44 protein-coding genes and 2 pseudogenes (1 of these 46 running past the window's edge) are annotated in these 57671 nt (G+C 71.9%); 26 read left to right on the top strand and 20 right to left on the bottom strand.

All coding sequences use genetic code 11. The features are described 5' to 3' along the window. Both AB0K14_RS33700 and AB0K14_RS33695 read left to right on the top strand, forming a co-directional pair. Positions 1–433 carry the final stretch of a GH1 family beta-glucosidase gene (locus tag AB0K14_RS33700; RefSeq protein WP_360463895.1) on the top strand. 914 nt of this gene lie to the left of the window's left edge, so only the last 433 of its 1347 coding nucleotides appear in the window; its start codon lies beyond the left edge, outside the window; its stop codon occupies positions 431–433. A gap of 438 nt (positions 434–871) precedes the next feature. Next, complete coding sequence (locus tag AB0K14_RS33695) at positions 872–2059, top strand: tetratricopeptide repeat protein (RefSeq protein WP_360463214.1); 1188 nt, start codon at positions 872–874, stop codon at positions 2057–2059. Here AB0K14_RS33695 and AB0K14_RS33690 read toward each other — a convergent pair. Continuing rightward, a complete protein-coding gene (locus tag AB0K14_RS33690; protein WP_360463217.1) occupies positions 2016–2807 on the bottom strand; it encodes a DUF3152 domain-containing protein in 792 nt (263 codons plus the stop codon). The genes AB0K14_RS33695 and AB0K14_RS33690 overlap by 44 nt on opposite strands. Beyond that, positions 2804–4381 carry a putative glycoside hydrolase gene (locus AB0K14_RS33685; RefSeq protein WP_360463219.1) on the bottom strand — a complete coding sequence of 526 codons (1578 nt, stop codon included), beginning with the start codon at positions 4379–4381 and terminating at the stop codon, positions 2804–2806. Before AB0K14_RS33685 ends, AB0K14_RS33690 begins: the two co-directional genes overlap by 4 nt. A gap of 137 nt (positions 4382–4518) precedes the next feature. Between AB0K14_RS33685 and AB0K14_RS33680 the strand changes: the two genes are divergently transcribed. Then, positions 4519–5565 (top strand): polysaccharide deacetylase family protein, encoded by a 1047-nt coding sequence (locus AB0K14_RS33680; protein ID WP_360463290.1) that lies wholly within the window; start codon positions 4519–4521, stop codon positions 5563–5565. 179 nt (positions 5566–5744) lie between these two features. Here AB0K14_RS33680 and AB0K14_RS33675 read toward each other — a convergent pair whose 3' ends face one another. Then, positions 5745–7751 carry a hypothetical protein gene (locus AB0K14_RS33675; RefSeq protein ID WP_360463222.1) on the bottom strand — a complete coding sequence of 669 codons (2007 nt, stop codon included), beginning with the start codon at positions 7749–7751 and terminating at the stop codon, positions 5745–5747. 60 nt (positions 7752–7811) lie between these two features. Further along, positions 7812–8267, bottom strand: a complete 456-nt coding sequence (locus tag AB0K14_RS33670) for a hypothetical protein (RefSeq protein ID WP_360463225.1) — start codon at positions 8265–8267, stop codon at positions 7812–7814. Between the two features lie 248 nt (positions 8268–8515). Here AB0K14_RS33670 and AB0K14_RS33665 point away from each other — a divergent pair, with 248 nt between their 5' ends. Genes AB0K14_RS33665 through AB0K14_RS33650 form a run of 4 tightly spaced genes read left to right on the top strand, consistent with a single transcriptional unit; the run spans position 8516 to position 16318 of the window. Continuing rightward, positions 8516–12010, top strand: a complete 3495-nt coding sequence (locus tag AB0K14_RS33665; RefSeq protein WP_360463228.1) for an ATP-binding protein — start codon at positions 8516–8518, stop codon at positions 12008–12010. Positions 12011–12040: 30 nt separating this feature from the next. Then, positions 12041–15457: a DNA topoisomerase (ATP-hydrolyzing) gene (locus tag AB0K14_RS33660; RefSeq protein ID WP_360463230.1), complete on the top strand. Its 3417-nt coding sequence runs from the start codon at positions 12041–12043 to the stop codon at positions 15455–15457. A gap of 26 nt (positions 15458–15483) precedes the next feature. Continuing rightward, a complete protein-coding gene (locus AB0K14_RS33655; protein WP_360463233.1) occupies positions 15484–16155 on the top strand; it encodes a class I SAM-dependent methyltransferase in 672 nt (223 codons plus the stop codon). Positions 16156–16180: 25 nt separating this feature from the next. Next, the gene (locus AB0K14_RS33650; RefSeq protein WP_360463236.1) at positions 16181–16318 is read left to right on the top strand and encodes a hypothetical protein; all 138 of its coding nucleotides are present in this window, start codon (positions 16181–16183) and stop codon (positions 16316–16318) included. Between the two features lie 12 nt (positions 16319–16330). Here AB0K14_RS33650 and AB0K14_RS33645 read toward each other — a convergent pair whose 3' ends face one another. Then, the gene (locus AB0K14_RS33645; RefSeq protein WP_360463239.1) at positions 16331–17383 is read right to left on the bottom strand and encodes an acyl-CoA dehydrogenase family protein; all 1053 of its coding nucleotides are present in this window, start codon (positions 17381–17383) and stop codon (positions 16331–16333) included. A gap of 140 nt (positions 17384–17523) precedes the next feature. On the opposite strand from AB0K14_RS33645, the gene AB0K14_RS33640 reads away from it, so the two are divergent. The 8 genes from AB0K14_RS33640 to AB0K14_RS33605 all read left to right on the top strand — a co-directional run bounded on the left by AB0K14_RS33640 (position 17524) and on the right by AB0K14_RS33605 (position 24759). Further along, the gene (locus AB0K14_RS33640) at positions 17524–18612 is read left to right on the top strand and encodes an LLM class flavin-dependent oxidoreductase (RefSeq protein WP_360463241.1); all 1089 of its coding nucleotides are present in this window, start codon (positions 17524–17526) and stop codon (positions 18610–18612) included. Then, positions 18609–19187 carry an FMN reductase gene (locus AB0K14_RS33635; RefSeq protein WP_360463244.1) on the top strand — a complete coding sequence of 193 codons (579 nt, stop codon included), beginning with the start codon at positions 18609–18611 and terminating at the stop codon, positions 19185–19187. The genes AB0K14_RS33640 and AB0K14_RS33635 overlap by 4 nt, the downstream gene beginning before the upstream one ends. Before the next feature lie 54 nt (positions 19188–19241). After that, positions 19242–19949, top strand: coding sequence for a GNAT family N-acetyltransferase (locus tag AB0K14_RS33630; RefSeq protein ID WP_360463247.1), 708 nt, complete (start codon positions 19242–19244; stop codon positions 19947–19949). Between the two features lie 142 nt (positions 19950–20091). Beyond that, positions 20092–21219, top strand: coding sequence for an acyltransferase (locus AB0K14_RS33625; RefSeq protein ID WP_360463249.1), 1128 nt, complete (start codon positions 20092–20094; stop codon positions 21217–21219). Positions 21220–21416: 197 nt separating this feature from the next. Next, complete coding sequence (gene hisG, locus AB0K14_RS33620; protein ID WP_360463252.1) at positions 21417–22280, top strand: ATP phosphoribosyltransferase; 864 nt, start codon at positions 21417–21419, stop codon at positions 22278–22280. A gap of 130 nt (positions 22281–22410) precedes the next feature. After that, complete coding sequence (locus AB0K14_RS33615) at positions 22411–22959, top strand: NAD(P)H-dependent oxidoreductase (RefSeq protein ID WP_360463254.1); 549 nt, start codon at positions 22411–22413, stop codon at positions 22957–22959. A gap of 13 nt (positions 22960–22972) precedes the next feature. Beyond that, positions 22973–23920, top strand: coding sequence for an ATP-binding cassette domain-containing protein (locus tag AB0K14_RS33610; protein WP_360463257.1), 948 nt, complete (start codon positions 22973–22975; stop codon positions 23918–23920). Next, entirely contained in the window at positions 23917–24759 is an 843-nt protein-coding gene (locus AB0K14_RS33605) for an ABC transporter permease (RefSeq protein ID WP_360463260.1), read from the top strand. The genes AB0K14_RS33610 and AB0K14_RS33605 overlap by 4 nt, the downstream gene beginning before the upstream one ends. Positions 24760–24775: 16 nt before the next feature. Here AB0K14_RS33605 and AB0K14_RS33600 read toward each other — a convergent pair whose 3' ends face one another. Further along, complete coding sequence (locus AB0K14_RS33600; RefSeq protein ID WP_360463263.1) at positions 24776–27781, bottom strand: AAA family ATPase; 3006 nt, start codon at positions 27779–27781, stop codon at positions 24776–24778. A 44-nt stretch (positions 27782–27825) separates the two neighbouring features. Further along, the gene (locus tag AB0K14_RS33595) at positions 27826–28422 is read right to left on the bottom strand and encodes a TetR family transcriptional regulator (protein WP_360463266.1); all 597 of its coding nucleotides are present in this window, start codon (positions 28420–28422) and stop codon (positions 27826–27828) included. A 77-nt stretch (positions 28423–28499) separates the two neighbouring features. Between AB0K14_RS33595 and AB0K14_RS33590 the strand changes: the two genes are divergently transcribed. Continuing rightward, positions 28500–29411 carry an SDR family NAD(P)-dependent oxidoreductase gene (locus AB0K14_RS33590; protein ID WP_360463269.1) on the top strand — a complete coding sequence of 304 codons (912 nt, stop codon included), beginning with the start codon at positions 28500–28502 and terminating at the stop codon, positions 29409–29411. 158 nt (positions 29412–29569) lie between these two features. Here AB0K14_RS33590 and AB0K14_RS33585 read toward each other — a convergent pair whose 3' ends face one another. Next, positions 29570–32563, bottom strand: coding sequence for a family 16 glycoside hydrolase (locus AB0K14_RS33585; protein ID WP_360463272.1), 2994 nt, complete (start codon positions 32561–32563; stop codon positions 29570–29572). A gap of 316 nt (positions 32564–32879) precedes the next feature. Between AB0K14_RS33585 and AB0K14_RS33580 the strand changes: the two genes are divergently transcribed. Continuing rightward, entirely contained in the window at positions 32880–34958 is a 2079-nt protein-coding gene (locus tag AB0K14_RS33580) for a glycosyl hydrolase (protein ID WP_360463275.1), read from the top strand. On the opposite strand, the gene AB0K14_RS33575 is transcribed toward AB0K14_RS33580, so the two are convergent. Further along, positions 34948–37050, bottom strand: a complete 2103-nt coding sequence (locus AB0K14_RS33575) for an EAL domain-containing protein (protein ID WP_360463278.1) — start codon at positions 37048–37050, stop codon at positions 34948–34950. The two genes, AB0K14_RS33580 and AB0K14_RS33575, sit on opposite strands and share 11 nt — an antisense overlap. Beyond that, positions 37050–37892, bottom strand: coding sequence for an SAM-dependent methyltransferase (locus AB0K14_RS33570; protein WP_360463281.1), 843 nt, complete (start codon positions 37890–37892; stop codon positions 37050–37052). Before AB0K14_RS33570 ends, AB0K14_RS33575 begins: the two co-directional genes overlap by 1 nt. 181 nt (positions 37893–38073) lie before the next feature. On the opposite strand from AB0K14_RS33570, the gene AB0K14_RS33565 reads away from it, so the two are divergent. Together AB0K14_RS33565 and AB0K14_RS33560 are read left to right on the top strand one after the other, a co-directional pair. After that, entirely contained in the window at positions 38074–39420 is a 1347-nt protein-coding gene (locus AB0K14_RS33565) for a cytochrome P450 (RefSeq protein ID WP_360463284.1), read from the top strand. 48 nt (positions 39421–39468) lie between these two features. Further along, entirely contained in the window at positions 39469–40467 is a 999-nt protein-coding gene (locus tag AB0K14_RS33560) for an alpha/beta fold hydrolase (RefSeq protein WP_360463287.1), read from the top strand. A 48-nt stretch (positions 40468–40515) separates the two neighbouring features. On the opposite strand, the gene AB0K14_RS33555 is transcribed toward AB0K14_RS33560, so the two are convergent. Next, positions 40516–40902: an ATP-binding protein gene (locus AB0K14_RS33555; RefSeq protein ID WP_360465925.1), complete on the bottom strand. Its 387-nt coding sequence runs from the start codon at positions 40900–40902 to the stop codon at positions 40516–40518. A 289-nt stretch (positions 40903–41191) separates the two neighbouring features. Here AB0K14_RS33555 and AB0K14_RS33550 point away from each other — a divergent pair, with 289 nt between their 5' ends. Further along, a complete protein-coding gene (locus AB0K14_RS33550; RefSeq protein ID WP_360465887.1) occupies positions 41192–42022 on the top strand; it encodes an alpha/beta hydrolase in 831 nt (276 codons plus the stop codon). Between the two features lie 10 nt (positions 42023–42032). On the opposite strand, the gene AB0K14_RS33545 is transcribed toward AB0K14_RS33550, so the two are convergent. Both AB0K14_RS33545 and AB0K14_RS33540 read right to left on the bottom strand, forming a co-directional pair. After that, positions 42033–44828 carry an AAA domain-containing protein gene (locus AB0K14_RS33545; protein ID WP_360465890.1) on the bottom strand — a complete coding sequence of 932 codons (2796 nt, stop codon included), beginning with the start codon at positions 44826–44828 and terminating at the stop codon, positions 42033–42035. Between the two features lie 40 nt (positions 44829–44868). Continuing rightward, positions 44869–45600, bottom strand: a complete 732-nt coding sequence (locus AB0K14_RS33540) for a methyltransferase domain-containing protein (protein ID WP_360465893.1) — start codon at positions 45598–45600, stop codon at positions 44869–44871. Between the two features lie 199 nt (positions 45601–45799). Between AB0K14_RS33540 and AB0K14_RS33535 the strand changes: the two genes are divergently transcribed. Next, complete coding sequence (locus AB0K14_RS33535) at positions 45800–46822, top strand: hypothetical protein (protein WP_360465895.1); 1023 nt, start codon at positions 45800–45802, stop codon at positions 46820–46822. Between the two features lie 50 nt (positions 46823–46872). Here the strand turns inward: AB0K14_RS33535 and AB0K14_RS33530 are convergent, their stop codons facing one another. Beyond that, complete coding sequence (locus AB0K14_RS33530; protein WP_360465898.1) at positions 46873–47403, bottom strand: hypothetical protein; 531 nt, start codon at positions 47401–47403, stop codon at positions 46873–46875. Positions 47404–47702: 299 nt separating this feature from the next. Here AB0K14_RS33530 and AB0K14_RS33525 point away from each other — a divergent pair, with 299 nt between their 5' ends. Further along, positions 47703–48089 (top strand): hypothetical protein, encoded by a 387-nt coding sequence (locus tag AB0K14_RS33525; RefSeq protein ID WP_360465901.1) that lies wholly within the window; start codon positions 47703–47705, stop codon positions 48087–48089. 2 nt (positions 48090–48091) lie between these two features. Here AB0K14_RS33525 and AB0K14_RS33520 read toward each other — a convergent pair whose 3' ends face one another. After that, the gene (locus tag AB0K14_RS33520; protein ID WP_360465904.1) at positions 48092–49030 is read right to left on the bottom strand and encodes a S41 family peptidase; all 939 of its coding nucleotides are present in this window, start codon (positions 49028–49030) and stop codon (positions 48092–48094) included. 57 nt (positions 49031–49087) lie between these two features. Between AB0K14_RS33520 and AB0K14_RS33515 the strand changes: the two genes are divergently transcribed. Together AB0K14_RS33515 and AB0K14_RS33510 are read left to right on the top strand one after the other, a co-directional pair. After that, positions 49088–49573, top strand: a complete 486-nt coding sequence (locus AB0K14_RS33515) for a winged helix-turn-helix domain-containing protein (protein WP_360465907.1) — start codon at positions 49088–49090, stop codon at positions 49571–49573. Positions 49574–49633: 60 nt separating this feature from the next. Continuing rightward, a complete protein-coding gene (locus AB0K14_RS33510; protein WP_360465909.1) occupies positions 49634–50455 on the top strand; it encodes a bifunctional DNA primase/polymerase in 822 nt (273 codons plus the stop codon). 53 nt (positions 50456–50508) lie between these two features. On the opposite strand, the gene ligD is transcribed toward AB0K14_RS33510, so the two are convergent. Further along, on the bottom strand, positions 50509–51396 hold the full coding sequence (gene ligD / locus AB0K14_RS33505; RefSeq protein WP_360465928.1) for a non-homologous end-joining DNA ligase: 888 nt from the start codon (positions 51394–51396) through the stop codon (positions 50509–50511). 230 nt (positions 51397–51626) lie between these two features. Further along, positions 51627–52777 (bottom strand): annotated as a pseudogene (locus AB0K14_RS33500) (IS3 family transposase). 161 nt (positions 52778–52938) lie between these two features. Here AB0K14_RS33500 and AB0K14_RS33495 point away from each other — a divergent pair. Beyond that, a complete protein-coding gene (locus AB0K14_RS33495) occupies positions 52939–53424 on the top strand; it encodes a hypothetical protein (protein WP_360465912.1) in 486 nt (161 codons plus the stop codon). Positions 53425–54085: 661 nt separating this feature from the next. Here AB0K14_RS33495 and AB0K14_RS33490 read toward each other — a convergent pair. From AB0K14_RS33490 to AB0K14_RS33480, 3 genes and pseudogenes are all read right to left on the bottom strand, one after another. Further along, positions 54086–54391, bottom strand: a complete 306-nt coding sequence (locus AB0K14_RS33490) for a hypothetical protein (RefSeq protein WP_360465915.1) — start codon at positions 54389–54391, stop codon at positions 54086–54088. Between the two features lie 479 nt (positions 54392–54870). Continuing rightward, positions 54871–55688 (bottom strand): annotated as a pseudogene (locus AB0K14_RS33485) (IS5 family transposase). A gap of 291 nt (positions 55689–55979) precedes the next feature. Next, positions 55980–57314: a hypothetical protein gene (locus AB0K14_RS33480; protein ID WP_360465920.1), complete on the bottom strand. Its 1335-nt coding sequence runs from the start codon at positions 57312–57314 to the stop codon at positions 55980–55982. A 55-nt stretch (positions 57315–57369) separates the two neighbouring features. Here AB0K14_RS33480 and AB0K14_RS33475 point away from each other — a divergent pair. Next, on the top strand, positions 57370–57671 hold a 302-nt coding region (locus AB0K14_RS33475; RefSeq protein ID WP_360465923.1), incomplete at its 3' end, for a transposase.

Here is a 57671-nt window from a genome sequence, read left to right as displayed (position 1 = left end):
CCCCGACCCGGCCACCCGCACGTCCATCGACGTCGGCATCGACACCACGCGCCTGCCGGACGTCCCGCGCACCGCGATGAATTGGCCGGTCGAGCCGGAAGGGCTCACCCAGACGTTGGTGGACCTGAGGGAGCGGTACCCGGACCTGCCGCCGGTGTACGTCACCGAGAACGGGTGCGTCTACCCGGACAACCCCGGGTTCGTCGACCAGGAGCGCATCGACTACCTGCGCACCCACCTCGCCGCGGCCCGGGACGCGATCACCGCCGGGGTCGACCTGCGCGGCTACTTCGTGTGGTCGTTCCTGGACAACTTCGAGTGGGCGCACGGCTACAAGCACCGGTTCGGCCTGGTGCACGTGGACTACGAGACGCTGGTCCGCACGCCGCGGGCGAGCTTCTACTGGTACCAGAGCCTGTTGGCCGCTGTGTAATTTGCCGCTGCTCCGCAGGCGGCGGCTCGGTCGCCGGGAAGTCGGTCGTTCGCGCCTGTGTTGGATAGCCGCTGCTCCGCAGACGGCGGGCGAGGTCGCCTGGAAGTCGGTCGTTCGCGCCCTGATTTCCCGACGATCGAAAAGCGTGATCGCCGGGAAATGAGGACGCGAACGACCGACGCGACCTCGCGGTGGGGTGGAGCCGGGTGGCGCGACCTCATGGGGTGGGTGAGGTGGCGCGAGCTCGTGGGTGGGGTGGGCGCGGCCTTGCGGTGGATGTGTTGGGGGCATGGACGATCGCCGCGGTGCGGTGATCGGCGAGGCCACCGTCGTGCGGAGGCGCGTCCGGGCGACGGTGGCCGTGGCGTCATGACCGGTTCGGGTGGTGGCGGCCGGCGTGCGGGACGGGCAGGGTCGGAGCGGGAGGCGACTGTGGTCGTGCCGCCGCGATACCTGCCCGATCCCGGGCCGCGGGCGTTGGCCGTGCGGTTGGGTGCGCTCGCGACGGCCGGGGTGCCGGTGCGGTGCCGGGTGTACGTCGGGCTGCACGAGCCGGGGGAGACCTCGCCGCCGCACGCCGTCGTCACCCACACCATCGCCCGGCACCTCGCGGCCGGCACCACGGCGGCGTTGCCCCGGTTCACCACAAGCTCGTCGCCGATGCAGCGCGTGTACGACGCCGCCTCGCTGGGACGGGTCGACGCGATCGGCGGCGACATGGCGGTGTTCCCCGCCGACCTGGCCTCCGACCTGTGGTCACGGGTCCGCGAGCGGTCGGTCGACCCGGACGACCGCGTGACGGCGGCCGACCTGCTGCTGCGCCTCGGCTACCAGCGGCACGCGGCGGACGTGCTCGGGATGGCGCAGGTCGACCCGCGCACCCACGTGTTCGACCCGACCACGGCCGTGAAGCAGCTCGCGGTGCTGTTCTGGCACCCCCACCGGCCCGCCGACCTGGAGGCCCTGGCCCTGCGGGGAGCCCGGGACGAACGCCTGCCGGCCGACGCGCGGCGCGCGATCGCGCTCTTCGTCGTGGTCCGCAACGGACGCCGGGGCGACGACACGCCCCCGCTGCACGAAGCCGCCGCACTCGCCCGGGCACTGCCGCCGGCGGACGGCCTGGCGAGGCAGTCGCTGCACCGCGCCCTGGCATTCGTCCCGTTCCTGCGCGGCGACGTGGTGGAGACGTTCCGGCTGCTGGACCTGGCGTCGCGGGCGCAGCTGGAGGTCCGGCCGACCACCGCGCTCGACCGGTTGGCCTGGGCCGACCACGCGTTCCCCCTGCACGAGACGATCGCCAGGACCCACCTGCGCACCGGTTCACCGGACCGCGCCGTCACCGCGTCCGACGAACTGGTGTCGCTCGCGCCGCACGACCACCGCACGTGGGCCGTGCGCGGAGACGCCCTGCTGGCCGCACGGCGGTGGCCGGAAGCCGTCGAGGCGTTCGACCGCGCCGTCGCGCTGGGCGGTCGGCCCGCGGCCCGCGCCGCGTTCCTGCGCGGCTGGGCGCTGGACCGACTCGGCCGCCGCGCGGACGCGACCGACTCCTACCGGCTCTCGCACCGGATCGACCCGACCGTCACGGCCACGGGTTCGGCCTGCACGACTTCCCGTCCGGGGTGACCACGACCCCCTGGTCGCTGCCCGTGGTGATCGAGGCCAGACCGTCGTTGTCGACGCTCAGCGTCTGCTGCATCATCACCGGCGCCGGCGCGCCGTCCTGGGGGCACACCACGTGGCCCAGGCCGAGGAAGTGCCCCACCTCGTGGTTGACCGCGTAGAGCCGGTAACGACGCAGGTCGTCGCCGTAGGTGTGCGCGCCGCGGAACCAGCGCGCGGTGCTCAGGTGCACGGCCGGCCCGATCCGGCACGACGTGTCGTAGGGCAGCTCGAACCCGCACAGCGACCGCGCGGTCCGCTGCGAGGTCAACCGGATCCGCAGCTCCGGTTCCACTTCGCCGCCCACCCGCCGGAACGCCTGCCGCGTGGACCACCCGCGCGGGTGCCGCAACGCGTAGTCGACCACCGCGGCGAACGAGTCGTCGCCGTTGGGCAGCACCACCCCGTCCTCGACCTCCACCGCGTAGGTGATGCCGGACGTGCCGCCGCCACCCGGTGGCGGCACGACGTGCCACGTGCCCGCGCCCTGCTCCGGGAACGCCGGACCGGGCGGCAGGTCCGCGCCGGAGCGCACCGCGTCGACCACCGGCGTGCTCCTCGTCGAGGCCTGCGGCGGGGCGGGTGGCACGACCCCGGCGGCGGGCCAGGCCACGGTCGTCGACCGCGCCGCCGCGCCGACGTCCAACGCCACCACGGTCGTCGCGGCCAGGCAGACGCCGGTCAGGTAGGGCAGGAGCGGGAACCACCTCATGCGGGCTCCAGGCCGGCCGATCCGTAGGTGCAGGCGGCGTTCCAGAGCAGGAACGACGGTGCGCCGGCCTCCCGGGTGGCCCGCACCTGCGCCTGGACCTCACCGGGGCCGTAGTGGTGGCCCAGCGAGAACGCCTGCAGCCAGGGGACCACCGTCGAGCCGGTGCCGCCGGTCATCCCGACGAAGTCCGCCACCGACGCCCGCACGATCTCGTACGGCTTGGCGTTCGGGTTGTCCACGCCGTACTCGCCGGGACCCCAGTGCGACGGGTAGACCATCGGCGCGACGTAGTCCACGTGCGCCGCGATGGCCGGGATGTCCTGCGCGACGTCCGTCGGGCTGTGCGCGGCGATGCCGAACACCGACGCGCCCAGGTAGGCGCCCTTCGGCCGCACGGCCGCCCGGTTGTCCTTCAGGAAGTCCACTATGGACTGCTCGGGGCTGGTGGCCAGGCCGGGGAACACCATCTGCCCGAGCGGGCCGTCCGGCCGCCGCACGTAGTCGTAGAGGATGTCGTCGAAGCCCAGGGACGCGGCCTCCTCGGCGATGGCGATGTTGTAGGCGCGGACCTCCGGGTTGGCGAAGTTCGTGAACGCGTACTCGCCGTAGTGCGCCGACCAGGGCGCGCCGGACGAGTTCTGCGCCACCCGGTCGCGCGCGCCCGATTCCCACGACGCCTTGCCCAGCACCGGGTCGCGGAACGCCACCAGCCTGCCGACCACCCGCAGCCCCATCTTGTGCAGCTCGTCGATCGCCGCGCGGGCGTCGTAGTAGTTGCGGTTCGCGCCGATCTGCCTGGCCAGCGGCACCTGCGAGTCGTAGCCGATCTCGCCGCTCTCGTCCTTGATGTCGAGCTGCACGGTGTCGATGCGGCCCTCGCGCGCCATCGCCAGCACCGGGTCGCGCAACGACGCGGTCGCCCAGGCGGCGGCGCTCATGTGCACGCCGCGCATCCCGGGGTGGGTGACCTTGACCGCGACGTCGTGCCGCTGCGCGTTGCCCGCGGCGTCGGTGGCCTCGACCCGGACGCTGGCGGGCACCTCCTTCAGCGACGCCTCGAACTTCCCGTCGCGCAACGGCACCTGCTGGTCGCCGACCTTCACCGAGTCCGCGCCGTCCGCGCTGCCCTTCAGGGTCACCGGACCGCGCGGCGACCCGGCCTCGGCCACGTCCACCGTCAACGCGGGCGGCGTGGCGTCGACGGTGAACTCGCGTTCCACCTCGACGTCGGGCATCCACGGCAGCGGGTTGGCCGCCCGGACCGACAGCGTGTGCCTGCCCTCGGCGAGCTTCACCCCGGTCAACGTCATGCGGCCGTCGGCACGTCGTGCCTCGACCGGCTGTCCGTCCACGTGCACGGTGACACGGTCGAGCCCACCGGCGTCGGCGGTGGTGATGGACACGCGCTCGACACCCGAAGGAGTGACAGCGGATCCCTCGCCCAGCTCCGCCACGGCGAGCCCGACGCCGCGGCCGTGCAGCATCGTCGTGACGACCCCCGCGATCAGCAACAGCACCACGACACCGACCGCTGGTATCAGCACGCGCTTGAACTTGCGGGGTGACTCCGACATCAGGCGACTCCGATCTCGACGTGGCTCGGCCACCTGCGGCTTAACCGGGGAGTCGACCGCCAAACCGAAGGTCATCCGATGGGGTGTACAGCGCTGTCAACCGGCTCCGGACGGGAAATCATGCGGGAGTGAACAGCATGTCGCCGAGGCCCGTCCGGACCGTTGTGGCGCTCGTCGCGGCCCTGTGCTGCGCGTGCGCCGCCCAACCGGCGGCCGGGCCGCCCGACGAGGCCGCAGCGCAACTGCCCGGCGCGTCCTCGTCCTCCCCGCCGTCGTCCCCGCCGTCGTCCTCGGCGGCACCGGACCCGGCGGCCGTGGGCGCCAACGAGCTCGGCCAGGTGCCGATCCTGATGTACCACCGGCTGGTCGAGCAGACGACGTCGGTCTACGACCGGACACCGGCGGCGTTCCGCGCCGAGCTCGAACGGCTGGCCCGCGAGGGGTACGTGCCGGTGACCACCGCGGAGTACGCGACCGGGCGCATCGACCTCCCGGCCGGCGCCCACCCGGTCGTGCTCACGTTCGACGACGGCGACGCGACCCAGTTCGCGCTCGGCCCCGACGGGCAGCCGGCGCCCGGTACGGCCATCGCGATCCTGCTGGACGTGGCCGCCCGGCACCCCGGCTTCCGACCGGTGGCCAGCATGTACGTCAACGCCGGGCCGTTCGGGTCACCCGACGGGGCCGCCCTGCGCTGGCTGCGCGACCACGGGTTCGAGATCGGCAACCACACGCGCGACCACACCAACCTCGCGATGGCCGGTGACCAGGGCGTGCAGGAGGCGATCGCGGCCGGGCAGCGGGAGATCCAGCAGGCCGTGCCCGAGTACCAGGTGTCGAGCCTCGCCCTGCCGTTCGGCGCGATCCCGTCGAACGGCGCGCTCGCCCTCCGCGGCGGCTCCGGCGGGACGTCGTACCAGTACGCGTGCGTGCTGATGGTGGGCGCGGGACCGGCGCCGTCGCCGTACGCGGCGGACTTCGACCCGCAGAACACCCCGCGCATCCGGTCGCAGGACCCGACGGGGGAGGACGCCCGCTACGGCTCCGCGGTGTGGCTCGACCAGCTGGCCGCCGCACCGTCGCAGCGCTACACCTCCGACGGCGTGCTCGACCGCATCTCCTACCCGGCGTCGGCCGGCGTCGCGCCCGCACCGCAGTTCGCCGACCGCGCGGCCGCTTACTGACCACACCCCGCCGGGGCCGCGAGGCCTCGCGCCGCTGCCGACGAGCGCCTCTGCGCCTATCGCCCTGCGCCTGGAACCCTGCGCCTATCGCCCTGCGCCTATCGCCCTGCGCCTATCGCCCTGCGCCTATCGCCCTGCGCGACCGCCTGTCTGCCGGGTCTCGGGTCGGTCAGGGGCGCTCAGGCCGTGGCGCGGGCGTGGTTGCGCAGGGCGACCGCGGCCCGTTCCAGGCTGCCCAGCACACCCGGCGGCAGTTCGTGGTGGCGCCCCACCACCTCCTGCGCCATGACCTGCATCGGCGCCGACTCCTCGGCCTCCACCACCGCCAGCACCTTGAACGCGGTGCCCGGCGCGAACACCACCCGCTCCTGGATCACGCTGCCGAACGAGTCGACCACCGACACCCGCCGCCCGGTCGCCGACCAGAGCAGGAACTCCACCCGCCCGTCGACCGGCACCGAAGGCCCGGCCACGGTGTTGAGCAGACCGTGTTCGACCAGCACGTCACCCGTGCGGAACCGGCGCGGCTCGCCCCAGCACACCGTCACGCCCTGGTGCGTCGGCAGCCGGCGCAGACCCGACACCACCGCCGCCGCGTACGGCCACAGCCGACCCAGCTTCCCGCTGCGCAACGCCTCGACCAGGATCTCCTCGTCGTGCCGCAGGCACGCCGACACCGCCGCGAGATCGGTCACCACCGCCTCGAACGCCTCCGGGTCGTCCGGCCGCTCCACGATGTGCCGGCACGCCACCGCCGCGTGCTCGCCGTAGCGCTCCCCGAGCATCCGGCGCAACGCGTCGCGCTCCGGCTCCGTGCTGCGGTGGTCGACCGGCACGACCTCCTCGCCCACCTGCTCGCCCCACACCGGCGCGGGGGAGTCCGCCAACGGGCCGTCCACGCTCAGCGGCACCGGCTCGTCGGCCGTCACGGGCAGCGGCGGCTCCTCGGCCACCGGCGGCCGCGGCATCGGCGCCGGGTCGCAGAACACGACCTTCAGCAGCCGCCGCACCTCCGGCTCCAGCCGCTCGACCAGCGACGCGCCCGCCACCGCGACCGCGCCCGCCGTCGTGCGACCGGGCGAGCCGACGGTCAGCCGGGCCCACTCCGGGTCCACCGGCAGGGACCGCACCTCGGGGCCGTTGTCCTCCGCGTCACGCACCCACAACCCGGACGGCACGACCTCCAGCACCACGCCACCGCCGAGGTCGAAGATGCCCGCGCCCCGCTCGACCAGGCCGGGCACCGGCACCCGGTAACCCGACACGATCGGCGGACCCGCCGGGGTGTGGCGGACCTCGGTCACGTACGGCCGCCACGTCTGCTGCCCGCGCGGGTTCACCGCCACCACCGCCGCACCGCTGCGCAGCGACCCCACCGGCAAACCCGTGTACAGCGAGATCGGCTCGCCGAGCTGGTCGGTCACCGCCTGCGCCTGGTGCTCGCCGCCGTACCAGACCAGCCGCACCCGCGACCGCGCCGCCGACGGCAGCCCGCCGAGCAGGCGGCACACCTCGTCGGTCGGGATGGGCGGCTGGCCCGGACCGCCGACCACGACGGTCAGCACGTTGTCCCGGCACGGCAGGCCCAGGACCGCCCGCGCGTCGGGCGCCTGGGGATCGAACTGCGCCCGTTGCGCGCGCAGCCACAGCCCGGCCGGGATGGGTTCGGAGATGCCGACGTCACCGGTCGGCCACGGCGTGTTCGGGTCCACCGCCTCCCAGTTCGGCACCGGGAACCGCCTGCCCATCGGCACCGGCGAGGCGCCCGGCAGGAACCGCAGCCAGCAGCCGTACCCGCCGTTGCCCGCGACGAACGCCGCGCCCGGCACCGTGGTGACCGCGCCGTCCGGCGCCACCACCTCGGCCTGCAACTGCTCGGTCAGCCACTGGGCGGGCGCGGTCGGCCGCATCGAGCCGGAGTGGGGCGTCATCAGCCGCACCGGCCCGCGGCCCTGCAACGCGGCGGCCACGGCGGGCCAGAACGAGGTCTCGTCGCCGTTGGGCGGGTCGATGACGACCACCGTGCGACCACGGTCGACCGGCAGGCCGCGAGCCAGCGCGACCGCGGCCGGACCGGCGCCGCCGGGCGGCCCGACCACCAGCGTCGCGCCCGCGAACGACGCCGAGAACTGGGCCGGCGCGGGTACGGGCGGCGCGGTCTGGACCACGGGTTCTCGCTCGACCACCGGCTCCACCTGCGGGGCACGCTCCTTCGGTGCGGCACGTCGGAACATCAAGGCGCCCGATCACCTCCAGGCACGACAGCGCGGGAACGCCAGCACTCTACGCGGATGACACCCGAACGGGGGTAGGCGCACTCCACCACGCCCGTCCACTGTGGACCGCAGAACGGCTCCCACCAGCGCACCGAACGCCACGTGGTCCGCCCACTGCGCCGCCCGCGGCAAGGCCCGGACCGCCGGGAACCGCCACCCGACCACCTCCAGGTCCACCAGCGCGACGACCGCACCGGCCACCGCGCCCGTGCGCGCGTCCAACGGCCACCGCCCGTCCACGGCCGCCAGCACGACGGTCCAGCAGGCCGACACGCCGAAGTGCGCGAGCGCGCCGCGGATCACACCCGTGCCTCCCAGCAGCGTCGCCGCCGCCCGCGTCGAACGCAGAACGTCACCACCGGTCGACACGGCGTGCACGGTCGACGGCACACCGCTCAACGCCGACGCCACCAGCCAGGCCCGCACCAGGCGTGGAACCGCAGCGCGACGGGTACGAACCCCGGAAGGTCGTCCGCACTCGTGGAGCCCCTGCTCCATTGTGATGCCATCCTTCGAACCTGTGTTCGAGCCCACTATGGCAAGATCGCGGATGACTTGCCGGAACACTTGTCCGACGGTAATCGGTGGGACCGGGAGGGACGCGGATCCCGCGCCACCCTCCTCGGTTACCGTGAACCGCTCGACGCACGCCACGACCTGGGGAGACCGACCCGGTGACCGCTGAGATCCTGTACGGGGCCGACGACCTGACCCACCTGGAGGGTCTGGAGGCGGTACGCAAGCGCCCCGGCATGTACATCGGGTCCACCGACAGCAGGGGCATCAACCACCTGTTCACCGAGGTGGTCGACAACTCCACCGACGAGGGCGTGGCCGGCCACGCCACCAAGATCGTCGTCACCCTGCACGCCGACGGCAGCGTCCAGGTCGACGACGACGGCCGCGGCATCCCCACCGGCACCCACGCCAAGTCCGGCCTGTCCGGCGTCGAACTCGTGCTCACCCGCCTGCACGCCGGCGGCAAGTTCGGCGGCTCCGGCTACAAGACCTCCGGCGGCCTGCACGGCGTCGGCGCCTCCGCCGTCAACGCCCTGTCGCACCGCTTCGACGTCGTCGTCCGGCGCGAGGGCAAGACCCACGAGATGTCGTTCGCGCACGGCGTCCCCGGCGTGTTCGACGGCCCCGGCCCCGACGCCGCCTTCACCCGCCAGTCGGGCCTGCGCGTCACCGGCCGCACCAAGCGCACCGGCACCTCCATCCGCTACTGGCACGACGCCCGCTACTTCGAGAACAGCGCCGCGCTCGACGTCGAGGCCGTCCGCACCAAGCTGCGCAACACCGCGTTCCTCGTCCCCGGCGTGACCTACGTGCTGCGCGTCGCCGCCGACGGCGGGATCGCCGAGGAGACGTTCCACTACCCCGGCGGCCTGGTCGACATGGTCGACCACCTCGCGCCCGCGAGCGAGAAACCGGTCTCCGGCACCCTGCTCATCACCGGCGACGGCATCTACCACGAGAACGCGGCCGACGAGAACGGCGTCATGCGGTCCAAGGTCGAACGCCAGGCCGAGGTCGAGATCGCGTTGCGCTGGGGCACCGGCTACGAGCGCACCGTCGAGTGCTTCACCAACACGATCCGCAACGTGCACGGCGGCACGCACCGCCGCGGCTTCGAGCGCGCCGTGCTCAAGGCGGTCCAAGACGCCATCGGCAAGACCAGGGGCCTGCTCAAGCCCAAGGAGGACCCGCCGACCCTGGACGACGTGCTGGAAGGCATGACCGCCGTCGTCCACGTCCGCATCCCCGAGCCGCAGTTCACCTCGCAGACCAAGGACGAGCTGTCCACCGCGGGCATCACCAAGGTCACGCTCGGCGTGGTCGAGAAGCACATCAAGGCCTGGACCGAGGACCGCCGCACCAAGTCCGAGGCCAAGGTCGTCCTGCAGAAGGTCGTCGACGCCGCCCGCGTCCGCCTCACCCAGAAGCACCAGAAGGACGCCGCGCGCCGCAAGACCGCCCTCGAAGGCGCCGCGATGCCCGCGAAGCTCGTCGACTGCCGAACCACCGGTGTTTCGCGAAGCGAACTTTTTCTCGTGGAAGGCGACAGCGCCCTCGGTTGTTTTACCGGCGACACCCTGGTGGCGCTGGCGTCGGGACGTGCGATGAGCTTCGCCGAACTCGCCGCCGATTGGGAACGCGGTGTCACGCACTTCGGCTACACGACCAACCGTGCCGGCCGGGTCGTGGTCGCACCGCTCGTGGAGCCCCGGCTGACCAAGCGGGACGCGCCGCTGGTGCGCGTGACGCTCGACAGCGGCGAATCGGTCCGCTGCACCCCGGACCACCTGTTCCGACTCCGCGACGGTTCCTACCGGCGGGCTGACCAGCTCCAGCCTGGTGACTCGCTGATGCCGCTGTACCGGTCGATCTCGGCCAAGGCCTCGGGCGACAAGCTCGACGGCTACGAGCGGGTCTGGATGAACGACCGCGAGGAGTGGGTCTACACGCACTACCTCGCCGACGCGCACAACCTCCGCCACGGCCACGACAGCGCCGACAACGGCACCGTCCGTCACCACGTGGACGTCGACAAGCGGAACAACGACCCGCGCAACCTCCGCCGGATGACGTGGGACGACCACGCCGCACTGCACGCCGCGATGATGGGGGAGCACGTCCACGCCGGCTACCGCGCCTGGCTCGCGGAAGGCGGGCTCGAGTTCAAGTCGGCGATGTTGTCGGCGCAGTGGAAGGACCCGGACTTCCGTCAGGCCTGCCTGGCCCGGCTCGCGGCGCTGAACGCCGACCCGGAATTCCGGCGGCGGATCGAGCAGGGCTTCCAGGACTGGTACGGGTCGCTGACCGAAGGCGGGCGGGCCGAGTACGCCGAGCGGATGCGCGAGCGCCAAGCGGCGTACTGGGCACATCCCGAACACCGCGCGGCCGCGGCCGAGCGGGTTCGGCTCTTCTTCGCCGAGCCGGGTCGTCGGGCGGAGTGGAGCGAGAGGTCCAAGCGGCAGTGGGACGACGAGAACCTGTTGGCGTGGCGCTCCCGCAAGACGGTCGAACAATTCTCCGACCCTGCCGAGCGGGAACGCCAGCGGACCGCGGTAATCGCTTGGCACCAGGAGCACCCCGAATTCGGGAAAAGGCACTCGCTGCGGATGAAGCTGCGGATGCTCGACCCGGACAACGACCACCTGGCCGCGGTCCAGGCCGGGCGGCCGCGTTACGTGGAGTCGGTGCCCCGGTCGGAGCGTGTCGCCAAGCAGCGGGAAGGCAGGCGCCTGGCCGCGCTCAAGCGGCTGCGGCCGTTGCTGACGCTGACCGACGCGGAGATCTCCTCGGCGTACGAGGCAGACCGCCTGGCCAATGCCCGCACCGGCCTGAAGTTCGAGCGCCTGCTGGAGGGCTTCGACGGTGACCTGGGTCGGCTCCGCGAGGCCGCTGCCCACGTCAACCACGCGGTCGCCTCGGTCGAGCCGCTCACCGAGACGGCGGACGTCTACGACCTGACGGTCGACGGCTATCACAACTTCGCGCTCGAAGCAGGCGTCTTCGTGCACAACAGCGCGCGCATGGCGCGCGTCTCGGAGTACCAGGCCCTGCTCCCGCTGCGCGGCAAGATCCTCAACGTGCAGAAGGCCAGCCTCGCCGACACGCTGCGCAACGCCGAGATCGCCAGCATCGTGCAGGTCCTCGGCGCCGGCACCGGCCGGACGTTCGACCTGACCACGATGCGCTACGGCCGGGTCATCCTGATGGCCGACGCGGACGTCGACGGCTCGCACATCCGGACCCTGCTGATCACCCTGTTCGCCAAGTACATGCGACCGGTGATCGAGGACGGCCGCCTCTACGCCGCCATGCCACCGCTGCACAAGGTCATGACCAAGGGCCGCAACGCCGAGACCCACTTCACCTTCAGCCAGCGCGAGATGGAGCAGAAGGTCGCCAGGCTGGAGAAGGCCGGCAAGACCGTGGTCAAGCCGGTACCCCGGTTCAAGGGCCTCGGCGAGATGGACGCGGACGAGCTGTGGGAGACCACGATGAACCCCGCCACCCGCTCCGTGCGCCGCATCACCATGCACGACGCGGAGGCCGCGGAAGCCGCGCTGGAACTGCTGATGGGCGAGAAGGTCGAGCCGCGCCGCGCGTGGCTCGTCGAGTCGTCCGCCCGCGTCGACCAGTCCGCCATCGACATCTGACACGCCTGACACACGAGGGAACGACCGACCATGGCACGCCGCAAGACCCCCACGACCAGGGTCGACCCGTCCGCCTTCGACCGCGCGGGCGCCCAGGTCTTCGACAACTCGCTGACCACCGAGATCGAGGACTCCTACCTGGAGTACGCGTACTCGGTGATCCACTCCCGCGCCCTGCCCGACGCGCGGGACGGCCTCAAGCCGGTGCACCGCCGGATCCTGTTCTCGATGAACGAGCAGGGCTACCGGCCCACCAGCGCCTACGTGAAGTCCTCCCGCGTGGTCGGCGACTGCTTCGTGCGCGGCGCGCTCGTCTCGACGCCGCGAGGCCTGCGGCCGATCGAGGACATCGAGGTCGGCGACCTCGTCCTGGACGGGCGGGGCGAGCCGGTCGAGGTGCGCGAGGTCTACCGGAACCCGGTGTCGGAACTCGTCCGCGTCACCTGGTCCGACGGCCACTCGATGCTCGTCACCCCGGGCCAGCGGTTCCGCACCGGCGTCGACCCGCACAGCTGGACCGACGCCGACTGGACCGCCGCACGCGACCTCACCGGCGCCCGCACGGTCGGCCTCGGCCCCGAACGGCACGCCAACCTGCTCGCCGACGGCGACGCGACCGGATTCGTGCTCGGCCTGCTCGCCGCCTCCGGTGACGTGCTCGCCGACGGCCGGGTGCGCCTGGAGCTGTCGGACGCCGAGGCCGTCGACACCGCGCACGGCTGGGCCATCGCGCACGACATCACCGCCTCCCGCGAGAAGGACGGCGACCGGCTCACCCTCACCTTCGCACGCCACCCCGGCCTCGAAGCCGCGGCGACCGGCCGGCTGGACGCCGTGCTGCGCGACCGGTCGACGTGGACGCCGTTCCTCGCGGGCCTGTTCACGGCCGCCGGTGGCGTGCGCGACGGTCGCGACGTCGTGCTGCCCGGCGGCGACGCCGAGTACGCCGTGCTCGCCGACGCCGGCATCCGCACCCGCCGTGACGCGACGACCCTGACCATCACCGGCCGTGACGCCGCCGCGCTCGCCGTGGCGCTGCTGCGCTGGACCGGCGTCGGCCCGCGCCAGGACGGCCTGGTCCAGGTGATCCGCGCCGCCAGGCACGCCGCCGACGAGCCGTTCCCACACGTCGTGTCCGTCGAACCGGCCGCACCGGACACCACCTACGACATCCAGGTCGCGAGCCCCGAGCACGCGTTCGTCGTCAGCGGTTTCGTGGTGCACAACTGCATGGGCAAGTACCACCCCCACGGCGACACCGCGATCTACGACGCGATGGTCCGCCTGGCCCAGGACTTCTCCCTCAACACCCCGCTGGTCGACGGGCACGGGAATTTTGGATCTCCGGACGACGGACCGGCAGCCTCGCGTTACACGGAAGCACGGATGTCGCCCGCCGCCATGTTGTTGGTCGGCGAGTTGGACGAGGACACGGTCGACTTCCGGCCCAACTACGACGGGTCGTTGCAGGAGCCGTCGGTGTTGCCGGCGGCGTTCCCGAACCTGCTGGTCAACGGCACGTCGGGGATCGCGGTCGGGATGGCGACGAACATGATCCCGCACAACCTGGGCGAGGTCGTGGCGGCGGCGCGGCACCTGGTGACGCACCCGGACGCGACGCTGGACGAGCTGATGGGGTTCATCCCGGGCCCGGACCTGCCGACCGGTGGTGTGCTGCTCGGGTTGGACGAGGTGCGCAAGGCCTACGAGACCGGGCGCGGCGTGGTGCGGATGCGGGCCAAGGTGGAGACCGGGTTGCTGGAGGGCAGCCGCGGTCGGCAGGCGATCACGGTCACCGAGCTGCCCTACGGCGTCGGGCCGGAGAAGATCATCGAGAAGATCACCGACGAGGTGACGAAGTCCAAGCGGTTGACCGGGATCTCCGACGTCAAGGACCTGACCGACCGCGAGAACGGCACCCGCGTGGTGATCGAGTGCAAGGTCGGGGTGAACCCGCAGGCGCTGCTGGCCGACCTGTACCGGCTCACGCCGATGGAGCAGTCGTTCGGCATCAACAACCTGGTGCTGGTGGAGGGCCAGCCGCGGACGTTGGGGCTCAAGGCGCTGCTGGAGGTGTTCCTCAAGCACCGCTACGAGGTGGTCACGCGGCGCACCCGGTACCGGCGGCGCAAGCGCGAGGACCGGCTGCACCTGGTCGAGGGCCTGCTCAAGGCACTGCTGGACATCGACAAGGTGATCAAGCTCATCCGGGGAAGCGAGAACGCCGCGGCCGCGAAGGAGGGCTTGATGGCGACGTTCAAGCTCTCCGAGATCCAGGCGACCTACATCCTGGACACGCCGTTGCGCCGGTTGACCCGCTACGACTCGTTGGAGCTGGAGGCGGAGCAGGAGAAGCTGCGCAACGAGATCGCCGAGCTGAGCAAGATCCTGGACGACCCGGCCGTGCTGAAGAAGGTCGTGTCCACCGAGCTGGGGAAGGTGGCCAAGGACCTCCAGCAGGAGCGCCGGACCGTGCTGCTCGACGGTGACCTGAAGGAGGTGCTGGCGGCGTCGAAGCCGGCCGGGCCGCTGGAGGTCGCCGACGACCCGTGCCAGGTGATCCTGTCCGCGACGGGGTTGGTGGCGCGGACGGCGGCCGAGTCGGAGGAGTCGTCGGAGGCGCGTCGGCGCAACGGTCGGATCAAGCACGACGCGGTGGCGGCGACCGTGCACACGACCGCGCGTGGTCAGGTGCTGCTGGTGACGAACCGGGGGCGGGCGTTCAAGACGGACGTGTTGCCGCTGCCGGTGTTGCCGGAGCAGAGCGGCACGGTGTCGTTGAGCGGTGGCATGGCGGCCGGTGAGCTGGTCGACCTGCAGGCGGGTGAGCGGGTCGTGGGCATCGCGCCGTTGACCGACACCGAGTCGCCGGGGCTGGCGCTGGGCACGAGGTCGGGCACGGTGAAGGTGTGCGCGCCGGAGTGGCCGGTGCGGTCGGACGAGTTCGAGGTGATCACCCTCAAGGAGGGTGACGAGGTGGTCGGTGCGACCTGGTTGGCAGATGCCGAGCAGACGCTGGTGTTCGTGACGTCGGACGCGTCGCTGTTGCGGTACTCGGCGTCGCTGGTGCGGCCGCAGGGTCTGCGCGGCGGTGGCATGGCGGGTATCAACGTGGGGTCGGACGCGCGGGTGGTGTTCTTCGCCGCGGTGCGCACGGACGATGACGAGCACGGTGAGCCGATGGTGGTCACGTCGACGGGGCAGAGCGTGAAGGTGACGCCGTTCTCCGCGTACCCGGCGAAGGGGCGGGCGACGGGTGGTGTGCGGGCGCACCGGTTCCTCAAGGGCGAGACGGCGTTGGCGTTGGCCTGGGTCGGGCCGCGGCCCGCGGGTGCGGCGGACAACGGTGCGCCGGTCGAGTTGCCCGCGCCGGACGAGCGCCGGGACGGTTCGGGTCACGCGCATCCCGGTCCGGACGTGGTGGGGCACCTGATCGAACGCGACTGACAATCGTTTTCGATAGGCTCGGTGGTGTGACGACACGACTGAGCTTCGCCGACGCCGAGGAACTGCGGCGCGGTTGGGATGTGCGGCAGGAACCGTTCCTGCCGCACCGGGACGAGGCGTTCGCCGTGCTGGCGGCCGTCGCCGGCGGACGTCGGGCGCTCGACCTGGCGGGCGGCACCGGGTCGATCGCGGCCCGGCTGGTCGACGCCGAGGTGACGGTGCTCGACGTCGACCCGGTGCTGCTGGCGATCGCCCGTGCCGCGCTGGGTGACCGGGTCGCCGTGGTGGCGGCCGACCTGGGCGCGCCGGGGTGGGGCGCCGGGATGGAGTTCGACGCCGTGGTGGCCGGGACCGCGCTGCACTGCTTCGGCCCGGACCGGCTGCGGGCGCTGTACGGGGAGGTCCACGACGTGCTCGCGCCGGGTGGCGTGTTCGCCAACGCCGACCGGATGCCCGAGGTGCGGCCGGTCGCGTCGGGTGGGGAGGGCATGGCGGGGTGGCACGAGTGGTGGGCAAGGGCGCTGGCGCACCCGGCGTTGGCCGAGGCCGCCCGGGACCGGGTGGACGGCGAGTCCGCCGACTTCTACCCGCCCGCGTCCTGGCACCTGGAAGCGCTGCGCGCGGCCGGGTTCGGTGACGTCGAGGTGCGGTGGCGGCGTGACGACACCGTGGTCGTGGTCGGGCGTCGGCTGGGTTGACCGGCGACCGGCAGTCACCACGGGCTTGACGTTGGTCCTGGGAGGCCTGCACACGAACCTCCACGCGTACCGCACCTTCCCCGATCCCGGCCCGTTGAGCGTGACCTCGACGTCCTGGCCGTACCTGGTCGCGGCGCTCGTCACGCTGCTGTTCGCCTGGTAGCCCGCGCCGGCGTCAGCGTTCCCGCCGTCCGCCCTGGAACACCGGGCCGTAGCGCTCCAGGTTGGCGTTGGGGTGCAGGATCGCGTGCAGGTTCAGCGCGTGCGCGTCCCGCTGGACGCGGTGCGACGCCGGTCCGATCCCGCCGAGGACGTCGACCGCGTCCCGGGCCCGCAGGCAGGCCTCGCCCAGGTCGCGGCGCACGCCGGCGCGGTCCTCCGGCGTCCACTCCTCGCCGCCGGCGGCCTTGAGGTCGACCACGGCGGCGGTGCGGCGGGCGTGGAACTCGGCCTCGTCGGCCAGCACCGTCGCCTCCCTGAGCGCGGCCGCCGACGCCGACCCGCGTGCCGCGTCCACCGCCGCCCGCGCCAGTCCGGCGGCGGGAGCGCTTACCGCGGCGCAGGCGGCGGGCATGAACGGCGCGCGGAACATCGGGGCGGCCGCGTCCGGGTGCGCCCGCAGCACGGGCGCCAGGCGCAGCACCCGCTCCGCCGGCACGAACAGGTCCTTCGCCACCGTGGTCACGCTGCCGGTCGCGCGCAGGCCGGTGGTGTGCCAGTCGTCCACGACCTCCAGGTCGACCGACGGGATGGCCAACGCCACCGGCACGCGGTCCGGTGTCAGGATCGCGGCGTTGGTGGTCCAGTGGCTCTGCGACGCGCCCGTGGTGAACGCCCACCGCCCGTTGACCAGCACGCCGCCGCCGACCGGCTCGGCCGTCGCGGTGGGGCTGAGGATGCCGGTGACCCGCACGTCCGGTTTGGCGAAGACGTCCTGCCGCACGCCGTCCGGGAACTGGCCGACCACCCACGTGGACGTCGCCCACACCGCCGCCGTCCAGGCCGCCGACCCGTCACCGCGGGCCAGTTCGGCGATCACCTCGACCACCGTGGCCAGATCCGCCTCGTGCCCCCCGTGCTCGGCGGGCACCCGCAGGCGCAGCACACCCGCGTGGGCCATCGCCTCCAGGACACCCTCGTGCAGCCTGCGATGCTCGTCACCCCAGGCCGCGTGGGCGCGCAGGACCGGGACGATCTCCGCGGCGCGCCGGACCAGCTCGTGCTGCACCCTGCCGTGCCTCCCCCATCGGTGACGCGTGCCACTCACCTTGGCGTGCTCCGCGCCACCGGACAACACCGGAATACCCGGTGATCCGGTACCGTTGTGCCGAGTAGTTGAAAGCGCAACTACCAGATCGAGGAGTGGCCATGCAGTTCGGTGTCTTCACCGTCGGCGACGTGACGCCCGACCCCACCACGGGGCGGACGCCGACCGAGGCCGAGCGCATCAAGGCCATGGTCGCCATCGCGCTCAAGGCCGAAGAGGTCGGCCTGGACGTGTTCGCGACCGGCGAGCACCACAACCCGCCGTTCGTGCCGTCGTCGCCGACGACCATGCTCGGCTACGTCGCGGCGCGCACCGAGCGGCTGATCCTGTCCACCGCCACCACGCTGATCACCACCAACGACCCGGTGAAGATCGCCGAGGACTACGCCATGCTCCAGCACCTGGCCGACGGCCGGGTCGACCTGATCATGGGCCGCGGCAACACCGGCCCGGTGTACCCGTGGTTCGGCAAGGACATCCGCGACGGCATCGACCTGGCCATCGAGAACTACGCCCTGCTGCACAAGCTGTGGCGGGAGGACGTGGTGGACTGGGAGGGCAAGCACCGCACGCCGCTGCAGTCGTTCACCTCCACCCCGCGCCCGCTCGACGACGTGCCGCCGTTCGTCTGGCACGGCTCGATCCGCAGCCCGCAGATCGCCGAGCAGGCCGCGTACTACGGCGACGGCTTCTTCGCCAACCACATCTTCTGGCCCAAGGAGCACTTCCAGCGGCTGATCGGCTTCTACCGCGAGCGCTTCGAGCACTACGGCCACGGCGCCGCGCACCAGGCGATCGTCGGGCTCGGCGGCCAGGTGTTCATGCGCCGCAACTCGCAGGACGCGGTCCGCGAGTTCCGGCCGTACTTCGACAACGCCCCGGTGTACGGGCACGGCCCGTCGCTGGAGGAGTTCACCGAGCAGACGCCGCTGACCGTCGGCAGCCCGCAGGAGGTCATCGACAAGACGCTGACCTTCCGCGAGCACTTCGGCGACTACCAGCGCCAGCTGTTCCTGATGGACCACGCGGGCCTGCCGCTGAAGACCGTGCTGGAGCAACTGGACCTCCTCGGCGAGATCGTGCCGACGCTGCGCCGCGAGTTCGCGGTCGGCCGCCCGGCCGACGTGCCCGACGCGCCCACCCACTCCTCGATGCTCAAGGCCGCCGCCGAAGGGGTGAACAGCCGATGACCGCGCTCGCGGTCGTGCAGGCCGGGCTCGGCACGCCGTCGTCGACCCAACTGCTGGCGACGCGGCTGGCCGAGGCCACCGAACGGCTCGTGCCCGGCCTGGAGGTGCGCACGGTGCACGTCCGGGACGTGGCGCGCGACGTCGCGGACAACCTCGTCACCGGGTTCCCGAGCGCGCGGCTGCGCGAGGTGGTGGAGTCGGTGGTCGGCGCGGACGCGGTGATCGCCGTGACGCCGACGTTCAACGCGTCCTACAGCGGGCTGTTCAAGTCGTTCGTGGACGTGCTGGAGCCGTCGTCGCTGGCGGGCAAGCCGGTGCTGATCGGTGCGACCGGCGGCACCGAGCGCCACTCGCTGGTCCTCGACCACGCGCTGCGCCCGCTGTTCGCCTACCTGCGGGCGGTCGTGGTGCCGACCGGCGTGTACGCCGCGTCGTCCGACTGGGGCGCGCAGGGGTTGCCCGGCCGCATCGACCGGGCCGCGGGCGAGCTGGCCGACCTGCTCGCCGGGCGGGCGCCGGCCGAGCGGGTCGACCACGGGTTCGTGCCGTTCGACCAGCTCCTCGCCGGCCGGTGAGCGACGGCGGAAATGGACCTGACCGGCGGTCGCACGCCGAATAGGGTTCGGTCCATGTCCGCCTCGCCGCAGCTCGCGGTGCGCAACGCCGCCGTCCTGACGACCGAGCTCGCCCGCGCCCGCGGGCACGACCTGATCACCCGCCCGGGGTTCCTCGCGATCAGCGGGCCGACCCTGCTGCGGGTGCTCGCGGTGCGCCCGGACCCGGACCCGGACGACTTCGCCGAACTGGAGCTGCTGGTCAAGCGCGCCGAGGCACGCGTGGTGGTCGAGGACTCGTTCGGCACGATCGACGGCGCGGCGCTCGGGCTCACCGCGCGGCACCTGCCCGTGATGATCCGGCCGCACGAGCCCGTGCCGCCGCCCGAGGTGCGGATCACGCCCGTGCGCACGACCGACGAGTGGGCGGTGGCCGAGCAGGTCGTGGTCGACGGCTTCCCGATGCCGGGCTTCCCGACCGGCAACGGGCTGCCCGTGGCGCTGATGGACCGGGACGGCTTCCGGATGCACAAGGCGTGGCTCGACGACTCGGTGGTCGGGGCCTGCCTGACCGTCGAGGACGCCGACTCGGTCGGCGTGTACTGGGTGACCACCCTGCCCGCGCACCGCTCACGGGGCGTCGGCCGCGCCCTGATGCACGCGGTCATCAACGAGTTCCCGCTGCCCATGACGCTCACCGCGGCCAAGCCGGGTCGGCCCCTGTACGAGTCGCTGGGCTTCTCCGCGGTGACCCAGGCGACCTGGTGGTCGAACGCCGACTGACCGCTCGGCGCGTGCCGGCACCCCGACGTGGTGCGGCACCCGGTCGGCGAGCGCGCACAGGCTCCCGGACCCGCCGGAGTGCGGCCGGGCAACCCGCGATTCCGCCGGCATCCTTCCCGCCCCGAGCCGTTACCTTGGAAGGATGACCGCAGAGTCGGGGCAGCGGTCCCGGCTGGCCGCGGTGGACAACCTGAAGGTGCTGCTCGTCGCCTGGGTGATCGGCGGGCACGCTCTCCTCGGGTACTCGGCGGTGGGCGGGTGGCCGTACGACGAGGTCAACGAGGTCACCTTCGAACCACACGTCGAGGTGGTGCTCGCGGCCGTCCTCGGACCGTCCGGCCTCTTCCTGATGGGCACCTTCTACCTGCTGTCCGGCCTGTTCGTGCCGGAGTCGGTGGCACGCAAGGGCGCCGTCCGGTTCGTCGTGGACCGACTCGTGCGCCTGGGCATCCCGTTCGCGCTCTCGGTCCTGCTGGTGTGGCCGCTGACGCTGTGGGTGGCCTACCGCGCCGCCGGGCACGACGTCACGCCGTGGTGGGTCTTCACCCACCGCGACCCGCTGCTGGACTCCGGCTCGCTGTGGTTCGTCGAGATCCTGCTGCTGTTCTCGATCGCCTACGCGCTGTTCGGCAGGCCGCGCGCGACTCCGGTCACGCTCACCGGCGGCCACCTGGTGGCCGTCACCGCCGGTGTCGTGGTGAGCACGTTCGCCGTGCGGCTGTGGTTCCCGGCGCGCAGCGGCCAGATCGGAGACCTGCACGTCTGGTGGTGGCCGCAGCTGATCGCCATGTTCGGGGTGGGGATCGTGGGTGCGCGCTCCGGCCTCGCCCGGCGCGTGCCGGAACGGATGTGGCGCGGCAGCCGGGTGGTCGCGGCGCTGACCGTCGTGTCCGTGCCGGTCGTCACGGTCGCCGTGGGCGTGTCGGACCTCGCCGGTCAGGCGGGACCGTTCCTCGGCGGCTGGCGGTGGCAGGCGCTGGTGTTCGCGGTCGTGGAAGCGGTGCTCGTGGTCGGCGGTTCGGTGTGGCTGCTCGGCCTGGCGCAACGGCGGCTGACCCGCACCGGTCCGCTCGCCACCGCGCTGGCACGCGGCGCGTTCGCCGCGTTCTTCATCCAGGGGCCGGTGCTCATCGTGCTCGCCGTGGCGGCCCGACCCCTGCCGTTCCCGGCCGAGGTGAAAGCGTTCCTGGTCGCCGCGGCCGCGATCGCGGTGTCGTTCACGGCCGGTTGGGCGTTGACCACGAGAACGCGCGCGGGCCGTTTTTTCTGATTGGCCGACCGGCCGCCCGCAATCGGCAACAATGGCCTCGGGTGAATACCCGGTTGAATGCGCCGGCGTCGTGTGCTCACGTAGTGGGAAGCCCGGACGGGTGACGTCCGGCACGACACCTGGCGGTTTCCACACCGTGGGACACCTGGGCATACCCGGAACGGGGACGGGCCGCTCGATGTGGGAGACTCCCGGCCATGGCTCCTCTTCGCTTCGCCCTGCCCAACAAGGGCTCGTTGAGTGCTCCCGCGGCCCAAATGCTGGCCGAAGCGGGTTACCGGGTGAACAGGTCCGGCCGTGAGCTGATCGTGGCGGACCCGGCAAATGATGTGCAGTTCTTTTTCCTGCGGCCCCGCGACATCGCGGTGTACGTGGGGGAGGGGTCGTTGGACGTCGGCATCACCGGTCGTGACTTGCTGCTCGATTCCACCGTGTCCGCGAAGGAAATCCTGCCGCTCGGCTTCGGCCGGGCGTCGTTCTACTTCGCGTCCAAGCCCGGCGGCATCCACGACGCCGCCGGCCTGGAGGGCAAGCGGATCGCGACCAGCTACCCGAACCTGGTCGAGCACCACCTGGCCGACCTCGGCATCAAGGCGCACCTCGTCCGGCTCGACGGCGCGGTGGAGACCGCCGTGGAGCTCGGCGTGGCCGACGCGATCGCCGACGTCGTGGAGACCGGCATCACGCTGAAGACCTCCGGCCTGGAGACGTTCGGCTCGCCGATCCTCAAGTCCGAGGCCGTGCTGATCCAGGGCGACACCGTGGCCGACGCGCCGGACGCGGTGCGCGCGGTCGAGATCCTGCACCGCAGGCTGCAGGGCGTGCTGATCGCCCGCCGCTACGTGATCCTCGACTTCGACTGCCCGGTCGAGGCGCAGGAGGAGGCGTTCAAGCTGGTGCCCGGCATCGAGTCGCCCACCGTCTCGCCGCTGGCCCGCGAGGGCTGGGTGGCCGTCCGCTCCCTCGTGCCGCGCGACGACGCCCCGTTCATCATGGACGAGCTGTGGCGCGTGGGCGCCCGCGCGATCCTGGTCAGCTCCCTGGACACCTGCCGCATCTAGCACCAGCTCACCCGGACTCCACGTTTCCGCACGTCACAGCGTGTGGAGGCGTGGAGTTCGGCTATCTGGCGTGCTGCCAGATCCCGTCTGGCGGGCCGTCTCGCGCCTCCTTGGTGAGAGGAGGTGGCACATGCAGCCGCTGCACATCGCCGTGATCGTCGGCAGCACCCGTGAGGGACGCGTCGGCGACGGCGTCGGCCGGTGGGTCGCCGAGGTCGCCGCACAGCGCGCGGACGTCGAACCGGTCGTGCTCGACCTGGCCGACTACGACTTCCCGCCGTGCTACCCGGGGCAGCCGACGCCCGAGATCCGGCGGTTCACCGGGCAGGTGGCCGACGCGGACGGGTTCGTCGTCGTCACCCCCGAGTACAACCGCAGCTTCCCGGCCTCCCTCAAGCAGGCCATCGACTACGCCTACGACGAGTGGCACGCCAAGCCCGTCGGGTTCGTGTCCTACGGCTACCGCTCCGAGGGCTTCCACGCGGTCGAGCACCTCCGCTCAGTTTTCACCGAGTTGCACGTCATGACAGTGCGCACGAACGTCGGCGTGAACCTGCTCGTCGACGAACCGCTCGACACCGAGCACCGCCGCCGCGCCGCGGACGCGATGTTCGACCAGCTCACCTGGTGGGCGTCGGCCCTGAAAGATGCCCGCACCCGACGCCCGTACGTCTCCTAGTGAAAGGGAAACCATGAACGCCATCGAAACGTCGGGCCTGGTCAAGGTCTTCGGCGACACCCGAGCGGTGGACGGCGTCGACCTGACCGTGCCCGCCGGGACGGTGTACGGCCTGCTCGGCCCGAACGGCGCGGGCAAGACGACGACGGTCCGCATGCTCGCCACGCTGCTACGACCGGACGACGGGGAGGCGCGGGTGTTCGGTCACGACGTGCGCGCCGACCCGAACGCGGTGCGCCGACTGGTCAGCCTCACCGGGCAGTACGCCTCGGTGGACGAGGACCTGACCGGCACCGAGAACCTGATCCTGCTGGGCAGGCTGCTGGGGCACAGCCGTGCGCACGCCCGTGCCCGGGCCGGGCAGCTGCTGGAGGCGTTCGGGCTCACCGACGCGGCCGCCAAGCAGGTCAAGCACTACTCGGGCGGCATGCGCCGCCGGCTCGACATCGCGGCCAGCATCCTCAACACCCCGAAGCTGCTGTTCCTGGACGAGCCGACCACCGGCCTCGACCCGCGCAGCCGCAACCAGGTGTGGGACATCATCCGCGCGGTCGTCGCGCACGGCACCACAGTGCTGCTGACCACGCAGTACCTGGACGAGGCCGACCAGCTCGCCTCCCGCATCGCGGTGATCGACCGCGGCAAGGTCATCGCCGAGGGCACCAAGGGCGAGCTGAAGGCGTCGGTCGGTGTCGGCGCGGTGCACCTGCGGCTGCGTGACGCCGACCAGCGGCCGCTGGCGCAGCAGGTGCTGGCCGGCGCGCTGGAGGCGGACGTGCAGCTGGACTCCGACCCGGTGGCGCTGACCGCGCGGCTGTCCGGCCGGGCCACCGAGCAGGCCGCCGAGGCGCTGGCCCAGCTCGCCCGCGAGGGCATCACCGTCGACACGTTCTCCCTCGGCCAGCCCAGCCTGGACGAGGTCTTCCTGGCCCTCACCGACAAGAAGGAGGCGGCGGCGTGACCGTCACCAAGGAAGTCGAACTCCTGCCCGCGCCCAAGGCGGAGGACTTGGCGGCGGTGCTGCTGGAGACCGAGCAGCCGCGCCAACCGACCGCGCTGTCGGCGTCGCTCACGTTCGGCTGGCGTGCCGTGCTCAAGATCAAGCACGTGCCGGAGCAGCTGTTCGACGTGACCGCGTTCCCGATCATGATGATCCTGATGTTCACCTACCTGTTCGGCGGTGCGCTGGCCGGGTCGCCGGGGGAGTACATCCAGTACCTGCTGCCCGGCATCACGGTGACCAGCGTCGTGATGATCACCATGTACACCGGTGTCGCGGTGAACACCGACATCGAGAAGGGCGTCTTCGACCGGTTCCGCACGCTGCCGATCTGGCGGCCCGCGCCGATGGTCGGGTACATCCTGGGCGACCTGCTGCGGTACGTGCTGGCGTCGTTCACCATCATGGTCGTCGGCCTGATCCTCGGCTTCCGGCCCGGGGGCGGGTTCGTCGGGGTCGTGCTCGGCGTGGCGCTGCTGGTGGCGTTCTCGTTCGCGTTCTCGTGGATCTGGACGATGTTCGGCCTGCTGCTGCGCAGCGAGAAGTCCGTGATGGGGACGAGCATGCTGGTGCTGTTCCCGCTGACCTTCCTGTCGAACGTCTACGTCATGCCGACCACGATGCCCGGCTGGTTGCAGGCGTTCGTCAACGTCAACCCGATCACCAAGCTGGTCGACGCGGTGCGCGCGCTGATGGCGGGCGGCTTCGACGCGGACGCGATGACGTGGACGCTCGGCTACGGCGTCGTGTTCACCGCCGTGTTCGGCGCCTGGACGATGCGGTTGTACAACCGGAAGTGACCCGACGGGCCGGGGCCTAGAGCCGGAAGCGCTCGTGTCCCGAGTAGACGCACGTCGCCCCGGTCGACACGGTCTCCCTCAGGTGGGCCGCGAGACCGGGGTGGCGTTCGTCCAGTTTCCGCAGCGCGTCGCGGATGCGGGCGGTCACGGCCTTGCGGGCGCGTTCGGCCTCGTCGCCCAGCCGCCGGGTGCGGCCGGCCAGACCGGCGGCGGCGCGCAGCTCCTCCAGCAGGGCCGCGCGCTCGCGGTCCAGGGCGGCGGCCCGCTCGTCGTCGAAGGCGCGGTCGATCTCGTCGTCCAGCTGCGCCAGCCGCCGCCGGTACCGGGACTTGGCCTCGTCGTCCAGCACCGCGTCACCGCCCAGCCGCGCGGACGCCACCGCCTCCGGCGCCAGCAACGACACCGCCGCCACCGGCTCACCCGGGCTGCCCAGCAGCACGTGCAGGTCGCGCAACCCCTTCGTGTCCGGCACCCGCACCGTGACCCCGCCGTAGGACAACGCCCACACGTCACCGTCGCGGCGGAACTCGCAGCCGGACCGGTCGGGCGACGACAGGCCCAGCGCGGCCGCGTCCCGCGCGACCGAGGCGACCAGGTCCCCGGCCGGCACACCCTGCGCGCGCAACGCCTCCGCCAGGTGACGCCCGGCCCGCACCGCCCACGGCCGGGCCCTCATCCGCTCGGCCGACCGCTGCGCCGCGACCAGCTCCTCGGCCGCCTCGTCGCACCGGCCCAGCGCCAGGTCGACCAGACCGAGCCACAGGTCCACCGGCCCGCTGATGTCGCACCCGTACAGCGAGACCAACCACTTGCCGCGGTGCGGCGCCAGCCGCTCGCGCACCCGCGCCGCCAACTCCCGGTCACCCGCCGCGTGGGCGTACTGCGCCTGGAACCGCAACCACAGCGGCTCGAACGCCTGCTGGAAGCGGTCGTCCTGCACCCGCTGGTCGACGTGGACCCGCGCGGCCGCCACGTCACCGCGTTCGAGGGCGACGATGCCCTCCAGCAGACCCGGGAACGGGTGGCTGCTCGCCCGGATCTCGGCCGCCAGCTCGTCCAGCGCGGCGAACCCGCCCTGCGGCAGCAGCAGCGCCCACCTCAGGTGCAGGTACATCATCCGGAAGCCGAGGTGGCTGCTCGCGCCCATCTCGGTCGCCTTGGCCAGCAACGCCTCCGCCTCGGCGAACCGGCCCTGCATCGCGGCGATGATCGACTGGTCGATGGCGGCCGAGAAGTTGAACCGGGTCATGCCCAGCCGCTCCGACAGCGCGACGAACGCGTTGACCTGGTCGAGGTAGCGCGGATCGCCCAGCTCCACCAGCGCCACCCACCGGAACGAGGTGGCGAAGTGCTCGGCGGTGTGGTCGCCGCTGCGCCGCGACACGGTGATCAGCTCGTCGGTCAGGGCCAGCCGCTGCTCGGCGTTGCCGATGCCGGAGGTGGTGTCGTGGGTCGCCCACAGACCCGAGGCCAGCGCGTCGTCGTCGCCACCGCCCCGCGCCGCCTCGGTGGCGTGCAGGCTCATCTCCCGCGCCAGCACCTCCGGCGGCAGGTCCGCCGGCGGCCCGATCAACCGGCCGTACGCCTCGCGCACCGAGGCGGTGGCCTGGCCCTCGTCCTCGGCGAACCGGTAGACCGCGAGCGCGACCCGGGCGAACGGCTCCGGATCGTCCAGCTCACGCGCCCACGCCGCGGCCTCGTCGAAGATCCGCCGCGCCTCGGCGGGTTCGGCGCAGTGGTAGAGCTCGTTGCCCAGCTCCAACGCGACCGCGATCCGCCGGCGGGCGCCCTCGGCCCGCTCCAGCGCCCGCCGGTAGTGCCCGGCGGCCTCCTCGACCGCCATCCGGCGGCTCGCGTCCCGGGCCGCCGCCACGATCAGGTCCACCGCGCGGTCGGCGGGCAGTTCGTCACCGGCCAGGTGCGCGTGCCGGGCCAGGTCGCCGGGGGACACGCCGTCGGCCGGGTCGCCGTCCAACGCGCGCACCACGGCCGCGTGCCGGGCGTCCACGTCGGACAGCGACGCGTACAGCGTCTCGCGCACCAGGTCGTGCGCGAAGGCGAACCGGCCACCGCCCAGCCCCAGCACCAGGCGGGCCTGCGCGGCCTGGTCGAGCAGCCGGTCCACCGCGGGCACCGGCAGCGACGCCGTCGCGGCCAGCACCCGGCGGTGGAACTCGTGCCCGAGCACGGCGGCCGTCGTGAGCAGGTCGCCGACCTGGGCGGGCAGCAGCGACAGCCGGCGCCGCAACGCGTCACGCACGCCGGGCGCGATCGCGGTGACCGGGCCGCCGCCGTGCCACAGCCGCGCGGTCTGCTCGACGAAGAACGGGTTGCCGCCGGTGCGCAGGTGCACCTCGGCGACCAGGTCGGGATCGGGCTCGCGGCCCGCCGTGCGCGCCATCAGCTCGCCGACCTCGGCCGGTGCGAGCCCGGTCAACGCGACCGTGGCGGCGCGGCTCAGCAGCGGTGTCATCATCGGCCGCAGCGGGTGGTCCTCGGCGTCGACCTCGTTGTCGCGGTAGGTGCCGATCAGCAGCACCCGTTCGAACCAGGTGTGCTGCGCGGCGAACTCCAGCAGCTTCAACGACGCCGGGTCGGCCCAGTGCAGGTCCTCCAGCACGACCACGACCGGCCGGTGGTGCGACACGGCCACCAGCGCCGTGGTCACCGCGTCGTAGAGCGGGAAGCTCTCCGGGCTGTGCTGCGAGGGCGCCTCGCCGAGCAGCACCGCCAGCGGACCCCGGTCGACCGCCTGCCACTCCTCGGCGGTGGCGGCCCGGCGCAACGCCCGGATCACCTGCACCCACGGCCAGTAGCCGGGCGCGCTGTCGGAGTCCCAGCACGAGCCGCCGAGCACCAGCGCGCCCTGCCGCCGCGCCTGCTCGGCCGCGCCGGTCACCAAGGTGGTCTTGCCGATCCCGGCCTCGCCGGCGACCAGCACGACACCGCCGTGGCTGACCGTCGCGCGGTCGACCTCCGCGCGCAGCACCCCCGCTGGGTGGTCACGTCCGATGAGTCGCATGGCAGGGTGAAACCTAACCCACGGGACCGACGGTTCCCCGGCGTTCAGGCGATGTCGGGCGCACCCAATTCGCTCAGACGTGCGAACGCGGCGTCCACCGCACCCGGCAACGCGGCCGGTTCGCCATCCGCCACCGCGTTCCCGGCCAGGTAGCAGGCCAGCGCGACCTGCGGCGCCAACGCCGCCACCTCGGCCGACGCACCCCGTTCGAGCAGGGTGGCGCGGAAGATCTCGGACAGCCGCGCGAACTTCCGCGCCGAGCGGTCGCGCAGCTCGGGGTTCTCGCGCAGCAGCCGTTCATGGGCGCGGTAGTGCTCGGCGTCCGCGGTCAGCTCCCGGCACAGCCCCACCACGACCTCGCGCAGCTGCGCCACCACCGATGGCAGGTCGGTGACCGGCGGCAACGCCCGGTGCCGCGTGGTCAGCGTCTCGACCAGCGCCTGCTCGTCGGAGAACGCGACCTCCTGCTTGTCGCCGAAGTAGCGGAAGAAGGTGGTGCGGCCGACCTCGGCCCGTTCGGCGATGTCGGTGACCGTCACGGCGGCGAACCCGCGTTCGGCGAACAGCTCGAACGCCGCCGCCACGATCTGTTCCCGTGCGCGCTGTTGCTTGCGCTCGCGCAGCGGCGCCCGTCCCGACATGGGCTCAGCATAGCGGTCCGGTACGAAGTCCAGTACGGTACTCAGTACCAGTTCGAACTACGTACCAGGAGTGACCCGTGGGGACGACCCTGATGACCGGCGCGAGCCGCGGCCTCGGCCGCGAGGCCGCCGAACACCTGCTGCGCCACCACCCGGACCGGCGCCTGCTCGTGTTCAACCGCAGGCCCGGTCTGGCCGCCGAACTGGCCGGGCGCACGGGCAACCGCAACGTCTCCGAGGTGGTGTGCGACCTGGCGTCGTTCGCCGACATCCGCCGGGCCGCGGCCGAGGTCGACGAGCCGCTGGACGGGTTCCTGGGCAACGCCGGCCTGCAGATGGCCACCACGCGCAAGGTCACCGCCGACGGTGTCGAGATGACCTTCGGCGTCAACGTGCTGGCCTACCACCTGCTGCTGAACCTGCTGCGGCCGCGCTTCGCCAACCCGGCGCGGATCGTCGTGGTGGCCAGCGACGTGCACGACAGCGCGCACAACAGCATGGGCCTGGTCCCGCCGCCCCGGTGGGACGACCCGCGCGCGCTGGCCCGGCCGGGGCAGGAGGACACCGGTGTCGCGGGCAGGCGCGCGTACGCCACCAGCAAGCTCGGCGTGATCTACCTCGTGCACGCGCTGCGCCGGCGGCTGCCCGAAGGCGTGGACGTCTACTCCTACAACCCCGGGCTGGTGCCGGGCACGGGGCTGGCGCGCGACGCGGGCCGGGTCGGCCAGGCCGTGTTCGGCGTCGTCGGCACCGCGCTGCGGGTGCTGCCGACCGTCACCGGCAAGGCCAAGGCCGGTCGGCTGCTCGCGCAGACGATGACGGGACCCCGCCCCGGCGACAGCGGCGCCTACATCAGCCGGGGCGAGGTGATCCCCTCCTCGGCCGAGTCCTACGACGAGCGGCGCGAGGAGGAGCTGTGGGCCGTCGCCGACGAACTGTGCGGCCTCACCTCGGACGACACCACCCCGAGCCGGCCCGCCGGGCACTGAGCGGGACCAGCGGATACCAGGCCGGATGCCGGGCATGAGGGAGACCGGCGGGTCAGGCCGGTTGGCGGGTACTGATGGGGGCCGCCGAGCACTGGACCGGCCGTTCCCGGGCCGGTCCGCCCGGGCCGCTCACCGAGGAGCGACCCGGGCGGTGCGCGTCAACCGAGCGGTTCCACCCAGATGTTGCGGAACCGGACGTTCTCACCGGGATCGCCGTGGTCCTGCAACCGCAGCGGCCCCGCGGTCGACCCTTCGGCCGCGCCGCCGCCCGTCGGCCCGTCGACCACGAAGTCCTGGTGGACGGTGACGCCGTTCCACACCACGGTCACGCGGGCGTTCGCGATCTTCACACCCGCGCTGTCGAAGCGCGCCGCCCGGAACGTGACGTCGTAGGTCTGCCACGTCCGCGGCGCGGTGCCGGCGTTGGGGGAGGCGGCCCTCTTCAGGTAGATGCTCCCCGCGTCGTCGGCGGCCAGCGGTTGCTTGCCGAAGCTGTCCAGGATCTGCAGCTCGTACCGGTCCTGGAGGTACACGCCGCTGTTGGCCCGTTGCTGACCGGTCACGTCCGGGGGCAGGTTCGGCAGCCAGAACTCCAGGTGCAACCTGAAGTCGCCGAACACCTGCCGGCTGCGGATGTCGCCGCCCAGCGCCTCCATCGAACCGTCGGCGACCGGCCACGAGGGCGCGCTGCCGTCGGCGTTGCGCCAGTTCTCCGTGCCGCCACCGTTGTAGAGGACGACGCGCTGGGCCGGCGTGACCGTCAGGTGGTCGAGGTTGACGTGCCCGATGTCGCCGGCGTCCACCCGGTAGGCGATGGTGTTCGCGCCGGCCCGCAGGGTCAACGCCTCGGTGTGCGTGGCCCACGTGTCCCAGGTGCCGGTGTCGGCCAGGGCGACCTGCCTGACCTTCGCGCCGTTGACGTACACGCTCACCGTCTTGGTCCCGGAGGACGGGTTCGGCCCGTTGCTGTAGCGCAGGCCCACGTTGTGCGAGCCGGCCGCCGTCGCGTTCACCGCGAACCGGGTGGTCGCGCCCGGGGTGCCGTAGCCGTCGACGAAGCCCGCGCCGGTGTAGCCGGTGTGGTCGGTGTTGACCCCGGCGCCACCGGACAGGGCCGCGCTCTCCGCCTCGAACGACTGGGTGGCCGACGGCGCGGTGCCGACGAGGTTGTTGAGCGTGTACCAGGCCTCGGTGTTCCAGAGCGGCACGCCGGTGTTCGACGAGAACGGGCGCGGCGAGCGCAGGTGCACCACCCGACCGGCCTTGAGGCCGTTGAGCTTCACCGTGACCTTCCGGCCGTCCGCGGACAGCGTCGCCGACGCGACCGACAGGTTCTCCTGGTCGACCTTCGGCCCGCCGTACGTGGGCGCCGCCGCGTACCGCCACTGCGCCGCCCGGTAGCGACCGGCGAGCCCGGCCGCGGTCGCCGCCGACAGCGGCTGGGTGTACTCGACCTCGAACCCTCCCGCGACGGCGCGCATCGCCAGCACGTCGAACGTCCGGCCGCCGTTGGGGGTCAGCTTCTGCAGGCCGTGCATCAGCTTGCCGTCCTGGCCCCAGTTGCCGCCGTCACCGATGCCGCCGGCGTAGATCGCGCCGTCCGGGCCGAGGCTGATCCGGTTCACGCCGGCCTCCAGGCCCTGCGTCATCCGGAACACCGCTCCCTGGTACTCGCCGTTCACCTTCTCCAGGAACGCGCGCTGCAAGCCGCCGTAGGTGACGTCACCGAAGATCATCTGCCCGGCGTACGGGCCCTGGGTCAGGTGCAGCGGCGTGCTGGGTGAGTTCGCGATCTCGTTCTGCGGCAACCACAGCACGGGTGCGGTGACCGGGTTGGCGTCGAACGGGCCGGCCGGGGTGGTGTAGTGGTTGAAGAACCGGTCCTGCTTGACGTGCACCATCTTCGACGCGGGCAGGTAGCCGCCCTGGTTGTCGTTGACGAAGATGCTGCCCTCGGGACCCCAGCCGATCCCGTTGGGCGTGCGCAGGCCGCCCGCGATGTAGTGGACCTGCCCGGTGGCGCGGTCGACCCGCACCGTCGTGCCCCGGTTCGCGGCGGGCTGCGGGTTGGTCGTGGCGCCGCCCTCGTTGATCGCGACGGAGAGGCTGAGGTAGAAGGACCCGTTCTGGTGGAGCAGGCCGAACGCGAACTCGTGGAAGTTGCCACCGTACGGCCACGTCGCCACCGCACGGGACTGGTCGATCACGTCGTCGCCGTTGACGTCGGTCAGCTCGGTCAGCTGGTGCTTCTGCGAGACGTAGAGCCGGCCGTCGAGCGCCTTCAACCCCATCGGCTCGCGCAGGTTGGTCGCGATGCGCTTGGTGGTGACCCGGTCGGGCGAGGTGGCCCCGGTGACGTTGCCGAGCAGCCAGACCTCACCGGTGTCGGTGTTCCTGCCGCTCCAGGTCGCGATGGCCAGCCTGCCGTCGGGCAACCAGTCCATCGCGCCGACCCGCGGCTGGAAACCGCTGGGGCGCAGGTTGGTCAGCGTGAAGTCGGGGTGCACGGCGTTGAGCGGCAGCCCGTCGCCGGGTGAGTCGGCGACCGTCGCGCACTCCTTGCGGCCCGGCGCGGTGACCCGGACGACGCCGCTGTCCGTGCTGAGCGCCGAGTTCGGCACCACGGTGAAGCCGGTCGCGCCCGGCGGCCGCCACTGCAACGTCAACTGCTGGCCGCCGTCGCGCTCGAAGTGGTCGATCAGCAGCGAGTGGTACCCGGTCGACAACGTGACCGAGCCGTCCTTGGGATCCGGCCCGTGCAGACCGTCGTGGTCGACCACCACGGCGCCGTCGATGGACAACCGCGAGCCGTCGTCGCTGAGCAGGCGGAACGCGTAGCTGCCCGCCTGGGTGATGTTGACGTTGCCGGTGACCTGGGCGACGAAGCGGTCGGCGAACCCGAAGTCGGTGGTCGACGCCCAGTCGACGGTGGGCATGAGCTTGTCGACGTTGGGCGTCTGGGCGGGCTTGAGGGTGCAGAGCCGGTCCAGCGACACCTGGATGTCGAAGACCCGCAACGTCACGCCGGGCTCTTGGGGCGGCACGGCGTCGCTCTTGGGATCCGCCGTCGCGAGTCCCGGTCCGGTGATCAGCAGGGTGGCGGCCAGGAGGCCGAGTGCGGGGTTGCGCGTCCGTCGCGCTGTCCATCTCATGATCCATGCTCCAGGAGGGCAGGGACGACCACGCGTTGTCCGACGTCGTCGTCGCACGGTTGCAGGGTCCGCACGCGGTGGCGGGGTGGGGCAGGGGAGTCGTGTGCGGTCACGGGGATGGCGAACGTGGTGAACGGTAGGTGCGGGACAGTGGTCTAGTCCATAACTTTCGCTGATTCCGACCTGACTTTTGTCTGGTTCATGCACAAGTTCGGAATACTTTGTCGTGGGCGTCCACGGCCTTATGCTTCTGGGAGCGCTCCCAGGTTCGATCGGAGCTCGTGCCCCAGCCAACGGCGGTGAAGGGACAAACGACGTGAGGTTGTTGCTGCTCGTCTCGCTGCTGGTCCTGACCCTCGCCCCACCCGCGGTCGCCGCCGCGCCGGGCGAGTGGATCGAGGCCGAGGACGGCGTGCTGTCCGGCGTCGTGGTCGAGACGACCGTCGAGGGCTTCTCCGGCGCCGGCTACGTCGGCGGGTTCGACGAAGCCGCCGACCACGTCACCATCACGATCGCGGACAGCCCCGGCGGGCTGCACGACCTCACCGTCCGCTACGCCGCGCCCAACGGGCCGAAGCACACCGCGGTGTCGCTCAACGGCAGCCCGGTCGGCGAGGTGGCGCTCGCCGAGAGCGCGGGCTTCACCGAGGCCACCGGCGCGAAGCTGATGCTGGTCGAGGGCGACAACACGGTCACCTTCACCACGAGCTGGGGCTGGTACCTGATCGACGCGATCGGCGTCGAGCCGAGTGCCCCGTCCGCGCCGGGCGTGCACGAGGCCGAGGACGGCGAGCTGAACGGCACCGTGGTCGAGTCGAGCGTGGCGGGCTTCTCCGGCCGCGGCTACGTGGCGGGCTTCGACACCGGCACGGACAACGTCACCATCACCATCCCGGACAGCCCCGGTGGGCTGCACGACCTGTCGATCCTGTACGCCACGCCGTACGGCCCGAAGACCGCGTCGCTGTCGCTCAACGGCGGCGGCCTGGGCGACGTGCAATTCCCCGAGCACCCGACGTTCACGTCGATCGCCGCCGGCAAGGTGCTGCTGCGCGAGGGCGACAACACGGTCACCATCACCAACAACTGGGGTTGGTACCTGATCGACGCGATCAAGGTGACGCCCAGCGCGCCGCGCGGCCCGCACCAGGTCACCGGCGCGCTCACCGACCCGGCGGCCACCGCCGAGGCCAAGGGTCTGATGCGCTACCTGGCGCAGAACTACGGCACGACCACGCTGTCCGGCCAGCAGGACCAGGCGAGCATCGACTGGGTCGAGCAGAACACCGGCAGGGCGCCCGCCGTCGGCGGCTACGACCTCATGGACTACTCGCCCAGCCGGGTCGAGCGGGGCACCGTGGGTCAGGACGTCGACCACGCCCTCGCCTACGACCGGCGCGGCGGCATCGTGACGCTGGCCTGGCACTGGAACGCGCCGTCCGGCCTGATCGACCAGCCGGGCAAGGAGTGGTGGCGCGGCTTCTACACCGACGCGACGACCTTCGACGTGGCCGCGGCCCTGGCCGACCCCGCCTCGACCGACTACCGGCTCCTGATCCGGGACATCGACGCGATCGCCGTGCAGCTCAAGCGACTGGCCGACGCCAAGGTGCCGGTGCTGTGGCGGCCGCTGCACGAGGCCGAGGGCGGCTGGTTCTGGTGGGGCGCCAAGGGACCGGAGCCCGCCAAGCAGCTGTGGCGGATCCTGCACGACCGGCTGGTCGGCCACCACGGCCTGCACAACCTCATCTGGGTGTGGAACTCCGTCTCGCCCGACTGGTACCCCGGCGCCGACGTGGTCGACGTGGTGAGCATGGACTCCTACCCGCCGCAGGGCGACCACGGTCCGGTGATCGGCCCGTACGAGCGGCTGGTCGAGCTGGGCGGTGACAAGAAGCTGGTGGCGCTGGGCGAGGTCGGCTCCATCCCGGACCCCGACCTGGTCCGCGCCTACGAGGCCCGCTGGTCGTGGTTCGTCACGTGGTCGGGCTCGTTCATCCAGGACGGCGTGGTCAACCCGCGCGACTTCGTCCAGCGCGTGTACGACCACGCCGGCGTCGTCACGCTCGACGAGCTGCCGGACTTCAAGACGACCCAGGGCGAGTGCACGGCGACCATGCGCGTGGTCGCGCAGTGGGGCACCGGGCACCACGTCGAGATCACCCTGCGGCACCAGGAGAACGCGCCGTCCGCCGGCTGGCGGGTGAGCTGGCCGCTCGCCTCCGGGCAGGCCGTCCGGCACGCCTGGGGCGCGACCATCACCACCGACGGCACGACCGCGACGGCGAGGAACCTGTCGTGGAACGCGGCCGTCAAGCCCGGCCAGAGCACCACGTTCGGGTACCTGGCCACAGGCTCCCCGACAGCGCCTGCGTTGACTTGCGCTATCGGGTGATCGCGTCCGGTGGACCGGCGGGAGCGAACAGGGGACCGGACGCGGTGTCCGCACCCACCTCCCGCCACCACCGGGCTTGCTCGGGTGTCGTGACGCCGGCGGCGGTCACACCGATCCCGGCGTCACGCACCACCTCCAGCACACCGGCCAGCGCCCGCGCCACCGCCGAACCCGGCTCAGCGGCGGGCGACTGCGCCACCCGGACCGCCCGCACCGGCACCCCGTCCAGCAGGCGCACCAGGTCGTCGGGCGCGGCGGTGAAGTCCTCCAGCTCGATGCCCACTTCCTCCTCCGCCAGGTAGCGCAGGTCGTCGGCCGACTCACCGCGGTCGCCGAACAACGCCTGCGCGGGCGCGCCCAGCCGCAGCGACCGGGCCGGCAGCCACGTGTCGGCCAGCACGTCGCGCACCACGCCCTGCAGGTCCGGGTCCGCGGCCTGGCTCGGCGTCAACGCCCAGCGCACCGGCAGGTCGCGGTGCAGCTCCCGGCTCCACGAAAGGGCCTGCTCGCACGCCACCCGCAGCGTCCACGTGCCCAACGGCACGATCAACCCGGTGTCCTCGGCCAGGGCCAGGCACTGCTCGTGCGGCAAGGCGCCCAACGTCGGGTGGTCCCACCGCAACACCGCCTCGGCCGACTCCACCCACCCGTCCGCCAACCGCACCACCGGTCGGTACAGCACCCGGATCTCGCCGTTCTCCCACGCGCCGGGCATGGTCGCGGCCAGGCTGAACGTGCGCCGGTCGCGGCCGTCCTGCGCCCGGTCGGACAGCTCCCACTGCCGGCGCCCGTTGTGCTTGGCGCGCCGCAACGTCAGGTCGGCCGAGTCGAGCAGGTCCGCCGGCGCGGAGTCGCGCGGCGGCCGGTGCACCACGCCGATCGTCGCCGACACCGCGACCCGGTGGCCGTCGGAGTGGAACGGCGTGGACAGCACGTCGTTGATCCGCCGGACCATCGTCACCACGTCGGGCGTGGACGGCGTGTTCTCCACCAGGATCGCGAACTCGTCGTACCCGAACCGGGAGACCATGGCGTTCTCCTCGGCCACCACCACCGCCGCCAGCCGACCGGCGACGACCTTGAGCACGTGGTCACCGACCTCGCGGCCGAGGCCTCCGGTGATCCGGGAGAAGCCGTCCAGGTCGAGGTGGAACACGCTGACCCCGGCACCGGGGTCGGCCGCCCGCAGCGCGTGCTCCAACCGGCTGGAGAAGTACTGCCGGTTCGGCAGCCTGGTCAGCACGTCGTGCAGCGCCTGGTGGTTGAGCTGACCCTGCAGCAGGTTGACGTCGGTGGCGTCCTCGGCGAGCACGATCACCTGCGCCCGGCCCTCGGTCCGGCGCAGCGGCGACAGCGTGAGCGTCACCCAGGCCAGCTCGCTGTCGGCGCGCAGCAGCCGGCGCGGCTGGGTCATCGACGTCGTGCCGACCTCGGCCAGCTCCGCGAACTCGGCCCGCAACGCGGTCCGCTCGTCCGGGTGCGCCAGCGCGAACAGCGACATCCCGGTCAGCTCGACCAGCGGCCGGTCCACGATCCGGGCCAGCGCGGCGTTGGACCGCACCAGGGTGCCGTCCGGGTCGGCGGTCGCGATGCCGGTGGACAGGTGGTGCTCCAGCAGCTCGAACCGCGCCTCGCTGTACTGCAACTCCACCTGCGCCTCGCGCATCGCCTTGTACAGCGAGCGCCCCAGGTGCTCCTGCTGGGTCAGCACGGACGCGCGCACCTTGTCGACGAACCCGGCGGAGAGCGAGGCGATGACGTCGACCACGCGTTCGCGCAGCTTGTCCGGCGGTGCGAGCCCCGGCATCGCGAGCAGGCCCTTGCTCACGATCTCCACCGTCACCTGGAGCGCTTCGGCAGTGGTGCAGTTCAGCGCGACCAGGGAGTCGCCGACCTCCCGCCCGGCGCGCTGGGCCAGCGACTCGGTCGTCACCCCGGCGTGCAGCCGTTCGACCAACCCGAGCAGCTGCCGTTCCAGTTCGAGGGTGGTCAGCGGGATGAACGTGCGGGAGCTGAGCAGGTAGGCCCACTTCTTCGCGAGCTTGGTGCGCGCGCGCAGCCCGTCCGCGTCCTGGGGGAGCGCAGCGGTCATCAACGGCCTCCGGTCACCGGTTCGCGGTCGGGCTTGCGGCCGACACCGGCCCACACCTGGGTGTTGTCCTCGGCCCGGTCGGCGATGTCGCCCGCGCCACCCGGCCGCCACAGCGCGTGCCCGACCACACCCGGCTCGATCAGCTCGTAGCCGTCGAACAACGCCGTCACCTCGGCGTGCGTGCGGTACACGAGGTTGTCCTTCGACCTGCTCTCGCGCACGGTGTCCGCGGCACGCCGCATGGTCTCCGCGCGGTTGTCGGCGGTGGCGTGCGACAGCACCATGAAACTGCCCGGCGCCAGCCGGTCGCGGTACCGGCCGAGCAGCCCGACCGGCTCCTCCTCGGGTCTGATGAAGTGCACCACCAGCAACAACAGCAGCGCGACGGGCTCGTCGAAGTCCAGCATGCCGGTCACCTCGGGCCGGCGTAGCAGGTCCTGCGGGTCCCGCAGGTCCGCCTGCACCGCCGTGGTGTTCGGGTCGTCGGCCAGCAGCAGGCGACCGTGCGCGACCGCCACCGGGTCCTTGTCGACGTAGACCACCCGGCAGTCCGGCGCCACCTCCCGCGCGACCTCGTGCACGTTGCCCACGGTCGGGATGCCGGAGCCGATGTCGAGGAACTGCCGCACCCCCCGCTCGGCGAGGTGGGTGACCGCGCGGCGGAGGAAGGCCCGGTTCAGCCGGACCAGGTCGCGCGCGCCCGGCAGGACGCTCAACATCTGGTCGCCCATGGCCCGGTCCACGGCCAGGTTGTGCGCTCCGCCGAGCAGGTAGTCGTAGGTCCTGGCGACGCTCGGCACCGTGACGTCGACGCCTTCGGGAACCCAGTCCAGATCACTCATGGCGCACTCCGCGGCTTTCGCGCTTCGGTGGGGACGGGCGGACCATGACATCCAACAGCCTGCGTGCCGCACGCACCAGCGGATCCAACAACTTAACCCTAATGCGCGATCCCGCCGGACTCCGAACGGCGCCTAGAGTGCACGCCGTCAATTACTTGCTGGAACCAGGGAGCGGCACCCGATGACCGCCAGTCCGAATACCAGCAACACCCCGAAATCCGAGCCGCCCACGGTTCCCGGCCGATTACCCCTGCTCGGGCACACCGCCGCGATGCTGCGACAACGGCTCCGGTTCACCGCCGACCTGCGGTCGCACGGCCCCGTCGTGCGCATCTACCTGGGCAGACTCCCGCTGCACTTCGTCACGAACGCCGAATTGGCGCACCAGGTGCTCACCGGCGAGACGGACAAGTTCGACAAGGGCATCTTCGTCGACAAACTCCGGCGCGTGTTCGGGAACGGCCTGGTCAGCACCAACGGCGATATCTATCGCAGGCAACGCCGGATGATCCAACCCGCGTTCCACCGCCGACCCCTCGCCCGGTATTCGGAGACGATGACCGCACTGGCCGCCGACCTGGCGAATTCCTGGCGGGATGGACAAATCCTGCAACTGGACCGGGTGATGCAGGACCTGGCGATCTCCGTGGCCGGCCGCACGCTGTTCTCCGCCGATTTCGGGCCGGCGGTCAGCGCGGAGATCCGGGCGCACACGCCGACGTTGATCCGGCTCGGGGTGGTCCGCGCGCTGTCGCCCGCGGTGGTGGAGAAGTTGCCCATCCCGGCGAACCGCCGCTTCGACCGGGCCATCGCGCACGTGCACCGGGTCGTCGACGACGTGGTCGACTCCGCCCGCGGCGACCGGGACGACCTGCTGTCGGTGCTGCTGAACGCGCGCGACGAGGACACCGGCGCGGCCATGGACCGGCAGCAGGTGCGCGACGAGGTCGTCACCCTGCTCACCGCGGGCACCGAGACCACCGGGATCGCGCTGGCCTGGCTGTTCCACGAGCTGGCCCGCAACCCGGGGGTGCGTGGGCGGGTGCACGCCGAGGTGGACGACGTGCTCGACGGCCGTGCCGCGACGATCGACGACCTGCGTCGGCTGCCGTACCTGGACCGCGTGATCAGCGAGGTGCTCCGCCGCTACCCGCTGTGGATCATGCTGCGGCGCACCAACGCGCCGGTGTCGTTGGCCGGCGTGCGGTTGCCCGCCGGCACCGAGGTCGGCTTCAGCCCGCACGCGCTGCACCACGACCCGCGCTACTACGACGAGCCGACGCGCTTCGACCCCGACCGGTGGCTGCCCGACCGGGCCGCCGCCCTGCCCAAGGGCGCCTACGTGCCGTTCGCGGGCGGCCTGCACCACTGCCCGGGACACGCGTTCGCGCACATCGAGATCGCGATCGTCGCGGCCACCCTCGTCGCCCGGTGGCGGCTCGTGCCCGTGCCGGGCCGACCGGTGCGCCCCAAGGTGATCGGCCTGCTGTACCCCGACCGGCTGCCGATGACCGCCCACTCCCGCTGATCCGTTCCGATGAACGTCCGTTCCGATGAACGATGGAGGTCCTCTTCCTTGCGGTACACACTCGCCGCCGGCCTGGTGGCGCTCGTCCTGACGTCCTCGCTGACGTCCGCGACCGCCGCGGCCGCCACCACGTGTCGTGACGTCGACGCGCCGGTGACCGTCCTCGGTCACCGCCAGGTCGTGCACGGCACCCTGTGCGTCCCGGCCGGCGCCGCCACCGTCCAACTGCTCGTCCCCGGCTCCACCTACAACAGCTCCTACTGGGACTTCCCCGACGGCAAGCACTCCTTCCGCGCCGCGCAGAACGCGGCCGGCCTCGCCACCTTCGCCGTCGACCGGCTCGGCACCGGCCGCAGCTCGCGACCCCTGGCCGTGACGCTGACGGCGTTCGTGCAGGCCGACGCCATGCACCAGGTGGTGCAAGGCCTGCGGTCGGGCGCGTACGGGCCGCGGTTCAGCCGGGTCGTCATCGGCGGCCACTCGCTCGGATCGGCGATCAGCGTGGTGGAGGCGGCCACCTACCGGGACGTGGACGGCGTGCTGCTGACCGGCATGACGCACCGGGTGAACCCGGTCGGCGTGGCGGCGGCGTTCGCGAACTTCCGCCCGGCCAACCTCGACCCGAAGTTCGGCCTGCTCCACCCGCTCGGCTACCTGACCACCGCGCCCGGCACCCGGTACGCGAGCTTCCACGCGCCGGGATCGCTCGTGCCGGAGGTGATGGCGCTGGAGGAGTCCACCAAGGACGTCTTCTCTCCGACCGAGGCCGCCGACGGGCTCGGCGTGGCCGTGCTGCTGCCGTACAGCCTGCTGATCGACGCGCCGGTGATGATCGCCGTCGGCACCCAGGACGCGGCGGTGTGCGGCCTGCTCGCCACCGACTGCTCGACCTCGGAGACGGTGCGCGCGGCCGAGGCGCCGTACTTCCGGGGTCCGCTGCGCGCCTACGCGCTGCCCGACTACGGCCACTCGATCAACCTCGCGCCCAACGCGCGGGACTACTACTCGGCGGTCTCCTCCTGGGTGTCGGAGGAGGTGGGCCGCTGAACGGTGGTGCGGGGTCCGCACGCGCCGCGGACCCCGCACCCCGCCGCGTCACCGCGTCGGTACCTCCGCCCACACCACTTTCCGGTCCTCGTGGTGGTCGAACCCCCAGCGCACCGACAGCCGGTTGACCAGCAGCAGCCCGTCGCCCGCGGCCGGGTCGTCCGGCCTGCCCAGCACGGGCAGCAGGCTGGGGCTGTGGTCCTCCACCTCGACCCGCACGACGTGCCGCTCGTCCAGCCGCAGCAGGCGCATCCGCCACGGCCCTTCGGCGTGCCGACGCGCGTTGCCCACCAGTTCCGCGGCGATCAGCACGAGGTGGGCGGCGCGTTGCTCGTCCATCCCGTAAGCGACTTGCCCCACCAGGGCGGCGACGTCATCGGGTGTTCGGACGCCGCCCAGCGTCGAGTCGATCCCGTCGTCAGGCAGGTCCACCATGTTCACGGCACGCTCCTCCAACACCCTGTCTGCTCAAGGCGCACGCACCAGGTAACCGCTGTGCGGACGTGTCAAACCACCATTTCGGTCACGTGTCGCGCCACCCGGTTTGACGCTGCGTAGCGAACCGGGCTGCGCAGCGACGAGCGCGGCGGGCTGGAACGCGAGCGGGTGAACCTGCGTGCGTGGTCGCCGGTCCTTACGACGCCGAACACCGGCCTCCCGATCCGACGCGGCCCAATCCGTGACGAACACGAGGCGCGGTCCTGTCCGCTGTTACCCTCCGCGCGTGGTCGCGGAGATCGACATCCGGCTGGACGACGGCCGCACGCTGCACGCGTACGACTCCGGCACGGGCGACCTGGCCGTCTTCTGGCACCACGGCACGCCGAACACCGGCGCGCCACCGGCACCGCTGTTCCCCGCCGCGCAACGGCTCGGCCTCCGCTGGGTGTCCTACGACCGCCCCGGCTACGGCGGGTCGACGCCGGACCCCGGCCGGGACGTCGCCTCGGCCGCCACCCTCACGGCCGCCGTCGCCGACGCGCTGGGCATCGACCGGTTCGCGGTGTTCGGGCATTCCGGCGGCGGCCCGCACGCCCTCGCCTGCGGCGCGTTGCTGCCGCGACGGGTGCTGGGCGTGGTCAGCGCGGCCGGGCTCGCGCCTTACGACGCGGACGGGCTCGACTGGTTCGCGGGGATGGCGGCGTCCGGGGTGGCGTCGTTGCGCGCGGCCGCGGCCGGACGGGAGGTGAAGGAGCGGTTCGAGGCGTCGGGCGTCGAGTACGACCCGGAGTTCACCGAGGCCGACTTCGCCGCCCTCACCGGTGACTGGTCCTGGTTCGACGACGTCGTCGGCCCGGCCGTGCGGGCCGGACCGGCCGCGTTGATCGACGACGACCTGGCCTACGTCGGCCCGTGGGGTTTCGACCCCGGCGACGTGACCGCGCCGGTGCTGCTCCTGCACGGCGGCCGCGACCGCGTGGTGCCCGACTCGCACGCCGAGTGGTTGGCGCGCCGGTGCCCCGCGGCCGAACTGCGCCGGTCACCCGACGACGGCCACATCTCGATCATCACGTCCGCTCCGTCCGCCCTGGACTGGCTGCGCCGGCGAGCTTGAGCCCGACGGGTCAGGACGTGCGGGCAACCTCGGGCGCCAGTTCCTGCGCCAACTCCACCGCCGCGCGCGCCGGGTCGTGGGCGAAGCGGCTGGGGAACGCGTCGTGCACCCGCCAGCCCGCGCCGCGCAGGGCACGCCACCGGGCCAGGTGCGCCGCCGCGCCGTCCGGGTGCGGTCGGGTGTCCAGGGCGACCGCCGACCGCCGTTCACCCACCACCAGGTCCACCCGCCACTGACCCACCGGGTACCCGGCGCGGGTGGCCAGGCCCAGGCCCGCCAACTCCGCCGCCAACCGCGTGGTCCACTCGTCGGAGGGCGCCACGCCCTCGGTCTCGGTCGGCGGGGTCTCCGCGTGCCGCAGGTAGTCCCCGATGAGGCCGACCGGTGCCGCGGCCGACGTGATCACGTGCACCAGCCGCCGCGCCCGCGTGGTCAGCACGGCCAGCAGGTTCGGGTCGTTGGCGAACCGCCAGGCGGCCGGCCGGTCGGCGTCGGTCAACGCCAGGCTGATCACGACCTCGTCGAACTCCGAGCCCTGGACGCCGTGCACGGTGCCGACGCGCACCCCGCCCGTGGTGATCTCGTCCAGGCTCAGCCGGTCGAGCAGGGCCTGCTCCAACGCGTCCGCCTGCGCCCGGAACGGGGTGATCACCCCGATCGAGCGGACACCGGCGGCGATCCGCCGGCGCAGGTGCGCGAGCACCGCGTCCACCTCGACCTCGTTGACGCCCTTGTCGTCACGGACGCCGTCGACCTCCTCGACGTCGATGCAGTCCACGTCCGCGACGGACGGGTGCGTGGTCAGCAGCGCGATCCGGCCTTCGTAGAACCGGGTCGCGGCGAACCCGATCAGGTGCGGCGCGCAGCGGTGGTGCTCGGTGAGCCAGTGCACCCCGGACGCCGCCGCACCCGCGTCGAACAGGCTGACCTTCGGCACGTCCAGCCGGTCGGCCAACGACTCCGTGCCCTCCGCGGTCAACGCCTCGCGCACGGCCTGGTCGCCGACGAACGACACGTGCCGCAGCTGGCGCGGGTCACCGCCGATCACCGCCCGCCTGCCGCGCACCAGGGCGGGCGCCGCCAGCGGCTGGTCGACGTGGCTCGCCTCGTCGACCACGACCAGGTCGAACATGCCCGGCACGGCGGGCAGGATGTCCTCCACGTCGGCCAGCGTCCCGACCCACAGCGGCAGGGCCTGGACCAGGTGCTCGGTCGAGACGTCGGCCAGCGCCCGCCGCCGCGCCGCGCGACCCGACCGCAACGCCGTGGCCAGCGCCGCCACCGCGCGCCGCGGCCCGGCGCCACGACGGCTCACCGCCAGGGCGGCCAGCCACGCCGCGATCGCGGTGTGGCCGCGCGTGTCCTCCTCGGCCAACAACACCCGCAACGCCGCCAACGACGTGCCGCCGTTCGCGGCGACCCGGACCTGCGCGGCGGACTGCTCGGCGGCCCGCACCGCCGCCTCCAGGTCCGCCACGCCCACCTCGTCACCCGCACCCGCGAGCCGCCGCGCCGACCGGACCGCCCACCGCGTCCGCATCCCGCCGAACAGTCCGTGCCGGGGGCGCAGCAGCCCGTGCAGCCGGTCGAAGTCCGCACCGTCCTCGAACGCCCGCGGCGCGACCGACCGGTGCGCCGGCATGAGCGCCTCGAACCGCAGCGCCGTCTCGGCCAGCTCCTCGTCCCGCAGCGCCGCCCCGACCGCGCCTTCGATCCGCGCCACCGCCGCGACGGCGCCGTTCCGTGAGCGGTCGAGCTGGTCCAGCTCGCCCTTCCCGGTGGTGGCCGCGAGCCCCGTGCCCAACTCCCGCGCCATCTCCTGCCGCAGCTCGGAGTCGCCGAACAGGACCGGCACCGGACCGCCGGCCTTCCGCAACGCCTCACCGAGCACGTCGGCGGCGTTGCGGGTGCGGCTGGCCAGCAGCACGGACCGGCCCGACGCCACCGCGTCCAGCGCGATCGCGGCCAGGGTGTGCGTCTTGCCGCTGCCCGGCGGCCCGCCGATCACGGTCACCGGCGCGACGCGGGCGTGCAGCAGGGCCGCGCGCTGGCTCGGGCTCAACGGCAACGCGCCGTCCACGACCCCGTCGACGTCGACGGACGGGTCCTCGGTCGACGAGTACAGCCCGGCCAACGCGGTCGCCTCGACGCCGTTGCGCCGCGCCCACGTGTAGAGCGCCGCGCCGCGCTCGGTGCTGACCACCGGCTCACCCGCGTGCAGCCCGGCACCGGCCACCACGACCAGCCGGTCGCCGGCGATCAGCTCGCGCGGGTCGTGGTCGGGCCCGAGCACCGGGACGTCGGAGAACCCGCCGGCGGCCAACGTCGCCCCGATCCACTCCCGGCCCCTGGCCAGCCGCGTCTCCAGCTCCGCCGCCTTCGACCAGTCGGCCAGCAGCGGGAACATCCCCACGTCGCCGGCGACGTGGAACACGTAGCCGCGCCGCCCCACCGGGTGCAGCCGGATCGGCCGCGACACCAGGGGCAGGCAGACCCGCCTGCGCTGGCCGTTCACCGTCGCCGGTCCGCACAGGAACGCCCAACCGAGCCGCAGCAGCCGGTCCTCCTGGTGCAACGCGTCGAACGAGGCCAACCGGTCGACGGTCGCCTGCTGATCGGGTCGCGCGGTCCACGGCACCGGTGTCCAGGACGGCAGTTCCCCGGTCTGGGCGAGGGCCCGCCAGCCGGCCTCGTCCGAGCCGAGCCACACCAGCCCGGCGGTCCTGGTCAGGTCGAGCTGCACCCGCTGCGGCTGCTCGGCCGCGCTGAGACGGGCCAGCGTGCGCAGCACGGCGGGAACGGTCACGCGGAAATCCTGCCATCCGGGTCCGACAGCGGAACCGGGTTCACGCCCGCCCGGTGAAGACCGCGAAGCTGGGGCTCCGGCGCAGCGGACCCCAGAACTCGTCACCGCGTCCGTCGTCGGGCACCGCGGTGGCGTGCCGGGTGACGTCGTGCAGCCCCGCGCGGGCCAGGGCTGCCTCGAACGCGCCGACCGGCCAGAAGAACGAGTCGAAGTCGAACGGCGGGTCGCCGAACACGTGCACCACCACCGGTTGCCGCGGGTCGGGCGGCCCGGTGCGGACGATCTCGTAGCCATAGCGGCCGTAGTCGGCGACCAGGTCCCAGTCCACCTCGGGGTTGGGCACCAGCACGACGAGCGTGCCGCCGGGGGTGAGGTTGGCGCGCAGGTTGCCGATCATCCGGTCGAGCGCGGCCTCGTCCTCGGCGTACCCGAGCAGCCAGATGGCGGTCACCACGTCGAACACGCCCAGCACCGGCAACGTGGCGGCGTCGTGCCGGTGGTAGGTGACGCCCAGCGGGGCGCGGTCCTCGACCTGGCGCGCGTAGGCGAGCATCTCGTGCGACGAGTCGACGCCGACCACGCGATCCGCGCCGAGGCGGCGGAACTCGCGCGGGTAGAAGCCGGTGCCGCAGGCGACGTCGAGGACGGACCTGCCGCGCAGGTCGGGCAGCGCGGCCAGCAGCGTCGCGCGTTCGGCCAACCCGGTCGGGATGTGCTTGGCGCGCTCGTAGAGCTCGCCGAGCGCGTCGTACTGACCGTCCGAGTCCGCCATGTCCGCGACCCTAGTGACGTCCGGCGGTCCGGGAAAGGGGTCCTCGAATCCCGGCGACCCGGCCGACGTCGAACGGGAATCGATGCACCCGTCGAACGGAAGGCGTCATTCGACATTTCCGGCGACGTCTTGCCGAAAATGTTTTCGGTCTCCATGCTCGGATATCCGGCTTCGGTGCGCAATCCGTCGGAGGAAATCCATGCAACGCACGAGAATCTCCCCGCGACTGGTCGGCGTGGTCCTTTCGGTGGTGGCCGCGGTGGGTGCCGCCACGGTGGCGGCCGCCTCTCCCGCGCCCGTCGTCGACCACTCGACGGCGACGGCCGCAGCGAGCGCGCCGCCGTGGTCGGACACGGCCGACGGTTTCGCGACCGGCACCACCGGCGGTGCGGGCGGTGCCACGGTCACCGTCACCAGCCAAGCCGACCTGGAGAGGTACGCGGCGGCGGCCCAGCCGTACGTCATCCGCGTCAACGGCACGATCACCATCACCCCGTTCGGGCGCGAGGTCCCGGTGAAGTCGAACAAGACCATCGTGGGAGCGGGCCGGAACGGCCAGATCGTCAACGGCGGGTTCTTCCTCGGCGCGGGCACGAGCAACGTGATCATCCGCAACCTGACCATCCGCGACACCCGCAGGAGCGATGACGACCCGGGTGACGACGCCTACGACTACGACGCGATCCAGATGGACACCGCCAACCGCGTCTGGATCGACCACAACCACCTGACCCGGATGAACGACGGCCTGATCGACAGCCGCAAGGACACCACGAACCTCACCGTGTCGTGGAACGTCATCGCCGAGAACAACAAGACCTTCGGCATCGGCTGGACCGACAACGTGACCGCCCGCATCACCATTCACCACAACTGGTTCCGCGGCACGAACAGCCGCAACCCCAGCGGCGACAACATCGCCTACGCGCACCTGTACAACAACTACCTCCAGAACGTCGGCTCGGGGAACCACTCCCGCGGCAGGACGAGGATGGTGCTGGAGAACAGCTACTTCGACGGGGTCAAGGACCCCTACTTCAAGGACAGCGGTGCCGAACTGCGCCAGAGCGGCAGCGTCGTGGTCAACTCCACCGGCAAGCAGCAGACCGGCGGCTCCGCCTTCACCCCGTCCCACTTCTACCCCTACACCCTGCACCGCGCGGCGGACGTGCCGAACCTGCTCCGCACCCACGCCGGACCGCAGAGCACCATCGGCTCCTGACCCGGACAGCGGGTGGTCCGGCGCCCTGCACACCGGACCACCCGCATCCTTCAGTGGAGCCCGTAGAGGGCGGGATAACCGGATCCGGTGAAGTAATCGGCGAAAGGGTGGATCGCGGCGCTCAGTCGGATCAACGCGCCGTCGTTCTCCAGCGCCTGTTGGATCACCTGCTGATGGCCGGGGTGCGCGCCGAGCACCACGATCACCTCGGCGACGTGTTCGGCCTTCACCGCGTCGCCGATGGTCGCGAGGCATTCGCGCACGGCCAGCGCGTCGGTGCGGGCGATCCGGCGGCCCAGGCCGGCCATCCGGGCGGGGTCGGCGGCCAGCGCGGTGGTGAACCCGGGCACCGCGACCTCGTCACGGGCCAGGTCGCCGAAGTCCGCGAGCAGCGCCAACGACAGCATCTCGTAGGCGGTGCGGATCCGTTCGGCCCCGATCGACTGCTGGTCTACCCGGAACGCCCGGACCAGCCGTTCGGCCGCGGCCACGACGTCCCGCCGCCGCACGATGCCATCGGCGTTGGAATCGAACAACCGCAGGCGGCGCGCAAATCTTTCGATGAGGTCACCGTCTCCCATGACGAACCTCGATGCATTTCATCGCGGCCCCCTGATCCCGATGTTATCGGCAGCGGACCCCTATTATCACTACCCGAAGGGATGAACGCGTTCGGAGCGGAACGGTCCGTCGCAACCCCTTCCGGGCGTCTTACCGCCTTCTTACCATCCCCGGTGTCGCGCCCAGCGGTGACGGCGCCCGGTTCTCCGACGTCGCGCTCCTGTCCGACGACACCGGATGGGCGGTCGGCCGCGAGGGTTCCGGGCTGACCGAACGCCCGGTCGCGCACCGCTGGAACGGTGCCGCGCTGGAGCGGCACGTGCTGCCGACGGCAGGCACGTACGCGAGGGCGGAGGCCGTGTCCGGCGCGTCGGCCGGTGACGTCGCGTGGCAGGAGGTACCGGTGCCGGTCGCGGGTGCGCACCGAGTGGAGCTGACCGACGTGGTCGCGCCGGCCGACCGGGTGTGGGCGGTGGGTCGTGCGGACGACCGGCAGCCGGCGCTGAGCTGGACCGGTGACGCGTGGACCGAGGTGGCGATACCCGTCGTCGCCGCCGGCACCAGGATCAACGCGGCGGCCGACGACGGGCGCGGCGACCGTCTGGGCGACCGGGCGGTACTTCAGGGTCGGCAGCCTCTGCTACGGCAACTGCCGGGCCACGCCCGCCGTTCGCGGCTGATCACCGCCCGACCGGGCGGTCCCTGACCTCAGTCGCCCAGGGCGGCACGCACCTCGGCGAGCACCGGTGAGTCGCCGCCACGCCGGTCGAGCTCGGCCAGCGCCTCGCGGTGCGCGCGGTCCAGGGCGTCCGCGGCCGGGACGGCGATGTCCGGTGTCACGCCGACCAGCTCCCAGTTCGTGCCCGACACCGGGTTGACCGCCCGCGCGGTCGGGACGGTCGCCTCCAGGTGCGGGTGCACGGTGAAGCCGCGCCGGGGGTGCGCGCCACCGCCCGTGCGCTCGCCGACGACGGTGGCACGGCCGAGCTGCTGGAGGTCGTACGCCAGCTCCTCGGCCCCGGAGAACGTCTCGCCGCTGGTCAGCACGTACACCGGCTTCGTGCCGCCGAACCGCCTGCCCGGCACGTGCGCCGGGCTCCAGAACTGCCGCGACACCTCACCGCCGCGGTCGTGCATGGTGTTGAGGTGCGTCGCCTCGTCCAGCAGGTACCCGCACACCAGCGCGACCGTCTCCGGGTCACCGCCGGTGTTGCCGCGCAGGTCGATGATCAACGCCTCGCCGCGTGAGGCCAGCGTGAACGCGGCGGTGATGCCCTCGGCCGCCCACTCGACCGGGAACAGCGACGGCGCCAGCTCCAGGTGCACCACGCCGCCCGCCAGCCGGCGCAGCTGCGGGACACCTCCGAGGGACAGGTCGAACGAACGGCCGACCTGCCGCATCACCGCCGAGTCGTCGCCGTCGGGCACCTCGTCGGGGTGGAACTTCAGCCGGAGGTGCCGGTCGCCGTTCACCGACTGGAGGTCCGCGGTGACGGCGGCGCCCAGCTCCTCCGGCGTCGTCACGTCGTACGCGCCGGCGGCCAGCCGTGCCGCGAGGAGGACGTCCAACTCCTGAGCCACGTCGGCGAAGACGTAGTGCTCGACCAGCAGTGCGCGCGTCCGGTCGATGATCTTCGTGGGGTCCATGGCCGGAAGTAGAGCAGCGGCGTTGCGAAAGCGTCAAGAGAAACAGACACTTAGCCGGTGGACGAGATCCTGGAGATCGGCTCGCCGGAGCAGTACAAGGCGTTGGCCCACCCGCTGCGCCAACGCCTGCTGTTCGCGCTCGGCCGCGCACCCGCCACGACCAGCCAGCTCGCCGTGTCCCTCGGCGCGCAGAAGGGCAACGTCGGCCACCACCTGAAGGTGTTGCGCGAGGCCGGGCTGGTGCGGATCACCGAGGCGCGACGGGTGCGGGGCGGCACCGAGCAGTACTACCAGCGCACGTCCCGCCGCATCTCGGTGCCGGGCCCGTCGGCCGAGCACACCGGGGCGCTGCTGGGCGCGGTCGCCGAGGAGCTGCGGCGGGCGCCGGAGGAACCGGTGCTGGCGTTGCGCCACCTCCGGCTCACCGCGGACGGCGCGCGGGAGCTGGGGGAGACGTTGCGGCGGCTGGTGGACCAGGCCGGGGACGCGGGAGGCGACGAAGCCGTGCACGGCGTCCTGGTGGCCCTGTACCGGCAGTCCTGACCCCGGCACACTGGAGATCGGCGGCGCTTCCCCCGTTGCCCGACACTAGGGGGAACGACCATGACCAGGTACCGGGCGGCGCTGGCCGCCGCCGCACGAGGCTGGCCTGTGGTGCCGTTGCGCCCGCACGGGAAGGTGCCCGCGCTGCGCGGCTGGCACGACGAGGCGACCCTGGACCGCGACCGGATCACGCACTGGTGGTCGCGCCGCGCCTACAACGTAGGCATCTCGTGCGGTGCCGCCGGGTTGCTGGTGGTCGACCTGGACGTGCCGCACGGCCGCGAGGCGTTCGCCCGCCGCGCCTGGCAGCACGGCGAGGAAGACCCGCGTGACACCTACACGGTGGCCACACCCAGCGGCGGAGAGCACCGCTACTTCCGGGCGCCGGACGTGCCGCTGGGCAACAGCGTCGGCAAGATCGCGCCGCACGTCGACACCCGGGGCGTCGGCGGGTACGTGGTCGCCGCCGGCTCCCTCCTGGGCCACGGGCGCTACCGGGTGCTGCGGGACGCGCCGGTCGCGCCCGCACCGGAGTGGCTCGTCGCCGTGCTGACCCCGCCGCCGCCCGAACACCTGCCCATCCCCACCCAACGCCCCTCGCCCCGCCGGGTCGACGCCTACCGCGCGGCCGTGGTGGAGGGCGAGGCGGAACGCGTCCGCGAAGCCCGGCCGGGCGCACGCGCGCACGTCGTGTTCACCGCCGCGTGCCGGCTCGGCGAACTGGTCGGCGCCGGCTGGCTGGACGAGACCACCGCGCTGGCGGTGCTGCTGGCCGCCGCCTCGGCGCACAACGGCATCGAGGGCTGGACCGAGCGGGAGGCGCTGCGCCACGTCGAGAACGGCATCGCGCTGGGCCGCCGCCGACCCCGCGTGCTCCGCTGACGCTCACTCCGGCAGGTCCACCCCGTCACCGAGCCCGCGTGCTCCGCTGACGCTTACTCCGGGAGGTCCACCCCGTCGCGGTCGGCCCACTCCAACAGCGGCTCCAGCGAGAACACCGCGTCGTCGATCCCGGCGTGCAGGTCGCCCAGTTCCGCGAACCGGGCCGGGACGGTGGCGATGGTGAGGTCGCGCGGGTCCAGCGAGTCGATCTCGTCCCACCGCACGGGCGTGGACGCGGTCGCCTCCGGCACACCCCGCACCGAGTACGCGGCGGCGATCGTGTGGTCGCGCGCGTTCTGGTTGTAGTCCACGAACAGGCTGCGCGGGTCGCGGTCGCGCCGCCACCACGCCGTGGTCACGTCGTCGGGCGCGCGCCGCTCCACCTCGCGGGCGAACGCCAGCGCCGCCCGCCGCACGTCCGCGAAACCCCACTCCGGCTTGATCCGCACGTAGACGTGCAGCCCGGAACCACCCGACGTCTTCGGCCAGCCCACCGCGCCCAACTCGTCCAGCACCTCGTGCGCAACGTGCGCGACCCGCCGCACCCGGTCGAACGGGCAGTCGGGCATCGGGTCGAGGTCGATGCGCCACTCGTCCGGCTTCTCGGTGTCGGCGCTGCGCGAGTTCCACGGGTGGAACTCCACCGTCGACATCTGCACCGCCCACACCACGTCCGCCACGTCGGTCACGCACAGCTCGTCGGCGTGCCGGTTGTACCGGGGGGAGTGCACCCGCACGGTCCGCACCCACGGCGGCGCTCCGTGCGGCAGCCGCTTCTGGTGCACCTTCTCGCCGGTCACCCCGGACGGGAAGCGGTGCATCATGCACGGCCGATCCCGCAGCGCGCGCACGATCCCGTCACCCACCGAGAGGTAGTAGCGGGCGAGGTCGAGCTTGGTCTCCCCGCGTGCGGGGAAGTAGACGCGATCCGGGTTGGAGATGGTGTCTCAAGCACGCAGATGTGGGACTCGACCCACCTTCGAGGAGAAGGATGCGAGTCACGACCACAAATTAGCAGCGGATACGGCAACCAGTCCAGGTGGGACGCGCCCCACACCAGTCAGCCGGCGTGGTCACCGTCGGTATATCTCCTTGGGGCGACGAGTGCGCGTCGGAACGGTCCGCTGAGAAGTGATCCTCACCCCGTTTGGCGGAGTCGGGTTGCTGGGGTTCAGGCTACTGGAGCGATCCTGGCGTGTCGGAGTTCGTACTCGATCGGTGTGAGCATTCCGAGTGCGGTGTGGCGTCGGCGGCGGTTGTGGAACATCTCGAGGTACTCGAACAGGGCGTTGGCCAACTCGAGGCGGGTGCGCCATCGTCGGCGGTCGAGTAGCTCCGTCTGCACGCGTCCCCAGAACGATTCGATCATGGCATTGTCATAGCAGTCACCGATCGAACCCATCGACGGCAGAAGCCCGGATTCCTTGGCACGCCTGGTGAAAGTCCACGACGTGAACTGGACTCCGTGGTCGGAGTGGATCACCGTGTCCGGCAGCGGGGACCGGTTCGAGATGGCCATGCCAAGCGCGTTGGTGGCCAGTGCGGCAGTCTGGCTGGAGTCGATCGACCAGCCGACGACGCGGCGCGAATGGACGTCGAGCACGACCGCGCAGTACACCTTTCCCTCACGGGTGGGGTGTTCGGTGATGTCGGTGACCCACAGCTGATTCGGCGCGGCGCGGGCGAAGTCGCGGTCGACCAGGTCCACCGCGGTGGGCGTGTCGTGCCTCGGGCGCGGTCTGCGCCGGTTGGGCAGACCCTTGATTCCGTTGCGGCGCATGAGAAGTGCGATGGTGTTGTGCCCGACGGTGATCCCGCGGCCGAGGGTGAGCTCGGCGTGCACCCGCGGGGAGCCGTAGACCTGGAACGACTCGACATGGATCTCGCGGATCAGGTCGACGAGCCATGCCCGGCGGATCGTCCGCGGTGAGGGAGCGTGGCCTCTCCAGTCGTAGAAGCCGGACTCGGACACTCCGAGCACGCGGCAGGCGAGCTGGATCGACCGCCCCTCGGAGGCGATCACCGTGACCGCCTCGTACCGTCTTTTGGGGTGCTGCCCTCCTTGAGCAGTTCGGCGGCGCGGCGGTGGACGGCGACCTCGGCCTCGAGTTCGGCGATCCCTCGACGCGCGGCGACCAGCTCGGCATTGTCGGTGCTGGTCGTCCCGGGCATCTGGCCGCTGTCGATGAGCTCCTGGCGGCGCCAGGCGTAGATCGTCTGGTCGCTGATGTCGAGGTCCGCCGCGACCTGAGCGACGCGGCGGCCGGACGCGACCAGGTCGAGCACCTTGCGCCGGAACTCGGGTGGGTACCGCTTGGGCATCGTGGGCTGTCCTCCGAGCTACTGAGATGAGTGATCATCCAGTAACCCGACTCCGAACAACCAGGGGAGGATCACACGGCCGTGCAGAAACCTGCAAGCGATTCACATGACCGAACCTCCACGATTCGGACCGACAAGAGCCACACCGAGAGGAAAAACTCATGATCGGCATTCGCGGAGTACGTGCGCTCACACTCGCCGTGGCAGTCGCTTCGGTGCTCGGCCCGCTTGCGGCGGCACCGGCGATGGCCAGGGCAACCGTGCAGGTCGCGAACTGCAACGGCCACACGCTCGTCAGCGCGGACTACGTCATGACCACCTCGGGGTCCCAGCTAGGCGCGGTGCAGCTGTGCCGCAACGACGACTCCTACTTCGCCATGTACATCAACTACAGTCCCCTTCCGGCCGGGCGGACCGCGAACGCTTGGTTGTACCGCTACCTCGACGGGGCACCTGCCGGCCAGTGGAACTGCGACAGCCTCGAAGGGAACGACCACGTAGCCCCGGGCCAGACGTGGTGCGTGACTCCGCAGATCCTCGCGCCCAGTTCCCGTGTCACGTTCGTCGCGAAGGGAACCGTGTACAGCGGTGGGGTGGCGATCGCGGAGGGTTGGACGAGGGAGTGCAATAGGTACATCTGCTACTAGCGCCTGTGACCGCGTGCCAGAGCGGTCCCAGCATGCCGGAACACGGGCCGTGTCGAGGCGGTGCGGACGCCGGGACACGAAAGCGGCGGCACCCTGGGGGTGCCGCCGCTTGTGCGAGGGTACGTGCTGTCATTCGTGCGCCTCCCCCAGAACCGCGTGGCGCTTCGGCCGCGGCGCGGGCCGTTGTGGTGGCGGGCGCTCTTGTGGTGATGTTCCGGCGGGGGACCGGCCGGTCGGCGGCCGCGAACTCCTGTGGGAGGAGGTGGTTGCCCGCTTCCCGACAGTCGACGCGCTGGACTGGGACCTTGATCCGAGAGGACCGGCGAGCCGGTACATCACCGACGCCCAGTTGGCGGCGCTGTACCGGGCACTGCGCAAGGCGCGCGAGGACGCCAAGGACGAACCCGGGGCGGGCGACTTCTACGTCGGGGAGACGGAGGCCCGGCGGCCGGGGAGCAGACGGTCGGCCGAACGGGTCATCCTGACCGCGTACAAGATCCTGTCCGGGTACGGAGAGCGCACCGCGCGGGCGCTGGCGTGGCTGCTGCTGCTCGTCCTCGTGCTTACGGGACTCCTGCTGTTCACCGGCCTGCCCGCCACCGGGCCGTTCAGCGGATCACCGGCACCGTCACTCCGGCAACCGCCGGGCCGCAGCAGCAGGTCACACTGGAGGTCGCAGGGCCGTCGACCGCGGCACCGCGACCAGCCACCCCGACATCACCACGTCCACGACGACCGCGCCGGCGAACGGCAGCGCCCGCCCGCCCCACGCCACCGCGCCGATACCGGCCGACATCCACGGCACCTGCCGCAACCGTTGCCTGCGCAACCGCCACGCGGCGACAACCTCGGCGGGTTCACGCCACTCGGGCGCGGGCTCCAGCGTCAGGGAGAACTGGGGCAGCGGCGCGAACTCCCACCCCCAACGCTCGACACCGTCGAACAGCCCCTGTACCAGCGGCGCCATAGCGGAAGCCCGTGCTAACGGCACGATCGGGAGTCGGGCCGTGTCGGCATCGTCAAGGTCCCCGGCAACACCTTCCTCCGACGGCACACCGATCATCGCGGATGACCTCCCCTCTTCCGCCTCCGAGCGACCCTAGCGGTGAACCACCGCAAGCCAGGGTGCTGTCGCTTTCAGTCACCGGATCGGACGACGGTGGATCCGCAAATCTGCTGCCAGAACGCAGAGCACCCGAACCGCAGTTCGAATCGACGAGTCGCAGGGAATACGACGGATATGATCAACTTATCCGTTCCGTTGCGGACGCAAAGTGGGCTTTGCACTTCGAGCTCGACATTGTGCGGGTTCGACGGACGCCGATAGAACAACTGATTCCTCACCTGGTTGTACGGACTCGGGTTATTGGATGATCACGCGTCTCAGTAGCTCGGAGGACAGCCCACGATGCCGGAGCGGTACCTACCCGAGTTCCGAAGCAAGGTCTAACAGAATCGCTGGACGTGTCGGTAGCAGATGATGCAGGTGGCGAGGCCGAGGAGGGCTTCGTGGATGTCGTCGCGGCGTTCCCAGCGGATGCGGAGACGTTTCATGCCGTGGTACCAGGCGATCGTGCGTTCCACGACCCAACGGGTCGTGCCCAGGCCGGAGCCGTGGGGTTCGCCGCGGCGAGCGATCCGAGGCCCGATTCCCCTGGCTCGTAGGCGTCGGCGGTACTGGTCGTGTCGTAGCCGCGGTCGGCGTAGACGGTCTTCGGTCGTCGGCGGGGTCGACCTCGCCGACCACGCACCCTCGGCACCGCGTCCAGCAGCGGCTCCAGGCCGATGACGTCGTTGCGGTTGCCGCCGGTCAGCAGCACCGCGAGAGGGATGCCGCCGCCCTCGGTCAGGACGTGGTGCTTGGAGCCCGGCCGGGCGCAGTCGACCGGGCTCGGCCCGCTTTGGGCCGCGTCGCGCGGCCCGGACGTGCGAGGGGTCGATCACCGCACGGTCTCAGTCCAGCCTGCCCGCCGAGTGCAGCTCCGCGAGCAGCAGCCCGTGCAACCGGGACCAGACGCCGGCCTCGTTCCAGCCACGCAGCCGTCGCCAACAGGTCATCCCGGAGCCGGAGCCCAACTCCTGCGGAAGAAATTCCCACTGGATGCCGGTGTGCAGCACGAACAGGATGCTCTGCAGACACAGCCGGTCCGGCACCCGCTTACGCCCTGGGTTACGGGTCCTGCGCGGCACCACGGCAACAACGGCTCAATCCGCCCCCACAGATCGTCCGCGACGATCCACGGCGGCGACTCACCCCTCCTCACAACCGAACATGATCCACATCGGACAGGCCCGATGCCACCACGGTGATCATTCTGTTAGGACCACTTATCGGTGCCAGTGCGATCCCATCTGCGGTCGCGATCCCAACGGTGTTCCCGAACTCGTTCGACGGGCGATAGCCGCGCTATGAGGACACGATGACTACCGGCAGCGCCAGTGGCGGCAGATCCCTCAGTCGCGCGATTGATCCACGACAAGGATAAGCAGAAGCCGTAAACTCGCCGAGCGACTCGGTGAGCACGCCGCCGTCATCTGGCTCCACCCCGCCTAATCTAGGCAATCGCGAGGCTGATCGTGCGGTACAGGTCTCGGAAGAACGCCTCGACGACGGTGCCTGCCCGCTCGTCGTCGGCCAGTTCGGCGGCGCCAAACCGATAGACCTCGTAGCCGCTGAGTTTGAGGTCGCGGTCCTCGTGCATGGTCCTGGCGTAGATGCCCGGGTCCGCTCGTCCGTCTTTGGTGGCGTAGTGGTGCTTGCCATCGACCTCCAGCACAACCCGCTGCCCCTGCGGCAGCAAGAGCAGGAAGTCCATGCGGAACCTCAGCAGCGCGTCCTTCCCGCGCACCTCCGCGGTGTGCGGATCCCAGTGCAACCACACCTCTGGCACTAAAGCCGGAAGCTCCTGCACCCGGGAGCTGTGCACGCGGTAGTACTGCTGGAACAGGTAGCGCTGCGGGGGCGAGGTCTTCGGCAGACAGGCAAGCAGCCGGTTGTACAGACTCCGTTTGGCTTCCTCATCGCTGTCCAGGCCGCGCGTCTCCCGCCACCAGGTTTGAAGTTCCCGCCACCTCAAACCTTCACCTCCGATGGGACGGTCGTAGATCAGGACGCCGTCGGGGTTGCCGACGATCTCGACGTCGTTGTCGACCGCATCGCGGAACCGCAGGTCAGGTTTCTTGCCGACCGAGGCGAAGATCAGGTTCTTCGGACGGCCACGGTGAGAGCGAATGGCAACCAGGTTGAACACGGGATAGCCGTCGTGTTCGCCGGTCTCCCGCAGTTCGACCGCGGCCGTCCGCAGGTGCGGGTTGACCGCCTCGACGAAGGCTCGTTGTGCGGGCTCGTCGCAGCTGAGGTCACCGGAGGCCAACCGCTCCAGGAAGGCGCCGAAGCGGGCGTCGGGTGCGGTGAACGCGCCGAGCTGCTCGAACAGCTGCTCGGTCGTCCAGTCTCCGGGGTTGCGGTAGACGTGCCGGTCGATTCGCCTGCGGAGGCTCCGCTGACCGTCGCCGAAGACCGCGTCGAGCGGGTCGTCGTCGAGCACCCATAGCTCGTCCAGGACTCGGGTGAAGCGATCGGCGTTGTGAACGAGGTCGGGCAGGTGCAGGTCGCGGGCCAACTCTCGCCGAACCCGTGCAGGCATCGGCGGTGACGCGCCCAGCGCCCACAGGGCGTTCTTGACGTTGTTGCGCTGCTCGGCAGGCAGCGAATCGGTAGCCAACAGCCGCCGGGCGACAGCCGGGAGAGCCCCGTCTGGCAAGGCCGCGAAGCTGGCCGAGGCGCGCTGGTACTTCGCTCCTTCTTCCTCCGGAGGAGGCGTCGGCAGGCCGAGGATCTCGCAGGCAGTCGCCAACCGCGCGCGGGTGGACGACTGGGTCTGCTGCACGGATTGGTGACATCTGAGTTGGCTTGCCGTGATGGTGAGCTGGGAGGATGTCGCTGTGCCCAAGCCCTACCCTCGGGAGTTCCGCGACGATGTCGTGCGGGTCGCCCGTGACCGTGAGCCCGGCGTGACCGTCGAGCAGATCGCGAAGGACTTCGGGGTCCACCCGATGACCTTGTTCACGTGGCTGCGCCAGGCCGACACCGACGAGGGCGTCAAACCCGGTGTGAGCAGGAACGACTCGGCCGAGCTGCGCGAGGCGCGTAAGCGGATCAAGCGGCTGGAGCAGGAGAACGAGGTTCTGCGGCGGGCGACCGCGTACTTGTCGCAGGCGAACCTGCCGGGAAAAGGCTCTACCCG

The organism is Actinosynnema sp. NPDC050801 (genome assembly GCF_040673975.1).
Taxonomy (GTDB): Bacteria; Actinomycetota; Actinomycetes; order Mycobacteriales; family Pseudonocardiaceae; genus Actinosynnema.
The sequence above is the reverse complement of the archived record's forward strand: the minus strand, read 5'-3'. Positions and strand labels throughout refer to the sequence as shown.

Excerpts from the sequence above, each read along its gene's own strand:
- AB0K14_RS33615 (WP_360463254.1), top strand. The coding sequence starts at position 22,411 with ATGCAGCCGCTGCACATCGCCGTGATCGTCGGCAGCACCCGTGAGGGA.
- AB0K14_RS33690 (WP_360463217.1), bottom strand. The coding sequence starts at position 2,807 with ATGAGGTGGTTCCCGCTCCTGCCCTACCTGACCGGCGTCTGCCTGGCC.
- hisG (WP_360463252.1), top strand. The coding sequence starts at position 21,417 with ATGGCTCCTCTTCGCTTCGCCCTGCCCAACAAGGGCTCGTTGAGTGCT.
- AB0K14_RS33600 (WP_360463263.1), bottom strand. The coding sequence starts at position 27,781 with ATGCGACTCATCGGACGTGACCACCCAGCGGGGGTGCTGCGCGCGGAG.
- AB0K14_RS33610 (WP_360463257.1), top strand. The coding sequence starts at position 22,973 with ATGAACGCCATCGAAACGTCGGGCCTGGTCAAGGTCTTCGGCGACACC.
- AB0K14_RS33530 (WP_360465898.1), bottom strand. The coding sequence starts at position 47,403 with ATGGGAGACGGTGACCTCATCGAAAGATTTGCGCGCCGCCTGCGGTTG.
- AB0K14_RS33660 (WP_360463230.1), top strand. The coding sequence starts at position 12,041 with ATGGCACGCCGCAAGACCCCCACGACCAGGGTCGACCCGTCCGCCTTC.
- AB0K14_RS33510 (WP_360465909.1), top strand. The coding sequence starts at position 49,634 with ATGACCAGGTACCGGGCGGCGCTGGCCGCCGCCGCACGAGGCTGGCCT.
- AB0K14_RS33555 (WP_360465925.1), bottom strand. The coding sequence starts at position 40,902 with ATGGTGGACCTGCCTGACGACGGGATCGACTCGACGCTGGGCGGCGTC.
- AB0K14_RS33640 (WP_360463241.1), top strand. The coding sequence starts at position 17,524 with ATGCAGTTCGGTGTCTTCACCGTCGGCGACGTGACGCCCGACCCCACC.
- AB0K14_RS33570 (WP_360463281.1), bottom strand. The coding sequence starts at position 37,892 with ATGAGTGATCTGGACTGGGTTCCCGAAGGCGTCGACGTCACGGTGCCG.
- AB0K14_RS33595 (WP_360463266.1), bottom strand. The coding sequence starts at position 28,422 with ATGTCGGGACGGGCGCCGCTGCGCGAGCGCAAGCAACAGCGCGCACGG.
- AB0K14_RS33520 (WP_360465904.1), bottom strand. The coding sequence starts at position 49,030 with ATGGACCCCACGAAGATCATCGACCGGACGCGCGCACTGCTGGTCGAG.
- AB0K14_RS33685 (WP_360463219.1), bottom strand. The coding sequence starts at position 4,381 with ATGTCGGAGTCACCCCGCAAGTTCAAGCGCGTGCTGATACCAGCGGTC.
- AB0K14_RS33575 (WP_360463278.1), bottom strand. The coding sequence starts at position 37,050 with ATGACCGCTGCGCTCCCCCAGGACGCGGACGGGCTGCGCGCGCGCACC.
- AB0K14_RS33625 (WP_360463249.1), top strand. The coding sequence starts at position 20,092 with ATGACCGCAGAGTCGGGGCAGCGGTCCCGGCTGGCCGCGGTGGACAAC.
- AB0K14_RS33680 (WP_360463290.1), top strand. The coding sequence starts at position 4,519 with ATGTCGCCGAGGCCCGTCCGGACCGTTGTGGCGCTCGTCGCGGCCCTG.
- AB0K14_RS33490 (WP_360465915.1), bottom strand. The coding sequence starts at position 54,391 with ATGGCGCCGCTGGTACAGGGGCTGTTCGACGGTGTCGAGCGTTGGGGG.
- AB0K14_RS33630 (WP_360463247.1), top strand. The coding sequence starts at position 19,242 with ATGTCCGCCTCGCCGCAGCTCGCGGTGCGCAACGCCGCCGTCCTGACG.
- AB0K14_RS33495 (WP_360465912.1), top strand. The coding sequence starts at position 52,939 with ATGATCGGCATTCGCGGAGTACGTGCGCTCACACTCGCCGTGGCAGTC.
- AB0K14_RS33540 (WP_360465893.1), bottom strand. The coding sequence starts at position 45,600 with ATGGCGGACTCGGACGGTCAGTACGACGCGCTCGGCGAGCTCTACGAG.
- AB0K14_RS33565 (WP_360463284.1), top strand. The coding sequence starts at position 38,074 with ATGACCGCCAGTCCGAATACCAGCAACACCCCGAAATCCGAGCCGCCC.
- AB0K14_RS33535 (WP_360465895.1), top strand. The coding sequence starts at position 45,800 with ATGCAACGCACGAGAATCTCCCCGCGACTGGTCGGCGTGGTCCTTTCG.
- AB0K14_RS33635 (WP_360463244.1), top strand. The coding sequence starts at position 18,609 with ATGACCGCGCTCGCGGTCGTGCAGGCCGGGCTCGGCACGCCGTCGTCG.
- AB0K14_RS33585 (WP_360463272.1), bottom strand. The coding sequence starts at position 32,563 with ATGAGATGGACAGCGCGACGGACGCGCAACCCCGCACTCGGCCTCCTG.